The organism is Exiguobacterium profundum (assembly GCF_001909285.1).
GTDB lineage: Bacteria > Bacillota > Bacilli > Exiguobacteriales > Exiguobacteriaceae > Exiguobacterium > Exiguobacterium profundum.
This window is the reverse complement of record NZ_MRSV01000001.1, coordinates 108,684-165,921: the sequence shown is the minus strand read 5'-3', so window position 1 is coordinate 165,921 and position 57,238 is coordinate 108,684. Positions and strand designations below refer to the sequence as shown.

The 57,238-nt window shown below is 48.5% G+C and carries 58 protein-coding genes, 1 tRNA gene, 1 pseudogene, 1 riboswitch and 1 other annotated feature (2 of these 62 only partly in view); of the genes and pseudogenes, 40 read left to right on the top strand and 20 right to left on the bottom strand.

Annotated elements, in window-relative coordinates:
* Positions 1 to 709: the 5' portion of an SDR family oxidoreductase gene (locus BBB58_RS00960; protein ID WP_074034926.1), read on the bottom strand. It extends 362 nt beyond the left edge of the window; 709 of the gene's 1,071 nt are visible here — the first part of the coding sequence; it begins with the start codon at positions 707 to 709; the stop codon falls past the left edge of the window.
* Positions 706 to 2,880 (bottom strand): PAS domain-containing sensor histidine kinase, encoded by a 2,175-nt coding sequence (locus tag BBB58_RS00955; protein WP_074034924.1) that lies wholly within the window; start codon positions 2,878 to 2,880, stop codon positions 706 to 708. The genes BBB58_RS00960 and BBB58_RS00955 overlap by 4 nt, the downstream gene beginning before the upstream one ends.
* 126 nt (positions 2,881 to 3,006) lie before the next feature.
* Between BBB58_RS00955 and BBB58_RS00950 the strand changes: the two genes are divergently transcribed.
* Positions 3,007 to 3,501, top strand: coding sequence for a restriction endonuclease (locus BBB58_RS00950; protein ID WP_074034923.1), 495 nt, complete (start codon positions 3,007 to 3,009; stop codon positions 3,499 to 3,501).
* Positions 3,502 to 3,718: 217 nt separating this feature from the next.
* A complete protein-coding gene (locus BBB58_RS00945) occupies positions 3,719 to 4,201 on the top strand; it encodes an LURP-one-related family protein (protein ID WP_015880506.1) in 483 nt (160 codons plus the stop codon).
* A gap of 56 nt (positions 4,202 to 4,257) precedes the next feature.
* Here the strand turns inward: BBB58_RS00945 and BBB58_RS00940 are convergent, their stop codons facing one another.
* Positions 4,258 to 4,881 carry a DUF1836 domain-containing protein gene (locus tag BBB58_RS00940; RefSeq protein WP_074034921.1) on the bottom strand — a complete coding sequence of 208 codons (624 nt, stop codon included), beginning with the start codon at positions 4,879 to 4,881 and terminating at the stop codon, positions 4,258 to 4,260.
* A 151-nt stretch (positions 4,882 to 5,032) separates the two neighbouring features.
* Between BBB58_RS00940 and BBB58_RS00935 the strand changes: the two genes are divergently transcribed.
* The gene (locus tag BBB58_RS00935) at positions 5,033 to 5,683 is read left to right on the top strand and encodes a diacylglycerol/polyprenol kinase family protein (protein WP_074034919.1); all 651 of its coding nucleotides are present in this window, start codon (positions 5,033 to 5,035) and stop codon (positions 5,681 to 5,683) included.
* A gap of 155 nt (positions 5,684 to 5,838) precedes the next feature.
* On the top strand, positions 5,839 to 6,759 hold the full coding sequence (gene murB, locus BBB58_RS00930; RefSeq protein ID WP_074034917.1) for a UDP-N-acetylmuramate dehydrogenase: 921 nt from the start codon (positions 5,839 to 5,841) through the stop codon (positions 6,757 to 6,759).
* A gap of 103 nt (positions 6,760 to 6,862) precedes the next feature.
* On the opposite strand, the gene ald is transcribed toward murB, so the two are convergent.
* From ald to trhO, 4 genes are all read right to left on the bottom strand, one after another.
* Positions 6,863 to 7,993, bottom strand: coding sequence for an alanine dehydrogenase (gene ald / locus BBB58_RS00925; protein ID WP_074034916.1), 1,131 nt, complete (start codon positions 7,991 to 7,993; stop codon positions 6,863 to 6,865).
* Positions 7,994 to 8,125: 132 nt separating this feature from the next.
* A complete protein-coding gene (locus tag BBB58_RS00920; RefSeq protein WP_074034915.1) occupies positions 8,126 to 9,349 on the bottom strand; it encodes a PucR family transcriptional regulator in 1,224 nt (407 codons plus the stop codon).
* Positions 9,350 to 9,440: 91 nt separating this feature from the next.
* Positions 9,441 to 9,866 carry a divergent PAP2 family protein gene (locus tag BBB58_RS00915; protein WP_143180200.1) on the bottom strand — a complete coding sequence of 142 codons (426 nt, stop codon included), beginning with the start codon at positions 9,864 to 9,866 and terminating at the stop codon, positions 9,441 to 9,443.
* 118 nt (positions 9,867 to 9,984) lie between these two features.
* Positions 9,985 to 10,926, bottom strand: coding sequence for an oxygen-dependent tRNA uridine(34) hydroxylase TrhO (gene trhO, locus BBB58_RS00910; protein ID WP_074034914.1), 942 nt, complete (start codon positions 10,924 to 10,926; stop codon positions 9,985 to 9,987).
* Positions 10,927 to 11,151: 225 nt separating this feature from the next.
* Here trhO and BBB58_RS00905 point away from each other — a divergent pair, with 225 nt between their 5' ends.
* Positions 11,152 to 11,796 (top strand): TVP38/TMEM64 family protein, encoded by a 645-nt coding sequence (locus tag BBB58_RS00905; RefSeq protein WP_074034913.1) that lies wholly within the window; start codon positions 11,152 to 11,154, stop codon positions 11,794 to 11,796.
* 17 nt (positions 11,797 to 11,813) lie between these two features.
* Here BBB58_RS00905 and BBB58_RS00900 read toward each other — a convergent pair whose 3' ends face one another.
* Positions 11,814 to 13,172, bottom strand: coding sequence for a Na+/H+ antiporter NhaC family protein (locus BBB58_RS00900; RefSeq protein ID WP_074034911.1), 1,359 nt, complete (start codon positions 13,170 to 13,172; stop codon positions 11,814 to 11,816).
* Positions 13,166 to 13,261: riboswitch (SAM riboswitch) on the bottom strand. (Overlaps the previous gene by 7 nt.)
* A gap of 98 nt (positions 13,262 to 13,359) precedes the next feature.
* Positions 13,360 to 15,039 carry a GGDEF domain-containing protein gene (locus tag BBB58_RS00895; protein WP_074034910.1) on the bottom strand — a complete coding sequence of 560 codons (1,680 nt, stop codon included), beginning with the start codon at positions 15,037 to 15,039 and terminating at the stop codon, positions 13,360 to 13,362.
* A gap of 154 nt (positions 15,040 to 15,193) precedes the next feature.
* Positions 15,194 to 15,405: a binding site (T-box leader), on the top strand.
* A gap of 57 nt (positions 15,406 to 15,462) precedes the next feature.
* On the opposite strand from BBB58_RS00895, the pseudogene argS reads away from it, so the two are divergent.
* Positions 15,463 to 17,143: pseudogene (gene argS / locus BBB58_RS00890) on the top strand (arginine--tRNA ligase).
* Positions 17,144 to 17,294: 151 nt separating this feature from the next.
* Here the strand turns inward: argS and BBB58_RS00885 are convergent.
* Entirely contained in the window at positions 17,295 to 17,765 is a 471-nt protein-coding gene (locus tag BBB58_RS00885) for a metallophosphoesterase family protein (RefSeq protein ID WP_244150652.1), read from the bottom strand.
* Positions 17,762 to 18,253 carry a YajQ family cyclic di-GMP-binding protein gene (locus tag BBB58_RS00880; protein WP_074034908.1) on the bottom strand — a complete coding sequence of 164 codons (492 nt, stop codon included), beginning with the start codon at positions 18,251 to 18,253 and terminating at the stop codon, positions 17,762 to 17,764. The genes BBB58_RS00885 and BBB58_RS00880 overlap by 4 nt, the downstream gene beginning before the upstream one ends.
* 68 nt (positions 18,254 to 18,321) lie before the next feature.
* Here BBB58_RS00880 and pulA point away from each other — a divergent pair, with 68 nt between their 5' ends.
* Positions 18,322 to 20,319 (top strand): type I pullulanase, encoded by a 1,998-nt coding sequence (gene pulA, locus BBB58_RS00875; protein ID WP_074034906.1) that lies wholly within the window; start codon positions 18,322 to 18,324, stop codon positions 20,317 to 20,319.
* 14 nt (positions 20,320 to 20,333) lie between these two features.
* Here the strand turns inward: pulA and BBB58_RS00870 are convergent, their stop codons facing one another.
* Complete coding sequence (locus tag BBB58_RS00870) at positions 20,334 to 20,498, bottom strand: YycC family protein (RefSeq protein ID WP_074034904.1); 165 nt, start codon at positions 20,496 to 20,498, stop codon at positions 20,334 to 20,336.
* Between the two features lie 130 nt (positions 20,499 to 20,628).
* On the opposite strand from BBB58_RS00870, the gene BBB58_RS00865 reads away from it, so the two are divergent.
* From BBB58_RS00865 to BBB58_RS00845, 5 genes are all read left to right on the top strand, one after another.
* On the top strand, positions 20,629 to 21,429 hold the full coding sequence (locus BBB58_RS00865; RefSeq protein WP_074034902.1) for a hypothetical protein: 801 nt from the start codon (positions 20,629 to 20,631) through the stop codon (positions 21,427 to 21,429).
* Between the two features lie 91 nt (positions 21,430 to 21,520).
* Positions 21,521 to 23,644, top strand: a complete 2,124-nt coding sequence (locus BBB58_RS00860; protein ID WP_074034900.1) for an MMPL family transporter — start codon at positions 21,521 to 21,523, stop codon at positions 23,642 to 23,644.
* Positions 23,645 to 23,892: 248 nt separating this feature from the next.
* Positions 23,893 to 24,525, top strand: coding sequence for a YitT family protein (locus BBB58_RS00855; protein WP_074034898.1), 633 nt, complete (start codon positions 23,893 to 23,895; stop codon positions 24,523 to 24,525).
* A 123-nt stretch (positions 24,526 to 24,648) separates the two neighbouring features.
* Positions 24,649 to 24,831: a hypothetical protein gene (locus tag BBB58_RS00850; protein WP_031424424.1), complete on the top strand. Its 183-nt coding sequence runs from the start codon at positions 24,649 to 24,651 to the stop codon at positions 24,829 to 24,831.
* A gap of 108 nt (positions 24,832 to 24,939) precedes the next feature.
* On the top strand, positions 24,940 to 25,662 hold the full coding sequence (locus tag BBB58_RS00845; RefSeq protein WP_074034897.1) for a YwiC-like family protein: 723 nt from the start codon (positions 24,940 to 24,942) through the stop codon (positions 25,660 to 25,662).
* Here the strand turns inward: BBB58_RS00845 and BBB58_RS00840 are convergent.
* The 3 genes from BBB58_RS00840 to BBB58_RS00830 all read right to left on the bottom strand — a co-directional run bounded on the left by BBB58_RS00840 (position 25,659) and on the right by BBB58_RS00830 (position 27,463).
* Positions 25,659 to 26,606, bottom strand: coding sequence for a DUF4003 domain-containing protein (locus BBB58_RS00840; protein WP_074034896.1), 948 nt, complete (start codon positions 26,604 to 26,606; stop codon positions 25,659 to 25,661). The genes BBB58_RS00845 and BBB58_RS00840 overlap by 4 nt on opposite strands.
* Positions 26,607 to 26,697: 91 nt before the next feature.
* The gene (locus BBB58_RS00835) at positions 26,698 to 27,129 is read right to left on the bottom strand and encodes a type III secretion system chaperone family protein (RefSeq protein ID WP_143180198.1); all 432 of its coding nucleotides are present in this window, start codon (positions 27,127 to 27,129) and stop codon (positions 26,698 to 26,700) included.
* Between the two features lie 67 nt (positions 27,130 to 27,196).
* A complete protein-coding gene (locus tag BBB58_RS00830) occupies positions 27,197 to 27,463 on the bottom strand; it encodes a metal-sensitive transcriptional regulator (protein WP_015880529.1) in 267 nt (88 codons plus the stop codon).
* A gap of 277 nt (positions 27,464 to 27,740) precedes the next feature.
* Between BBB58_RS00830 and BBB58_RS00825 the strand changes: the two genes are divergently transcribed.
* The 5 genes from BBB58_RS00825 to BBB58_RS00805 all read left to right on the top strand — a co-directional run bounded on the left by BBB58_RS00825 (position 27,741) and on the right by BBB58_RS00805 (position 33,184).
* Positions 27,741 to 28,046 (top strand): rhodanese-like domain-containing protein, encoded by a 306-nt coding sequence (locus BBB58_RS00825; protein WP_015880530.1) that lies wholly within the window; start codon positions 27,741 to 27,743, stop codon positions 28,044 to 28,046.
* Positions 28,043 to 30,508: a CoA-disulfide reductase gene (locus BBB58_RS00820; RefSeq protein WP_074034894.1), complete on the top strand. Its 2,466-nt coding sequence runs from the start codon at positions 28,043 to 28,045 to the stop codon at positions 30,506 to 30,508. Before BBB58_RS00825 ends, BBB58_RS00820 begins: the two co-directional genes overlap by 4 nt.
* Positions 30,509 to 30,699: 191 nt before the next feature.
* Positions 30,700 to 32,145, top strand: a complete 1,446-nt coding sequence (locus BBB58_RS00815) for an alanine/glycine:cation symporter family protein (RefSeq protein WP_074034892.1) — start codon at positions 30,700 to 30,702, stop codon at positions 32,143 to 32,145.
* An 84-nt stretch (positions 32,146 to 32,229) separates the two neighbouring features.
* On the top strand, positions 32,230 to 32,685 hold the full coding sequence (locus tag BBB58_RS00810) for a hypothetical protein (RefSeq protein ID WP_031424431.1): 456 nt from the start codon (positions 32,230 to 32,232) through the stop codon (positions 32,683 to 32,685).
* 52 nt (positions 32,686 to 32,737) lie between these two features.
* A complete protein-coding gene (locus BBB58_RS00805) occupies positions 32,738 to 33,184 on the top strand; it encodes a hypothetical protein (RefSeq protein WP_074034890.1) in 447 nt (148 codons plus the stop codon).
* A gap of 40 nt (positions 33,185 to 33,224) precedes the next feature.
* On the opposite strand, the gene BBB58_RS00800 is transcribed toward BBB58_RS00805, so the two are convergent.
* On the bottom strand, positions 33,225 to 34,268 hold the full coding sequence (locus BBB58_RS00800; protein WP_074034888.1) for a metal ABC transporter solute-binding protein, Zn/Mn family: 1,044 nt from the start codon (positions 34,266 to 34,268) through the stop codon (positions 33,225 to 33,227).
* A 173-nt stretch (positions 34,269 to 34,441) separates the two neighbouring features.
* On the opposite strand from BBB58_RS00800, the gene BBB58_RS00795 reads away from it, so the two are divergent.
* From BBB58_RS00795 to BBB58_RS00785, 3 genes are all read left to right on the top strand, one after another.
* Positions 34,442 to 35,377: an alpha/beta hydrolase gene (locus BBB58_RS00795; RefSeq protein ID WP_074034886.1), complete on the top strand. Its 936-nt coding sequence runs from the start codon at positions 34,442 to 34,444 to the stop codon at positions 35,375 to 35,377.
* A 63-nt stretch (positions 35,378 to 35,440) separates the two neighbouring features.
* A complete protein-coding gene (locus tag BBB58_RS00790) occupies positions 35,441 to 36,040 on the top strand; it encodes a histidine phosphatase family protein (protein ID WP_074034884.1) in 600 nt (199 codons plus the stop codon).
* Between the two features lie 10 nt (positions 36,041 to 36,050).
* The gene (locus BBB58_RS00785) at positions 36,051 to 36,527 is read left to right on the top strand and encodes a DUF456 domain-containing protein (protein ID WP_074034881.1); all 477 of its coding nucleotides are present in this window, start codon (positions 36,051 to 36,053) and stop codon (positions 36,525 to 36,527) included.
* Between the two features lie 72 nt (positions 36,528 to 36,599).
* Here BBB58_RS00785 and BBB58_RS00780 read toward each other — a convergent pair whose 3' ends face one another.
* A complete protein-coding gene (locus BBB58_RS00780) occupies positions 36,600 to 37,073 on the bottom strand; it encodes a YwpF-like family protein (RefSeq protein WP_031424441.1) in 474 nt (157 codons plus the stop codon).
* Between the two features lie 113 nt (positions 37,074 to 37,186).
* Here BBB58_RS00780 and BBB58_RS00775 point away from each other — a divergent pair, with 113 nt between their 5' ends.
* Positions 37,187 to 37,489, top strand: coding sequence for a 7TM diverse intracellular signaling domain-containing protein (locus BBB58_RS00775; protein ID WP_031424443.1), 303 nt, complete (start codon positions 37,187 to 37,189; stop codon positions 37,487 to 37,489).
* Positions 37,490 to 37,525: 36 nt separating this feature from the next.
* Here BBB58_RS00775 and BBB58_RS00770 read toward each other — a convergent pair whose 3' ends face one another.
* The gene (locus tag BBB58_RS00770) at positions 37,526 to 38,971 is read right to left on the bottom strand and encodes a nicotinate phosphoribosyltransferase (RefSeq protein WP_074034879.1); all 1,446 of its coding nucleotides are present in this window, start codon (positions 38,969 to 38,971) and stop codon (positions 37,526 to 37,528) included.
* Positions 38,972 to 38,993: 22 nt separating this feature from the next.
* The gene (locus tag BBB58_RS00765) at positions 38,994 to 39,527 is read right to left on the bottom strand and encodes a cysteine hydrolase family protein (RefSeq protein ID WP_074034877.1); all 534 of its coding nucleotides are present in this window, start codon (positions 39,525 to 39,527) and stop codon (positions 38,994 to 38,996) included.
* A gap of 140 nt (positions 39,528 to 39,667) precedes the next feature.
* On the opposite strand from BBB58_RS00765, the gene BBB58_RS00760 reads away from it, so the two are divergent.
* The 10 genes from BBB58_RS00760 (at position 39,668) to argF (ending at position 50,050) form a co-directional block, all read left to right on the top strand.
* A complete protein-coding gene (locus BBB58_RS00760) occupies positions 39,668 to 39,943 on the top strand; it encodes a 4a-hydroxytetrahydrobiopterin dehydratase (RefSeq protein ID WP_015880543.1) in 276 nt (91 codons plus the stop codon).
* Positions 39,936 to 40,418 carry a hypothetical protein gene (locus BBB58_RS00755; RefSeq protein WP_230235411.1) on the top strand — a complete coding sequence of 161 codons (483 nt, stop codon included), beginning with the start codon at positions 39,936 to 39,938 and terminating at the stop codon, positions 40,416 to 40,418. Before BBB58_RS00760 ends, BBB58_RS00755 begins: the two co-directional genes overlap by 8 nt.
* A 33-nt stretch (positions 40,419 to 40,451) precedes the next feature.
* On the top strand, positions 40,452 to 40,769 hold the full coding sequence (locus BBB58_RS00750) for a hypothetical protein (RefSeq protein ID WP_015880545.1): 318 nt from the start codon (positions 40,452 to 40,454) through the stop codon (positions 40,767 to 40,769).
* A gap of 160 nt (positions 40,770 to 40,929) precedes the next feature.
* Positions 40,930 to 41,955 (top strand): N-acetyl-gamma-glutamyl-phosphate reductase, encoded by a 1,026-nt coding sequence (gene argC, locus BBB58_RS00745; RefSeq protein ID WP_074034874.1) that lies wholly within the window; start codon positions 40,930 to 40,932, stop codon positions 41,953 to 41,955.
* 11 nt (positions 41,956 to 41,966) lie between these two features.
* A complete protein-coding gene (gene argJ, locus BBB58_RS00740; protein WP_074034872.1) occupies positions 41,967 to 43,184 on the top strand; it encodes a bifunctional glutamate N-acetyltransferase/amino-acid acetyltransferase ArgJ in 1,218 nt (405 codons plus the stop codon).
* Positions 43,181 to 43,960 carry an acetylglutamate kinase gene (argB, locus tag BBB58_RS00735; protein WP_074034870.1) on the top strand — a complete coding sequence of 260 codons (780 nt, stop codon included), beginning with the start codon at positions 43,181 to 43,183 and terminating at the stop codon, positions 43,958 to 43,960. Before argJ ends, argB begins: the two co-directional genes overlap by 4 nt.
* Positions 43,920 to 45,065, top strand: coding sequence for an acetylornithine transaminase (argD, locus tag BBB58_RS00730; protein WP_074034868.1), 1,146 nt, complete (start codon positions 43,920 to 43,922; stop codon positions 45,063 to 45,065). The genes argB and argD overlap by 41 nt, the downstream gene beginning before the upstream one ends.
* Positions 45,062 to 46,114, top strand: a complete 1,053-nt coding sequence (locus tag BBB58_RS00725) for a carbamoyl phosphate synthase small subunit (protein ID WP_074034866.1) — start codon at positions 45,062 to 45,064, stop codon at positions 46,112 to 46,114. Before argD ends, BBB58_RS00725 begins: the two co-directional genes overlap by 4 nt.
* Positions 46,107 to 49,127 carry a carbamoyl-phosphate synthase (glutamine-hydrolyzing) large subunit gene (gene carB, locus BBB58_RS00720; RefSeq protein ID WP_074034864.1) on the top strand — a complete coding sequence of 1,007 codons (3,021 nt, stop codon included), beginning with the start codon at positions 46,107 to 46,109 and terminating at the stop codon, positions 49,125 to 49,127. Before BBB58_RS00725 ends, carB begins: the two co-directional genes overlap by 8 nt.
* Positions 49,124 to 50,050: an ornithine carbamoyltransferase gene (gene argF / locus BBB58_RS00715; RefSeq protein ID WP_074034861.1), complete on the top strand. Its 927-nt coding sequence runs from the start codon at positions 49,124 to 49,126 to the stop codon at positions 50,048 to 50,050. The genes carB and argF overlap by 4 nt, the downstream gene beginning before the upstream one ends.
* Before the next feature lie 37 nt (positions 50,051 to 50,087).
* Here argF and BBB58_RS00710 read toward each other — a convergent pair whose 3' ends face one another.
* Positions 50,088 to 50,813, bottom strand: a complete 726-nt coding sequence (locus tag BBB58_RS00710; protein WP_074034859.1) for a rhomboid family intramembrane serine protease — start codon at positions 50,811 to 50,813, stop codon at positions 50,088 to 50,090.
* 63 nt (positions 50,814 to 50,876) lie between these two features.
* Between BBB58_RS00710 and acpS the strand changes: the two genes are divergently transcribed.
* From acpS to BBB58_RS00665, 9 genes are all read left to right on the top strand, one after another.
* A complete protein-coding gene (gene acpS, locus BBB58_RS00705; protein WP_074034857.1) occupies positions 50,877 to 51,245 on the top strand; it encodes a holo-ACP synthase in 369 nt (122 codons plus the stop codon).
* The gene (gene alr, locus BBB58_RS00700) at positions 51,232 to 52,308 is read left to right on the top strand and encodes an alanine racemase (protein WP_074034855.1); all 1,077 of its coding nucleotides are present in this window, start codon (positions 51,232 to 51,234) and stop codon (positions 52,306 to 52,308) included. The genes acpS and alr overlap by 14 nt, the downstream gene beginning before the upstream one ends.
* A gap of 129 nt (positions 52,309 to 52,437) precedes the next feature.
* Positions 52,438 to 52,716: a hypothetical protein gene (locus BBB58_RS00695; RefSeq protein WP_074034853.1), complete on the top strand. Its 279-nt coding sequence runs from the start codon at positions 52,438 to 52,440 to the stop codon at positions 52,714 to 52,716.
* 5 nt (positions 52,717 to 52,721) lie between these two features.
* Positions 52,722 to 53,072, top strand: coding sequence for a type II toxin-antitoxin system PemK/MazF family toxin (locus BBB58_RS00690; RefSeq protein WP_026824472.1), 351 nt, complete (start codon positions 52,722 to 52,724; stop codon positions 53,070 to 53,072).
* Positions 53,073 to 53,213: 141 nt separating this feature from the next.
* On the top strand, positions 53,214 to 53,540 hold the full coding sequence (locus tag BBB58_RS00685) for an STAS domain-containing protein (protein ID WP_074034851.1): 327 nt from the start codon (positions 53,214 to 53,216) through the stop codon (positions 53,538 to 53,540).
* Positions 53,537 to 54,016, top strand: coding sequence for an anti-sigma B factor RsbW (gene rsbW, locus BBB58_RS00680; RefSeq protein WP_074034849.1), 480 nt, complete (start codon positions 53,537 to 53,539; stop codon positions 54,014 to 54,016). Before BBB58_RS00685 ends, rsbW begins: the two co-directional genes overlap by 4 nt.
* Positions 53,982 to 54,782, top strand: a complete 801-nt coding sequence (sigB, locus tag BBB58_RS00675) for an RNA polymerase sigma factor SigB (protein ID WP_015880560.1) — start codon at positions 53,982 to 53,984, stop codon at positions 54,780 to 54,782. The genes rsbW and sigB overlap by 35 nt, the downstream gene beginning before the upstream one ends.
* Positions 54,783 to 54,851: 69 nt before the next feature.
* Complete coding sequence (locus BBB58_RS00670) at positions 54,852 to 56,981, top strand: Tex family protein (protein ID WP_074034847.1); 2,130 nt, start codon at positions 54,852 to 54,854, stop codon at positions 56,979 to 56,981.
* 204 nt (positions 56,982 to 57,185) lie between these two features.
* Positions 57,186 to 57,238: transfer RNA gene (locus tag BBB58_RS00665), tRNA-OTHER, on the top strand; it runs 64 nt beyond the window's last position.

The following is a 57,238-nucleotide window of genomic DNA, read 5'->3' as shown; positions in this document are numbered from 1 at the left end:
AATCGTACGGAACGAGGTTTACCTCAACATTCGCCCGCCCGATGTAAGGGAGTGGGCGCATCTGCTGGAGTTGTGTCATCAATTGTAAGACGAAATAGACACCGTCGAACTTTTTCGTTTCGCCCTTGCGACTATGTCCGATTACGATCCCAGGACGAATGACGGTGATTGGCATGCCACCCATTTCTCTTGAAACGAGTGCCTCTGCTTCATATTTAGTCGCCTCATAATGATTTTTAAACTGGACCCGATGCCATAATTCATTTTCATAAACCGTCCCACGGCGACGTCCGGCGATATAGGCGGTACTGAAGTACACATAACGCTTCAATTGTTTCGAGCGTTTGGCGAACGCGGTCACATGTTTGGTTCCGAGTATATTGACGCGATAACCGATGTCATAAGGAATACTCAAGTCATATGCGGCGGCGAGATGGAAAATGTAATGTACATCGCGTTCAATGACAGACCGCATAATCGGGTCGAGAATCACTTCGGGTAACGTGATGTCTGCTTCAACAAGGACGAGCTGGTGCGGTGCAAGCGACGTCGTTGACAGTAGCGTATCTCGTAGCTCTTCTGCATCACGTTGTTGGTTCGGAAGATGCAAGGCGTAGATGACTCCGATTTGATGCGGTAACGAAGCGAGGTGTTCAATTAATTTTCCTGCTAAAAAACCAGGGAACCCGGTAAAGGCGTAATTGTTCATGACGTTTCCTCCGCTAAATCTAATGTAAATGTGAAAGTCGATCCTTTTCCGACAGTCGATTCCACTTCGATGCTTCCACCATGTGATTCGATAATTTCTTTACAAATCGACAAACCAAGACCGGTTCCACCAATTTTACGTGTATCCGAATTATCGACCCGATAAAATTTTGTGAATAATTTTTCGAAGGCGTGCTCCGGAATCCCGATACCGAAATCACGAATAGATACATGCGCTTGATTGTGGTCTTGTCGGACCCGTACTTCGATTTCCTGTCTATTCGGGGAATACTTGATCGCATTTGAAATCAAGTTGACGAGAACTTGCTCGATGCGATCTCGGTCGGCAACGAGATGCAAGTCATCATCCGCATTATCGAAATGAATGGTATGATCACTCGTTTCGCGGAAGCGTTCAATCACTTCTAAGACAAGTTCATTCAAAGCGAAATGATCTTGTTTATATTCTTGGTGACCATCTTCCATGCGTTGGATGTCCAAAAAGTCGTTGAGTAGGGCGGTCAATCGTTTCGCTTCCCGCGACATCGTCTTCAAGAAGCGCTCCCGTTTTTCAGGAGTCAAATCCCGAGCGAGCATCAATTCGATATATCCCGATAATGAGGAAAGAGGAGTTCTCAGTTCATGTGAGACCGTGCTCACCAGTTCATTCTTAATCTGGTCCATACGCTCTTCTTCAGTTCGGTTACGGAACACAAACAAGAATCCACTATCCATACCGATTTGTCGTTTTGTATCCATCGTCGTTCCATACATCTCATAGTATTCTTCATCTCGATCGTTTGGCTGTGGGATGGAGAAACGCATCGATACTTCACGCGCTGTCCCATCGAGAAGTTGATCCATCTTTCGTAGCATCTCGCTCCTGTCACGAGGACGGAACGTGGAGAGGAGCGGGATACGCTCCTGAATTTTATTTGGAGCGATGCCCGGTAAGTCCATGAGTCGTCTTGCGTGGACGTTCATGAACAAGACACTCCCGTTCGATTCGGTCAAAACGAACGCTTCATTCGATGCTTGTAAGATTGACTGGATGATATCGCGCTGACGGGCGATGGCATTTTTTTCTTTTTCGTGCATACGCTCTACTTTTTTACGGTCGCTGATATCACGCATGACCGCGACTCGTAACGTTTGCCCTTGATACGTCACTTCTTTCGGATACACCTCTAGTTCTAAGAACGTTCCATCTTGCCGACGACCAATCACTTCGTATGGCGTTTGAATGTGATTGCGAATGCGTCGCAACACATCGGCCCGGTACCCTTCCGCGATAAACTCGATAGTCTGGCGTCCCATCATTTGCTCTGCAGGGATTTTAAAGATGGATTCCGCCGCCTTGTTCGCATCGAGAATCATCCCATCTTCATGGAACAGAACGGCTTCGATGACCGATTCGGCAAACATGCGATAACGCTGTTCCTTATAACGGAGCTCACGTTTCAACTCAATCTCGGAACTCACATCAAATACGAAGAAAAAGAAGCCGATGAGTTGCTCTTGCTCATAAACGGGATGCATGAACAATTTGCCGATGAAATGTGTCCGATCTTTACATTGAAACTTCCATTCCCGGTCACCTTTGTCGAGTGCGAGGCGCAACATTTGTTCGAACGATAGCAACCGTTCCGTCTCGTCTTGATAAGCAGAGCGCTTTTCACTTAATTCTCTCGATTCAAATAAAGCGAACGGTGTCATTTCGTAAAGCACTTCATGGGGCGCATAGCCAAACAGTTCCGTGGCCCCCTGATTGAAACGAGTAATCAACAGATTCGCATCCGTCATGATCATCGCCATGTCGAGTTCAGTATGCATCATCGCCTCAAAAGCGTTGTGTTGAATCGTCACGCGTGTATCATGGGGCAATGGCTCAATGGAGAGAATATATTGATTTTCCCACGGAATGGCGTGTACTCGCATCGTTGGCAGTTCATACATCCAAGGCAGTCCTTGTTCCATCCGACGAGACAATTCCATCGTAATCGGTGACTGATTGACCATATGGAAAAGGTTCGAACGTCTCTGTAGATTCTCAGGAAACTGCTCGAGAAACGGACGGTTTGCCTGAACGATTGTTCCATCTTTCTGTATTAACGCAACTCCGTAAGGTAATGCATGTAGTAACTCACTTTGGAGATTGGCATGATTCTCCATGAACAGTCATCCCTCCTTCGCGGTGTCAGACGAGCACATCTTCTATATCATTCGACAGATCCCCCTTTCATTTCCTGCCCTCAAAACGGTAAAGTGAGGGAGAGGAATTGGAAAGGAAAGATGAGCATGATTGGATTACTCATTGGGATCATTGGTGCCATATGTTTATGGTGGTTCGAGGCACCGCTTTGGAGCAGCGTACTGCTTCTCTTGCTTGGAATTGCGTGGTTTATATGGAGAGTAAGGCTGTCGACTATCGACCGCATTGATCGGATGGATGGTCGGGAGTTTGAACTATTTTTAGAAGAAGTGTTCACCGCGCTTGGATATACGGTCACGGTGACTCCGGCATCGCGTGACTTTGGAGCAGACTTGTTACTGGAGACACCGGATGGATGGTCGATTGCCGTTCAAGCAAAGCGTTATGAAAAGACGGTCGGACTCGAAGCGGTTCAACAAATTGCAGCGGCCGTTCCCTATTACCAAGCACACGAAGGCTGGGTCGTGACGAACTCGAATTTCACGGACAGCGCATACGAATTGGCGGCGCCAAATCAAGTTCGTCTGATTGCAAGAATGGAGCTTGAAGAACTCTTAAAAGAAGCGGGATATAAGCGATGAGAATAGGCTTGTTCACAAGTTCGACAGAATCCAAATGATGTCGAAAAAAAAGGGTTGTCTTTTTCTTTAAACGATGCAATAATCATCTTCGTCATATGAAATATGTAGTAGTTGAAACGAGATAAAAACTACACAGAGAAACGATTGGGGTTTTCAGTAATACCCGACCGTACACATACAAACAATCACGGTTGGAACGTGCTAGGAGGAAAAAGCGGTGCGCAAATTAATTTATGTAAAAGGTTGCGTCTTTACACAAGGTGAGGCGACCATTTATGACGAGACAAATGATGCGATCGGATCTGTTCACCGCGACGCGGAAGGCAGTGTCCAAGTGCACAATTTGTCTGGACGACAGATCGCTCATGGGAAATACATCCCAAACTGCCAAAAATGGGTCGTGATGAACCATGATGGACAGGCGATTGGTCAATTGAAAGACAAGTTCTCGTTATTCGGGAAAAAGTGTGAGTACAACGTCTATGAACGCGGACTCTTCACGATTCAATATGATGTGGAACGTCACAAGTTTAGCGTTCGCGACAAAGCAGGTAAACTTGTCGCGGAACTACGGAAACAAGAAGACGATACGTTCTGCTTAACGAAAGAAGCCGATCAGTTATCGATGTTCGAACTCCTTTCCGTCTTAAAGACGTTAACGGTCAAATCACGGATGCCGCTCGCAGCATCTGTCTCATAACGATGACGAGCACCGGTCAAGAGACCGGTGTTTTTTGATACGAAAAAACCGTCTCATCAAATGAAACGGTTCAAATAGTGCTTGGCCTCGAGTTCGAGTGTCGTCACCCGATGTGCGTATAGACAAAGCTTCAAGACGTGAATGATATTTGGATGTTCATAGTTCATCTTTTCGAGCGAACGCTTCGCCCGTGTATCGAGAAGGTCGATCGGGCTTGTTGACTTCGCATACTCCGCGTAAAGTCGATAAAAATCAATCGGTTTGATGAAGTCGTCTTCGTCCCGGTCAGGGTTGTTGAAGATGAGCGCCAACAAGGAACTCGTCTCTTCGAGGGAAAAAAGGTGTTTCAAATCATCAAGGAGATAAATGATTGCCGCTTGATGCAAGGAATACTTTTTACCGATTCGTGGGACACCGATGATTTTACGAACTTCACGCTTCGTCCAGTTTTGAATCGTCGTCGCAGAGAGATGCTCTCCGGTCAGTGCGTTAGCGAGAGCGACGATTTGGTTAATCGATAAGCCGTTCTTTTCAATATGAAACAAGTGGATTTTTCGAAGCTTTTTTGGGAAATGTTCACGCACGTCTTCAGGGAAGAGGGCGATGGCTCGCTCGATTTCTCCGACCTGCATAAAATGAAGGCAATCTGCCAAAGTTTGAATTGAAGTTGCGTCGCGCATACGGCCACCCTTTCTATCGCCAACAGCGTACGTTGGCTATACAGTCATTTGACCTCATTCTACCAAATGTTTGAAAAGTAAGCTAGGATGGGCACTGATTAAGGTATAATGACGGTATCATACACACTCTATATATGAAGGTGGTCAAGCAATGAATGAATGGATTAGTTCGATTCTTTCCATTGTAGTCGTCCTCGTGTTTCTCGTGGGTCTCGAACACGTCGGGAAGCGTCTGGGATGGACGGATGAAACAAAACAAAAAAGTGTACATATCGCAGTCGGGCATTGGTCGTTATTAGCAGTTTGGTTAATGGATTCATGGTACGTCGCGGCAGTCCCGCTCATTTTCTTCACATTTGCGAATGCGGTCCTGTTATATAAAAGCCCGTCACCGGTGCATCAAACGGAACGAAAATCATTCGGGACTGTATACTATCCGATTGCATTGCTCATTATCTTATACTTCTTCTTCGAGTCCGAGCCGATCGCATTTTTAGCCGGATCACTCGTGCTCGCCTGGGGGGATGGAATGGCTGCACTCATCGGACGCAAATATGGGACGGTCATCTATGATTTATATGGACAAAAGCGTTCTTTCCAAGGAAGCATTGCCATGTTTCTAAGCTCATATGCTGTCTTATTTTTATTGTTTTTGTGGAATGATGTCGTCCTTTGGCAAGTGGTAACATATGGGTTTATCATTTCCATCATCGCTACACTAACTGAAGCGATTTCATATCGAGATTGGGATAACTTTACAATTCCAATCATTGTTGCCATTGCGACATCACTATTGCTATAAACTAATCATGAATTTGTAAGAAAAACGTTGCTTGTCACGTCCAATAATCATTTGTATACTGTGATTCGTACTGAAACCATTCAGTGACGTGCTCGGAACGAATGAAGTGGGACCGAGACACTGATTAAATAGAACATAAAGGATTGAGTGAACGCATGAGCTTTTTACAGCAACTTCAAATGATCATTCCGGCCGAGCGCGTCCTTCAAGACGAGCCATTGTCGGCACACACGTATACAAAACTAGGGGGCAAAGCAGATTACTTCGTGGCTCCACACACGTACGAAGAAGTGCAGGCCGTCTTAAAACTGGCCCACCAAGAAGCGATGCCGTTTATGATTCTTGGCTTCGGTTCAAACTTGATCGTCCGCGATGGCGGCATCCGTGGAATCGTTTTGAACTTGAATGAACTCGACTCGATTCGTCGGGAAGGGAATCAAATAATTGCCCAGGCAGGAGCAGCGATTATCGACGTCTCACGTCAAGCACTGGCAGAGGGATTATCGGGCCTCGAGTTCGCATGTGGGATCCCTGGGACGGTCGGTGGTGCCGTCTACATGAACGCAGGTGCATACGGCGGAGAAACGAAAGACGTCATCACATCTGCGACGGTATTGACGCAGGATGGTCAAGTACTTCATTTATCTAAAGACGAACTCGATCTTGACTATCGAACGAGCCGTGTCTCAAAAGAGGGCTTGATCGTACTCGAGGCAACGTTCGAACTAGAACCAAAAAACTATGAATTAATCAAAGAAGTCATGGACGACTTGACGTATAAACGTGAATCGAAACAACCGCTTGAATACCCTTCGTGTGGTAGTGTGTTCAAACGTCCGCCTGGCTATTTTGCCGGCAAGTTGATTCAAGACTCTGGACTGCAAGGCAAACGCATCGGAGGAGCGGAAGTCTCGCTCAAGCATGCTGGGTTCATCGTCAATATCGATGAGGCGACGGCGACAGAGTACATTTCACTCATCCGTCACGTCCAGGCGACCGTTAAAGAGAAATTTGAAGTGGAATTAGAGCCGGAAGTGAAAATCATCGGGGAAGATATCGCCGTTGAGAACGCATAACGCATAACGCATAATTAAAGAAGGAATCGGACGATGGCGTTCGGTTTCTTCTTTTTTTATATAGAAAAAGACGATGAGAACGGGCATCTCATCGTCTTAAAGGTTAAGCTTGTGTTTGTTTTGAGACCGCCTCATGGGCCGGAACGAACGGATATTCCAAATCACGTGCAACCGCTTCATACGTGACCGTTCCATTGATGACGTTTAGGCCTTTGAGAAGTGCCTCGTTTTCAAGAAGTGCTGGGAATACGCCTTTTTGCGCACATTTTATGATATATGGCATCGTCGCGTTTGTCAGACCCATTGTCGAAGTGCGTGGCACGGCACCTGGCATGTTAGCGACGGCGTAGTGTTGCACGCCATAACGCTCATACGTTGGCGCATCATGCGTCGTGATATGGTCGATCGTCTCACAAATCCCACCTTGGTCGATGGCGACGTCGACGATGACCGAACCAGGCGACATGCGCTGTACCATTTCTTCCGTGACGAGTTTCGGTGCTTTTGCTCCTGGAATGAGCACGGCACCAATCACAAGGTCACTCTCAGCCACTTGTTTCGCAATGTTGTATTTATTTGAGATCAACGTATTGATTGTGTTTCCGAACAAGTCGTCGATTTGACGAAGACGAGCCGGGCTAATGTCCATCAACGTCACGCTCGCCCCAAGACCAATTGCGATTCGAGCTGCATTCGTTCCAACGACACCGCCTCCGATGACCGTGACGTTCGCACGAGGCACGCCTGGGAGACCAGACATCAAGATTCCTTTTCCACCATGTGGTTTTTCAAGGATTTGAGCTCCGATTTGCGCAGCCATACGTCCTGCCACTTCACTCATCGGTGTGAGGAGTGGTAACGTGCGATCCACTTCTACTGTCTCGTAGGCGATGGCTGTAATCCCAGAATCGACGAGCGCTTTCGTTAATTCTGGCTCTGCCGCAAGGTGTAAATAGGTGAAGAGCGTCAAGTCAGGACGGAAGTATTGATACTCAGACGGCTGTGGTTCTTTTACTTTGAGAGCGAGTTCGACGCCTTCCCAAACTTCTTTCGCCGTTTCAAGAATCGTTGCACCGGCATCAATATATTCCATATTCGTGAATCCGCTACCGAGACCGGCATTCGTTTCGACGAATACATCATGACCAAGCTCCGTTAACATAAATGCACCCATCGGTGTTAAGGCCACCCGATTTTCATTGTTTTTAATCTCTTTTAATACCCCGATTTTCATGGAACATTCCCCTTTCATTCCGTTGACACAATTTGTTCACACCCCTAGTATAGACCCATTTGAAAACGCTGTCTTTAGCATGGATTCTAAAAACGAAGACGCTCACTTTGTGAAAAATCACAAAGTGAGCGTCTAGTCTTCTAATCGATATTGACCAGCCTTAATGGCTAAATAAATCATGGATCTTTCTGGTAAGGAAACTTGTGTGATATTCGTCAACTCTTCGATGCGGCGAATCCGGTACAGAACGGTATTCGGATGAATATGAAGATGAGCGGCGACTCGTTTGACGTTCCCATCAAAATAAAAATACCATTCGAGCGTCTTCACGAGTTCGGTCTGATGGGATGAATCATAATGCTGCAACCGTTCGACTGTCGGGTGGGTCTCCAGTCGGAGTCCGATACGTCGAGCGAGTTCCGGGACGAGTTGATAAATGCCGATCTGCTCGAAGGCACGGGAAGTCGATAGTTCGAGCGGGAACTTGCGACGCAGCGTGGTAACCCGTCGCGCTTCTTCGGCTGCGGCATATAACATGTCACTTTCGAAAAAACGTCGGCTGATGCCAAGACGTGGTTCGGATTCGCTGAACTTGTCTTGAAGCAATTGTTCGAACCGTTCCGCCCAGGCTATGAGTACAGTCTCTTCATCGGAGAGTTCAGACTTCATATAATGCCAGACGAGTAGCTGCTGACCGTCGATGGCATGTAAAACGACTTCAATTGACTCTTGCGTCGCAAGCACATAGTGAAGGCGTTCCGCAAGTTGAGGGGTGATCGGTTGAGCACATTCGATGACCGTCAACCGACTGGCGACGGCAATCGGAGCAAGTTCGTTCAATCGTTCGCGATTCGCATCCGTCAGGGTCGGGGAAGCGAGGACATCTAATAAGAAGCGTTCGAGCTCGGCGCTGATTCGTCGCTCGTGCATCGCGATGGTCATAAGCAGCTTTTTGGCGATGGTCGCCCCTTCTTGCAAGATGGCTAATTCTTGAGTACTGAACGGATTTGTCCGAGCTAAGCTCCAAATATAGCCGAGTACTTCATCATGTTGTTTGATGACGATTGCGGCGCGTTCCCCAAGACCGACGGCGAGACGGGCCGGGATGACGACCGGTTCATCTTGGTCGATGACTTCTTGTAAAATACCACTCTCCCATAGGTCTTCGATGACAGCTTCTGGGACACGACGCCCGATGATGGTCGCAATCCTGGCCGGGTCGGTCGAATCAGGATGTGTACTATAAGCGAGCAACTGGTGGTGGCGATTCTCAATCGTGATCGGTGCTCGAATCGCTTGACCAATCGCTTCGGCGAGTGTATCGAGAGACTCATAAGATTTAAGCAAAAAAGGCATGTCGATTCCTCCTCTCTCTTGAGTATACCGTCTTCTTTGTGAAACTTCACAAAAAGAATCAAGAGTGTGAGAAATGACATACCTTCTGCGATTACATTGGGAAAAACAGTCCGACGACGAGACCGAGTAACGCTCCGACAATGACTTGGAACGGCGTATGGCCGACGAGTTCATTCAAGAGTGGGGTCTCATGTTTAATTCCTTTGAAATAATCGTTCAAGAGCCGTGCTTGGAAACCGACCGCCTGCCGAACTCCGGTCGCATCATACATGACGATAGTGGCAAAGACGACAGCGAGAGCGAATAGACTCGAGTCAATGCCTTCCATTCGCCCAATCGCGGTAGCGAGTGCGACGACGGTAGACGAGTGCGAACTTGGCATGCCTCCTGAAGCGAACATGATTTCAATTTCAAAATCTCTTGTTTTAATGAGTTCAGTTACGAGCTTAGCCGCTTGGGCGATAAACCAAGCGAGAATCGCAGCGAGTAAAGGTTCGTTAAACATGCGTGCATTCACTTCCTGTCTGACATAGTATCTTCACTATACCCGAAAGAGGCGCAAGCTAGACGTTAAGATTTCGTCAAAAAAAGATGTCTTGGACACGTTCTCCAAGACATCTTCTGGTCGATTTTTGTTACCCTTTTACTCCTTCAGTCTCCTGAAGTTTCTCTGCAATGTTATCGATGATATAACGGTTGCGTGGGTGTTCTTGACACTCCTTCGAGCATGAACGCATTTGTTTCGGTTCACACTCTTCACAACAGAAATGCTGTGCATTGCACTCCGGGTTGGCACAATTAACGTAACGAACCGTCTCTGTCCCACAGTGCATACAGTGTGAGACGACAGATGGGTTCACGGAGTTAACCGGGACATTGATCCGCTCGTCAAAGACATAGAGCTCGCCTTCCCAGTCCTCTCCTTTTGTCGCTTCATCTTTACCATACATTGCGACGCCACCTTTTAGGTGGAAGATGTTGTCGTGACCTTGGTCACGCATATATGCTGTAAATTTCTCGCAACGGACGCCACCGGTACAGTACGTGAGAAGTGTTTTCCCTTCGTAGAGGTCCTTGTTCTCTTCGAGCCATTCCGGCATGTAACGTGAAGCCTCTACATCGATTTTGATCGCATTTTTAAAGTGACCAAGTTCGTACTCGTAGTTGTTACGAACGTCGAGGATGACGACATCATCACGATTCATCATCTCTTTCCATTCTGCTGGTTCGAGGTATGCACCGTGTTGTTTCGGTACATCAAACTCGCCATCAAAGCGCCACGTCACGAGCTCTTTCTTGTGACGGACAAAAATTTTCTTGAAGGCATGCTCTTCGACTTCATCGATTTTGAACTCGATATCGCTGAAGAGAGGGTTTGCTTTCAAGTCATTCATGTACTGCTCGGTTTGCTCCCAAGTACCAGAGCACGTCCCGTTGATTCCTTCGGAGGAAATCAAGATGCGTCCTTTGATGCCGAGGTCCTTACAATACTTCAAATGTTCTTGCGTGAGTGTTTCTGGGTCTTCGATGTTGACGTACTTATAGTACAGCAAGACCCGCATTGGTTTTGTTTCCATGTTGTGTTGCTCCCCTGTGTTCAGTTTTTTGCAGGAAAATTAACGTTGGGTTGTGTCGTTCGACGAATAGACTTGCCTGCAACCACAAGTCCATTATTATATGATAAATATCACGACGAATTTTCGCAAATGGTTTTTAATTTTTTTTGACGATTTCAGGGAGATGCGTCTTGTAAATCGAATTCGGGTAATAGAGTAGTAACGAAAGTTGAAGGTGGAACGACTATGCTTAATTCTCTCCAACAGTACATCATCCAATTGATTGAATGGCTTCAAGGTTTGCCTGGTGGTCCATGGGCTGGACTCGGTGCACCGTTTTTAGAAGCGATTTTTCCATTTTTACCACTCGTCTTAATCATCTCTGCCAATGCAGCGACATACGGCTTTCTGTTAGGCGTTCTCTTATCCTGGATCGGGAACCTTCTTGGAACCATCGTCGTTTTTGCGGCTGTCCTTTACGTTTTCCGCAAACCGATGACGCGCTGGCTCGAAAAACATAAGGCGGCGGTCTATTGGTTGGAACGAATCAATCATATGAGTCCGATCTCGCTCGGATTCTTATATTCTCTCCCGTTCATCCCGGTCAGTTTGATCACGTATTTATTGGCGCTCATTCAGATGCCGCTCCGTACGTTCATCATGGCGGCAGGATTCGGGAAACTGCTCGTCGTCGTGATTTTCTCTGTCATCGGGGACCAGTGGGAGGAATTTATCCAAAGTCCATTTCGTTTATCGATGCTCGGTCTACTTTTGGTCGCATTATGGGCCATCAGCCGGGGGCTAGAAGAAGTGCTCAAACGACGCGCTTTCAAGAAACGGAACGAGCGGTTGAAACAAGAGATGGTCACGAAACGACAAACACCCCTTTGAACAAGGGGTGTTTTCACTTATGACTGTTTTTTAAAACGTGGGTAATTGAATGCGATGGCGATTCCTCCACAAATAAAGAGTAGGAACGGATAGAACATGAACGGGACGAGGTCCGGCGATGCGGTCTTCGTCAATTCTGCAGCGATGAGTAATTGAGCTCCGTACGGAAGAATCCCTTGTACCCCACATGAGAAGATGTCGAGTACGCTTGCTGATTTCTTCCGTTCGATGTCATACTCGTCCGCGATGTTCGCTGCAAGTGGACCGGCTACGAGAATGGAAATCGTATTGTTCGCCGTCGCTACGTTTGTCGCACTGACAAGTCCGGCGATGCTCCATTCGGCACCGGCACGTTTTTGAATACGAGATGTCAACGCGTCACGTAAATACGTGAGTCCGCCGTTGTGTGAGATGAGACCGACGAGTCCACCCATGAGTAATGTCAGGAATGAAATTTCGGCCATGCTAATCATCCCGTCCGCAATAGCTGTCACAAACGCCGTGACGGATAGGCTTCCATCTAGGAGACCGATGATGCCGGTGAGCGTGATGCCACCTAACAGAACCAAAATGACGTTCAGTCCTGTCAATGCGAGTCCGATGACGGCAAGATACGGAATCAGTTTGTACCATTCGAATGCGGCGACATCGACCGTTGACTCCCCATTTGACAAGACGGCGAGTAAAACCGTCGTGATGATGGCGGCCGGTAACACGATCCAGAAATTCGTGCGGAATTTATCACGCATGTTCGTTCGTTGCGTCCGGACGGCAGCGATGGTCGTGTCTGAGATGAACGAGAGATTGTCCCCGAACATCGCCCCTCCGACAACGGCTGCGGCAGCGATGGCGACATTGACGCCACTCTCTTCATGGATACCGAGGGCGATCGGTGCAAGTGCCGCAATTGTACCCGTCGACGTTCCCATCGCCATTGAAATGAAGGCGGCGATGACGAAGAGTCCGCTCAAGAGAAGCGAAGGTGGTAATAGAGTCAAGGCGGCGTTGACCGTTGCATCGATTGCCCCGATGGCTTCCGCTACCGTTGAAAAGGCGCCAGCCAGTAAGAAAATGAAAATCATGATGATGATGCCCGGATTGCCGGCTCCTTGCGCGATGCGCTCGACGGTTTGGGTGGCACTTCCTTTTGTCATGAATGCCGCAACCATCAAGGCGATGATGGCTGCGACGAGTACCGGAAACTTATAAAAGTCTCCGTAATAGACACCCGCCCCGATGAAGAAGAGTAAGAAGACGAGTAACGGCAAGAGTGCCCATTTGTTTGCTGTTGGTTGTTCCAAAATAATCACCTCACTAAAAAATAAGAAGGACCCTTTTCTGAGAAAAAGGTCCTTCGTGCGAAATACCCTTTTCATCTTTCGAGCAATACGCCCGCTGGATTTGGCACAGGTTCCCCGCTGCCGAGACTTCTCAGGGCCAGTCCCTCCGTCTCTCTCGATAAAAAGTGAATCTATCCAATTAGTAAACACGTTCCCTAACGTACCTGTTTCAAATCTGCTTGTCAACTTAAAAACTCCCCAATTCGATGTGAGAAAGGGGAGTTTACGTCGTTAAATTGTTGAAGTGCGCCACACGGTTACGTCCCGCGTATTTCCCACCGACATATAGCGCACGGTCCGCGTTTCGAATCGTATCGTCTAATCGCTTATTTCCAAACGCATCGATTGTATCGATCCCGATGGACGCAGTCACAGAAATCTCATGATGATCGACAAGGAACGGTTTCGCTTCGATTTGCTGGCGAATTCTTTCTGCAATGTCAACGGCTTGAGACATGTCACAATGATTGAGAAGCAAGATAAACTCTTCCCCACCATAACGGGCGGCAAAGTCATCAGCGCGAAGGGCTTGCCGGATACGTCGACCAAATTCCTGCAACACTTGGTCACCGACTTGATGGCCATACGTATCATTGATTTTTTTAAAGAAATCGATGTCGAGCATGGCGACCGAGATCGGATACATCGAGATGTCGGATATTTGTTGAATCCCGTATTCGTAGAAGGCGCGGGCATTGGCGAGGAGAGTCAAACTATCCGTCCGGCTCTCGGTATACAGACGATCTCGTTCATGACAACGGCTGATGGTCCGGTTGAACGACTTGAGCAACTTGAGGATTTCTTGTTGGATAATCTTCGGATACCCATATACAGGTTCTCCTGTCATCACGATCCATGTTCGGATTCCCTCGATTTCTTCCGAACGAATTGAGACGAAGCTATGGTAGTCGTCATGGAAAGCGTCAGACAATGAAGCATCCCACTCAAATCGCATCTCGTAGTCAAGGACAGGCTCGACAGGTTGACTGATATCCAGTAGCGCAAATACGATGGGGCGATCAATCGGTTGACGTGTCTTCAAGTCGAAATAGAGTGTGCGATTGAATAGCTTGAACTCGATATATCCTTCATCGTAATGGTTCAATTGTTCGCATTGACTTAAAAAGACTTCAATGGCTTGCGCTTCGCTCTGAGACAAAGAGACGGCTTCTTTCGCTTCGTCGTACTGTTCAATCAGAGATTTATACGCATCCTGTCGTCCCTTTTGAATGAGAAGTCGTTTGATGAAGAAGGTCAGTGCTGCCGCGATACTGCTCACGACAAGTAAATTCGTCTCTCGGAAGAATGCTGCGGCTAAGATGAAAATCAAACTGACGACGTATGTGTAGAAGGCGATCTTCAAAAAGTCACTCAACCCGATATCAACGCGGAACCACCATCTCACCTGATACTTTTGGAAAATGGTGTTTAAGAAGATGGCAAGAAATAACCCGGCAAGCGGGATGAATGATTCTTTCGAATAGAAATCGATTCCAGTCTCCCCACCGAGGGCGAGATAGACGGTAGCGGGAATGACAATTTCTAAGTATGCCGTAATGGCGTTCCACGGATAGGTGAAGCGAAAACGGCGTATGGCGACTTTTGGTCTCAAATTGGCGAATTGAAAGACGAATAATCCAATCTGGTTGACGATGAGTGCTGTTTCAAATCCAAAGAATAGAAATAGAATTAATACGATACTCTCAGAGAATGTGAAGTACACACCTTTGACTTCGATTGAATCGAGTTGAAAGATGATGACGAGTAATGAGATTAAAATAAAGGACAACGGATCAATGGTCGGGGCGTGCAGCACATCCAATGCAAATAATCCGATGGTGAAGCAGAACAAAACACTCCATATACTCCAACCGAGCATGGACATCTTGCGAAAGTGGTTCATGTGTTCCCTCCTAGCATGGGACATTTCAAGATATAATAGTAAAGATTCGTCATGATTTCGTGCGAGTCCTGCCTTTCTTTTATCATGCTTGAATTCTAGCATTGAGTATACAGGGAATATCCTCTATAATGAAGTTGCTTTTCAACCGCATAGACGAAAGTCGATAAAAAAGAGAGTAACGATGGTTTAGTCAACAAAGCGACCTGGGGATTGGTGAGAGCCTGGGCTGACAAACGTCGCGAAACGCACTTTTGAGATGCTATCCGAAACGAGAGTAGGCATAGCCGGAGGGAACCGTTATCACCATAAAGCGGTCTGCATCATGCAGGCAAGAAGAGTGGTACCGCGGGAATTCCCGTCTCTTTGCATCTATGCAAAGGGCGTTTTTTTTATGAGTTGTTATTGAAGAAGGAGGACATACAGATGAGTTATGAACGCAAATATGCAGAAGCACTATCCCGTGTCATCGGTGAAGAACTCACGATTGACCAAATTGAAGCATTGATTGAGAAGCCAAAACACGAGGCGCACGGTGATCTCGCGTTCCCGTGTTTCCAATTGGCGAAAGCTTACCGAAAAGCACCTGTCATGATTGCGACAGATATCGCAAATGAATTGAACGATGAATTGTTCACGAAAGTGGAGGCGGCGGGACCTTACGTCAACGTCTTCTTGAGCCGTGATATCGTATCAAAAGAAATCATCAACACCGTGCTTGAGGAAAAATCGGAATATGCGACACACGAAGCACGCAATGAAACGATTGTGACGGACTTCTCGTCACCAAACATTGCGAAGCCGTTCTCGATGGGTCACTTGCGTTCGACGGTGATTGGGAATGCGATCAACCAAATCGCACGTAAAAACGGATATGACGTCGTCGGCGTCAACCACCTTGGGGACTGGGGCACTCAGTTCGGGAAATTGATGGTCGCCTACAAGAAGTGGGGCGATGAGGAAGCGGTACGCGCCAATCCAATCGCAGAACTCTTGAAATTATACGTCCATTTCCACGAAGAGGCGAAGATACAACCAGAACTCGAAGACGAAGGCCGTGCTTGGTTCAAAAAGCTTGAAGATGGTGATACGGAAGCGACAGAGCTTTGGCAGTGGTTCCGTGACGAGTCGCTCAAAGAGTTCCAGAAAGTATATGACCTTCTTGGAGTGAAATTCGAAAGCTTCAACGGGGAAGCGTTCTATAACGATAAAATGGGACGCGTCGTCGAGATGCTAGAAAAAAAACCTCTTAGTGGAAAGTGAAGGGGCGATGGTCGTCTCGCTCGAAGAGGAGAACTTGCCACCTTGCTTGATCAAGAAAAAAGATGGCGCGACGTTGTACGCGACACGTGATTTGGCAGCGGCAATCTATCGTTACGAGACGTACAACTTCGTTCAAGCGAACTATGTCGTCGGTGGCGAACAGGCGCTCCATTTCAAACAACTCTTCTCGGTCCTTCGTAAGCTTGGATATGACTTTGTTGATGGCATGCATCACGTGCCGTTCGGCTTGATCTTGCAAGAAGGGAAGAAGATGTCGACACGTAAAGGGCGCATCGTTCTTCTTGAGGAAGTCTTGAAAGAGGCAATCGAGAAAGCGCAGGCGAACATCGAGCAGAAGAACCCGGATCTTGCGAACGCACAAGACGTTGCCCGCATGGTCGGTGTCGGCGCGGTCGTCTTCCACGATTTGAAAAACGAACGCATCAACAACATCGAGTTCGATCTCGACAGCATGCTCAAGTTCGAAGGGGAGACAGGACCTTACGTTCAATACACGAACGCTCGTGCGAACTCACTCCTTCGTAAAGGAAACTATGACGGGTCACCATTCACTGGTGCAGACGATGACTACTCATGGGGTGTCGTCACGATGCTCAATGCGTTCCCACACGTCATCACGCGTGCGCATGAACGCCGCGAACCATCAATCATCAGCCGCTATGTACTCGACCTCGCGCAAGCGTTCAACAAGTACTACGGTCACGTCCGCGTCCTAGAAGAAGATGCGAGCAAACAATCGCGTCTCGCTCTCGTCAAGGCAGTGACGCTCGTATTGACAGAAGGGCTCCGTTTACTCGGTGTCGAAGCTCCGGAAGAAATGTAAGACAGACGAAAGGACCTCAAAAAATTGAGGTCCTTTTTTGTATTCATGCTTTCATCCGCGTGACCGTTCGGGCTTCCGTGTCATATAGACACCATTCCCGATCGAAGATGACGGCGCCGACGTTAATGACGTATCGTTTTTTCTTCTTTTGTTACGGTGTCCCGAGTTCCCACGGCAGAGAGGTTCCCTTTCGGTAAATCCCGGGGATGTGACTGTGTCCGATGAAGACGAGTGGGTATTTTCCTTTCTCGACCATCGGTTCCCAGTCTTTATTCCACTTCACTTGATGTCCATGTAAAAAGCGTGCTTCCTCGAGAGTCGTCTGTTCCGGCAATAACGAAATCCGTGTTTTCACAGGATGGTCGATTACGAGCACCTCGTCGATTCGCTCTTCCTGATTGCCTCGTAGACTCGGGAATGTGAGTAACGCTTCATAATTTGGGTCGTACGTCACGACGTCTTCTACATGATGAAAGCGCTCGTGACGTCGTTTTTTGCCAACATGGCATTCGTAGAGGTCCCCGAGACAGAGAATATGCTCGGTTTCGCGACGAACGTCATCCAGGACGGCCTTTAAATCATCAAACGAACCGTGCGGGTCACTGATGATGGCGAGTTTCATCGGAAGTTCGTAAATTGGGCATCGACGGACAATTCAAGTTCACGTACGAGTTGCATGACGGCTTGAAGATCGTCACGCGACTTACCTGTCACGCGAATTTGGTCGTCCTGGATTTGCGATTTGACTTTTAGTTTTGATTCCTTGATGGCGTTGTTGATTTTCTTCGCGTCGTCTTTGTCGATGCCGCTTTTCAATTTCACACGTTGGCGAACCGTGCCGCCGAGTGCGTTCTCTACTTTTTGATAGTCGAGGTTTTTCGTCGGGACTCCGCGTTTAATCAATTTCGTGATCAAGACGTCTTTTAATTGCTCGAGTTTATAGTCGTCATCCGAGATGAGGACGAGGTCGCCACTGTCGAGGGACATCTCACTCTTTGACCCTTTGAAGTCATAACGGTTCAAAATTTCCTTTTCCGCAATTTGGATTGCGTTCTTTACTTCTTCAAGATTCATTTCTGACACGATATCGAAAGAATTGTCTTTTGCCATGTTTCATCCATCCTTTGTGTGGTTTTGTTATAATGATAGCAGATTTGAAGCAGTGAAGGAGTGAAGAGATGGAACGTACAATGGATCAACACACACATGCAGACTTAGATCACGTTGCCTATCACGGGAAAGACCTAGGGGTGACGTTCAAAGGGGAACAGATTCGACTACGAGTTTGGTCTCCGGTAGCGGAACAGATGTCGGTCAAGTTGTATCGAACAGCCCGTGCCCGTAAGTTTGAACGACTCGAGCTCGAGCTGGCTGAGAAGGGGACGTGGGTGATCGAACTCGACCGTGCCTTATTCGAAGGTCAATTTTATGTATTTGAAGCGCTGATTGATGGGAAAAAAGTAGAGTCGCTCGATCCGTATGCGAAAGTCGTCGGAGTGAATGGGAAACGAGGATGTCTGCTCGATCCGGCATCTTTGAACCCGGACCATTGGATCAAAGAACGTCCGCTATTCAATTCTTCACAAGAGGCGGTCATCTATGAGGCGCACGTCCGTGATTTGACGAGTCACCCAGAGAGTGGGGCGACGCACCGTGGGAAGTTCTTAGGGATGACCGAGACGGGTACGACGACCACGAGCGGTTACCCGACCGGACTCGATTATATTACCTCGCTTGGAATCACTCATCTCCAATTAATGCCGTTCTTTGACTACGGCTCGGTGAATGAGTCACGTGAAGGGGAAGACAATTATAACTGGGGTTACGATCCGGTTCATTACTTTGCGGTCGAAGGATCTTACGCCTCGTCGGCAGATGACCCGGCGACGCGAATTGTCGAATTGAAGGCACTGATTCAAGCGCTCCACGATCGAGGCATCCGGGTCATCATGGACGTTGTCTTCAACCACACGTATGATGCGTTGACAACACCGCTCGGGCAATTCGTCCCGGACTATTACTATCGCTTAAACGAAGACGGAACACTCGCGGATGGTTCGGCATGTGGGAATGACACGGCATCCGAGCGTGCGATGATGCGTAAGCTCATGGTCGAGTGTGTCACGTACTGGGCGAAAGAATTCATGATTGATGGGTTCCGCTTCGATTTGATGGGACTCCATGACGTCAAAACGATGAACCAGATTCGGAAAGCGCTCGACCGCGTCGACCCATCGATTCTTGTCATCGGGGAAGGGTGGGATTTGGATACACCGCTCCCGGTTCGTAAAAAAGCGAATCAGCATAATGCGCATAAGATGCCACGCATCGCCCAATTCAATGATGGGATTCGAGACGGTGTCCGAGGAGACGTCTTCATCGAAGACTTACCGGGCTGGGTGAGTGGAAACACGGATATGACAGCAGATGTGAAACGAGGGATTGCTGGTGGCATCACGAGCCAAAGTTTCGCTGATGAGCCGAACCAGGTCGTCAACTATGTAGAATGTCATGACAATTTGACGCTTTGGGACAAGTTATCCGTGACGAATCCGGAAGATGACGAGACGACACGTCGCCGTCGCCACCGTTTGGCGACGTCGATTGTGCTCCTAAGTCAAGGGATTCCATTCCTTCACAGTGGACAGGAATTTTTCCGGACAAAAGACGGGGATGAGAATAGCTTCAATTCAGGCGAAGTCATCAACCGTATGGACTGGAACCGGGCGGAGCAAGAAGCGCCAAGTGTGGAATATGTGAAAGGCCTCTTGCGTCTGCGTAAGCAATATCCGCTCTTCCGACTCGAGAACACGGAACAGATTCGCAAACACTTGCGTTTCTTTGATGAAGCAGAGGGTGTGATTGCCTTTGAATTGAGCCGTCATGTGGAAGGATATGTAGAACGACATATCGTCTACCACAACGCACTCGAGGAGGCGGTTGAGGTCAAACTTCCATCTGGCAAGTTCGAGGTGAACGTGGAGGACCATACCGTTAATCTGACGGCGCCACGTCAAGTCGAGGACCGTCATATGACGGTCGCTCCGCTCTCGACACTAGTCGTAACCGAACGTCGCCCAGATTACAGCAAGTACGCTGTTGCCGGTGGTGCGGCCCTCGCTGTAATCGGTGGTCTCTGGTATGTATCGAGAAAGCGGAAACGCAAAGAGCAGTAACCAAAAAGGAGACGTTAATCCGTCTCCTTTGGTGTGTCTTCCTCTGTTTGAGATGCCTCGAGTTGCATCATTTTTTGAACGAGGATGTGTTTTGGCATATGCATCAGTTCCTCGAGGGGGACGTTTAATTTTTTTGCGAGTTCTACTGCGGTCTCTGGTGATAGTTGTAATGGACGCATGGAAGGTCTCCTTTCTAAACGATATGTCTTTACCGTCAGTATACAGGAAAATCGAAAATGTGTTGAATGAACACATTCAAAATCGAATTTCGTTTCGGTCGTTGCTAAGCTGAAACTAGGAAGTGATCAAATGTACAAACAAACAGCAGACTTTCAATTTCATCAAACGATCGAATGGCTAGAACGTGTAGGTGAAGGTTGGATGTTGTACTTGGCGCAAACTGGATTTTTGTTCTTTGACGAGTCGTCTCAAATTCGCTGGGAGATCGACTGGAAATGGACACCATGCGCCCTATATGTGGAGCCGAATGCAAGACGTGCCGTGGCATGGTTCCAGGAAAAAGGACTTTACGGAGTCATTGATTTACAACGAGGACAGATGGAGACGCATGCGATCCCTCAACGATTCAACGGAGACTGGTTTAGCAATTTGCACTATTGGCAAGGCGATGACATCTTCTTATATTCAGCCGAATCAGATGTCGTAGCCTTGAACCTCCATGATCATACGTTTCGATATAGCCGCTATGAAGAAGTCCCTGTCTTTGGGAACATCATCGAGCTAGCGTATCAAGAGACGTATGATTTTGAACGATTCACACCTGAAACGTGTGTGACATTGTTCGATGAACGAACTCATCATTTTTTAGTTGAAATTGTGAAGACGAAAGAAACCTGGCGCATTCCATACGAAGGAAACCGCGACACGGTCATTCTCGATCAAGTGGGAGAAACGACGGCGATCACATCGACAGAGTCGTTCCAACTGTTTCATCGAGAGGAAGAATTATTTTGCTCAAGCGTGTGTGCAGACAACCAATTATTGAAGGTAATGCTGTTAGATGAACGAGGGGATCGACTCGTCGTCTTGTCCGCACCACCTCGATTTTGTCATAGCTGGCTTCAAGTCTTTGAACGACAAGAGTCCTGAACCGAACCTAGGTTCAGGAATTTTTTGTGAAGTGTTGATGAATGAATCGAGAAACGGGAAGTAGATGGATAGACAGGGAGGAGTGACATCAATGGAATGGTTAGGTAGGCAGTTGGTTCGTTTTCGGTATGGCGTATTACTCATATGGGCGATTTTACTCGCGGGTTCAGTTTATTTCGGGCTACAGCTCCCGGGTGAGTTGAGAGGAAACGGATTTGCCATTCAAGACGGACGTTTCCAACAGGTAGAAGATCAGTTGAATGAACGATTTGATCGAGCAGGTGCTTCAATGATCGTCTTATTTGAAGGAGGAAATCTGGAGGCGGTCATGGACGAACAACAAGACCGTTTTGGGGAAATTTCATCAATTGATGGCGTGATTACCCCGGCGGAGAATCCGGACGCGCGTTCAGGGGACGTATCCTATTTCGTGCTGGAATTCGAAGATTATGATGCGGCGGAATCCTCGATCGATGCCGTCCGAGACGCGCTCATCGTTGATACGGATACCGAAGTCCGCTTGACGGGAGAACCGGTCTTTGCGGATGACTTAAACGAAGCTTCGAAAAATGACTTGATTCGAGCGGAGTTGATTGGGATTCCGGTCGCGCTTCTCGTGTTGTTGCTTGTTTTCGGCACACCGCTCGCCGCGCTCATGCCGTTACTCGTCGGGTTGATTACCTTTATTGTCGCAGCGGGATCGCTATTCTTTTTTGCACAAAACATGGAATTATCTATCTTTGTTCTCAATGCCGTCGCCATGATTGCGATTGCGCTTGGGATTGATTTTTCACTGTTACTCGTCAATCGGTATCGGGAAGAGTTAACGCGCGGGCAATCGAGAGAAGAGGCGATTGTCCGGACGGTAGCGACGGCGGGACGCTCGATTCTCTTTTCAGGTCTATGTGTCTTTGTCGGATTAGCCGGACTCCTATTTATTCAAGTAGATGTCTTTCAGGCGGTCGCGCTCGGTGCCCTCATTGCCGTCGCGGGGGCCGTGCTATCTGCACTGACCTTGTTGCCGTCGTCGCTTTACTTAGTCGGTGACGCCTTGAATAAAGGACGAATCATCAAGACAGATGAGACGAAATCTGAAAAGCGCTGGCAAAAACTTGCTCGCTTCGTGATGAGACGTCCGGTGACGATGACGCTCATTGCTTTGTTGATCCTGCTCCCGAGTCTTTGGTTCGTGCGCGACCTAGAGTTGAACATTCCGGACGCCGATGCGCTCCCTACCTCATATGAATCACGAGCGGCACTCGAACGATGGGACGATGTGTTTGGGGATAACTCGACCGATGCGGTCCTTCTGTTTGAAGCGAACGATTTGACCGATCCGATGATTTTAGAGGAATTGACGAGTCTCACAGATGAGTTAAACGAGGTCGATATTGTCGATAATGTCTCGACTTTCTTAACGACATCCGGATTGACGCCTGAGACGTTTACGCAACTCGCCGAAGCGGCGCCAGAACAACTCGCCCCACTTGAGCGACTTGTGACCCTTGATGGGAATACAGATTTGGCGCTCGTGAATGTCAGCTTCGATGTACCTCCGAGCGACAAAGAAGCGCAAGCATTCGTACGCGATTGGCGAGACAAAGGGTTTGAAGTCGGCGGACCGGCAGCCTTCAATGAAGAGATTTATGATGAGATTTATGACAGCATTCCCTATGCGGTCATCACCGTCATCTTGGCAACCTTCTTCATCCTCATGTGGGCGTTCCGATCCATCTTGATTCCAATCAAGGCGATTCTTATGAACGTGCTTGGTCTTGGGGCGACGTTCGGTTTACTCGTCATCATTTTTGAATCAGTTTTTGTGTACGATGCAGAAACAATCAGTATTTTGACACCGGTGTTCATCTTCTCACTCGTCTTTGGATTGTCGATGGACTATGAGGTATTTCTCGTTTCGCGAATCGAGGAATATTACCGCGAGACGGGCGACAATGACTATGCGACGGAGATGGGGCTTGCGAAGACGAGTAAAATCATCACTTCAGCCGCCATCATTATGATCGTCGTGACGGGTGCGTTCGCCTTTACGGGTGTGAGCCCGATCAAACAGCTCGGCGTGGGGATTGCGCTCGCCATCTTCATTGATGCGACCATCATCCGGATCCTGCTCGTTCCGTCTCTCATGAAACTGTTCGGGGAGTGGAACTGGTGGTGGTTCGGAAAGAAAGATTTACCGAAACGTAACATGCACTAAAGGTAAAATTCATGAACTGAATCAAAATGTGTGGTAAACTACGTACAAGATTACGCGCAATTTGAGAAAGGAAGGTCTTTATGGATACCGAGAGGACATGGCCTCTGTTCCAACTTCCGGACTTCTAGCGTTGACTGATCGCTTACACGTGTATCAATCAACAAACGGAAGATCGGAGATGGAACAGATGGAACCGCAGCTACGACTGAGGATCCTCCTCTCCGTCAAGAACGGGGAGGACAATCGGAATGAAACGAGTTGCTACCATAGTGCTCGGAACGCTGATCATGGCGTTCGGTTATTATTATTTGAATGAACAGTTTGGTTTGGCGGAAGGCGGGTTCGTCGGATTATCGCTACTCGGTCGTTATTTATTTGATATCGACCCGGCGATTTCGATGATCGTGCTCGACATCCCATTTTTTATCGTCGCTTTGTGGTGGAGAGGATGGCGTTTTGTCGGGCAAGCGGTACTAGCCGCTTCGTCCTTGTCGCTTAGTTATGCGATGTGGGACCGTCTCGACTTGCTCACGTTTGATATTCAAATATGGCCGGCAACATTGTTTGCGGCCATCGCGAGTGGGATTGTAACCGGATATGGTCTCGGTCTTGTCTTGAAGTCAGGCGGGGCTACCGGGGGCGATGACTTATTCGCTCTTGGCTTATCGAAATGGACAGGTGTGTCGGTCGGTACGATTCTGATTATTTTTGATGTGATCGTCCTTGGGATTTCACTCATCTATTTACCATTATCGAACGCATTGTATACTCTCATCGCAGTATCGATTGCCGGAAGGGTCGTCACAAAGATGCTCGTCGTCGACGAACCGAAAGCGACACCCGTCGCACCAAATTGGACACCAAAAAACGATCTCGCATGAGATCGTTTTTTTATGAAGAGTGAGAGCGAGTTAGGTTGGCTTGAATCCCGATGAAAAAAAATTACTGTTAACAAATCGAGAGTGGTACAATGAACTATAGATTGAATTTCTGGTGGTGAGAAGATGAACCGTAACATCGTAAACTTGAGTATCCTCGCATTACTTATGGCAGTGATGGTAATGAATAACCTGGAAGGACTGCACACGCTCAAAACGATTGTGAACAGTCTGGCAATGCTGACGCTATCTGTCATTGGAATCATGTTCATAACGAACTATGCGAAAAATAAGAAACAAGCTATGTGATGAAATAGGTGGCTGGCGCTGCCTATTTTCTTTTTCTCTTTTTGTGGTAAATCTCACAGCGCATGCTCTCACCATCCATTACACTAGTGGAGGAAGGAGTGATGGTTGATGAAATGGATGATTCCAACACAGCATGGGGCATGGTCGATGCTCATTTTACCGTTCGTTCTTGGAGGGACAGTCGGGGGATGGGTGTGGACACATGTGCCTTTTGCTATTGCATGGTTGTTTGTCTATATGGGGACATTCTTCTTATTCCAATACATCAAGCAACGAAAGAAATCGCGTGAGCTTTTACGCACCGTGATCATCTATCTGATGATTGCTACACTATCCATCATCCCAGTCTTATGGATGCAATGGAGTCTCATCTGGTTCGCTTTTGCAATGATTCCATTCGGTCTCGCAAACGCCTATTTTGCCAAAATCAAAGATGAGCGAAACGTATGGAATGACGTCAGTGCCGTCACTTCATTCTGTATTGGAGGAATGGCGAGTTATTACCACGGAGCACACGTCGTGGATGAAACAATTGCATGGGTATTCGTTTTGCCATACCTCTATTTCCTCGGAAGTATCTTTTTCGTCAAGACGTTGATTCGGGAAAAGAAGAGCATCGCGTATCGTAACCTTTCGTGGGGGTATCATATGCTGTTAATCGTCGTGTTCATTGCGCTCGGTTATCCGCTGCTCGCTTTAGCATATGCTCCGAGTTTGATTCGTGCTATTTGGTTCTACGGCAAAAAAATCCCAATCATGAAGATTGGGATTGTCGAAATCGCAAACTCTGTATTTGTACTGGTGTGTCTCACGATGAATCTCTTAATTTAATTTGTGGTTGATGAGGTACTAGCGATAACGGCGGCAGTCGTGGCAGCGGTCGCCGCTTGTTGCATCGCCAATAAGTGGGCAAACGTACCGTGGAGCAATAAGTCGCTCGCCTCGTTTGTTATGCGTTCGGCCGCTACAAGTTGAAGTGCGATGAGCACGCTATGTGTGTTGAACCAGCGCTGCTTGTCTTTTTCGGCCCCTACGATTTCCTGAATAGTATGAATCGCGCTCGTATTCGGTTCCGTGACAATGCTAAGTAGTGCGAGTGCGGGTAAGTGTTCGCGACGAATCGAGATGTGCACTTCATCTAATTGAGACTTCCATGTGAGCAATCGAGAGACTGCTTCTTCGGGTGAGGACTCGCTGAACGTCAAAAGGTGCGAGACGAGTTGCAGTTCGTTTGACTTCGGGAGCCGTCCCTTCAATAATGCATAATGTTGCTCGATGCGTTCGTTCAAATCAATGATATCGTCAAACGCTTGCACGAGCACGAGCGCCGATAATAAGTCTTCCTCGCTTGTCAACCAAGGGTGATGTCGTTTGAACGTTTGATATAGTTCGGTCGCCTCATCGAGCCGACGGTCGGGTTCCTCGACATTGATCAGTTGATTCGCTAAAAAGGGACGTAGTGAACTGAAGCGGAAGTGTTTCCGGTCGAGTAACGTATCGAGACGGAGCGCCTCGTCGATTGCGGTTCCGATGTCCTCATACTTGGCGTCGAGAAACGAGAGCCAGACGAGGTTTTGACTGCCTCGAAACTTCGAGAACATCTTCGTTTTTTGTTTTTTTATATCGCGTGCGTTCGAAAATCGAGATGCCTCGAACGGGGTGTCGTGAATCGCGTAATGAACGGCCATCAAGCGTCGGAAATCATCTGTCAGTTCCCACTTTGTTGCCGTCTTGATGGCCTCTAGTGCTTCTACATATCGTTCATATCGTGTCATGTCGAATCGCCTCCTTGTCCAATCATACGAGCGGGGGCGATCAGATGTTTCAAAAAAAGCCGTCTCGGAAACATTTCCGGACGGCTTTTGATTATTGTACTTGTGTGTAGAGTTTTTGCATGTACTCTTTCACTTCATCGGCCGCTTGGAACATCATGAATGAGTGTTGCAAGATGATCTCTGGTGAGAAACCGAGGTCGAGGTCGAGTGTCGAGGCGAGTGTGACATCGCGATCGCTGTCGAGTACACAACGGAAGTATTTGAACTCCTGGTTGAACTCGTTCAAGGCATTAAGAATCGGTAAATCTTCTACGTAATCTGGGACGTGCGTGACGGTAGCAGCATACAACTCAGCATCTGTCGTCTTTTTGTTAAAAGCGTTAATCATAACGGGCTGAGCCCCGGATTTTGTTGTTTCACGCGTCAAGAACGTGACGTGCGTTTCAGTGTCGCTCTCTTTGAACGTCATGTTGCGTTCAGCGGCGAGCGCTCTAAATGATTCTACTTTTTCTTCGATTTTCACAAGGAAATCCCCCTTAGTAAGTCGTTACTCTAACTTTCTCCCATTTGGACAGGGAAAGCAAGGGGAACTAGCGTTTCATCAACATTTTAATGGCTTCTTCCACCGTTTCGGACGTATCTTCGCCATCTGCTTGAGCGGTGATGATACATTGTTCCAAGTTTTTAGCCACAATGATAGTCGAAGCGCGATCGAGTGCGGAACGTGCGGCACTTAATTGCGTCACGACATCGCGACATTCTTTTCCTTCCTCCATCATCCGGATGATGGCACGAATTTGTCCTTCCACTCGTTTCATGCGATTCAATACTTTTGCATCGTATACATACGGTTCCATATCATTCACCTCTATAGGAAAAATTGTTCAGTTACCCAACTATTTATTGTGTAGGCTCATCTTAATACATGGGGGAGTATGTGTCGAGCATCAACTATCCAAATGGATGATGTTGAAAAATTCGACATTTCGTCAAACTTATTTCTTGCAATTAAATACCTAAGGGGGTATATTAATGACGTGGAAGCGAAATGTTCAACAAATCACAAACTTGTCGAACGCCAGCAACCAAGCCGAATGGTATAAATCGAATTGAAAACAGAAAGGTAGATCAACGATGAAAGCATCCGCTTTAAAACGTCAAATGGACTTTGAAGTGCCTGTAAATATCGTCGACGTCCGAGAACGTGACGAGTTTCAAGAAGCACATATTGAGGGCGCGAAAAACTATCCGTTATCCGAAATGACAGAGTGGATCGACACGCTCGATCCAGCTGAAGAATATGTCGTTCTTTGCCGCTCAGGTGCGCGTAGCACGCAAGCGACTTGGCAAATGGAGGCGAAAGGCTATAAAGTGGTCAATATAGAAGATGGCTTGATGAGTTGGCCAGGAGAAGTCGTCAGAGGAGGAAATGGACAATGAGTAAAAAAATCGTAATCGTCGGTGGGGTAGCAGGTGGTGCGTCTGCAGCTGCACGACTCCGTCGTTTGAATGAAGAGAATCAAATCGTCATGTTCGACCGTGGGGAGTATATCTCATTCGCGAACTGTGGTCTTCCATACTATATCGGGGATGTCATCCAAGACCGTCAAAAACTTCTTGTTCAAACCGTTGAAGGGATGAACAAGCGTTTCCAACTCGATATCCGCAATTTGACGGAAGTCATTAAAATTAACCGTGACGAAAAAACAGTGACGGTGAAACACGTTCAAACAGGCGAAACGTATGACGAGTCATACGACGTTCTCATTCTTTCTCCGGGAGCGAAACCGATTCGTCCAAACATCCCTGGAATCGACGAGGCAGAAGATATTTTCACGCTTCGCAACATTCCGGACACAGATAAAATCCGTGGCTACGTCGATGACAAGGCGCCGAAGCATGCGACCGTGATTGGTGGAGGCTTTATCGGGATTGAGATGGCAGAAAACTTACGTGAGCGTGGTGTTGAGGTGACGCTCGTTGAGATGGCGGACCAAGTCATGACGCCACTTGACCGTGAGATGGTGGCGCCAATTCATGAACACATGCGCTTGCATGGCGTCGAGCTTCAATTGTCTGATGGCGTTTCTTCGTTCTCAGAGCAAGGAAAGAAAGTTCATTTGACAAGCGGTCGTGTCATCGATACAGATATGGTCATCATGTCGATCGGTGTTACACCGGAATCGACGATTGCGCGTGAAGCAGGCCTTGAAACAGGTACGCGCGGTGCCATTCGTGTTAACGAAAAGATGCTCACATCAGACCCGAATATTTACGCGATCGGGGATGCGGTCGAAGTACTCGACTACGTCTTCAAAGAACCAACTGTCGTGCCACTCGCATGGCCAGCGAACCGTCAAGGCCGTCTCGTTGCCGATATCATTAACGGCCGCGACGTGAAATACAATGGAACGATGGGAACGGGAATCGCCAAAGTATTTGATATGACGGTTGCATCGACAGGATGGAATGAAAAACGGTTGAAGGCGGCTGGCAAGACGTATGAGGCTGTTCACGTGCATCCAGGTTCGCATGCTGGTTATTATCCAGGATCGACACCTGTGTCGCTTAAACTCTTGTTCCACCCGACAACGGGGGAAATCTATGGTGCGCAAGGTGTCGGAATCAATGGAGTCGATAAACGCATCGACGTCATTGCGACAGCTATGAAGGGTGGTTTGACGGTCCTCGATCTACCTGACCTTGAGCTCAGTTATGCACCACCGTTCAGTTCTGCGAAAGATCCGGTCAATATGATCGGGTATGTCGCGTCGAACGTCGTCCTCGGTGACAATGAAGTCGTACATTGGGATGAAATCGATGAGCTCGTGGAAAACGGAGCGACGTTACTAGACGTTCGCGATGAATCGGAGCATGAACTCGGAAAGATTCCAGGATCGATCAATGTGCCACTCAACTCATTACGAGAAAACTTGGACAACTACGACCGGAATGAAACGATTTACGTGACGTGCCAAGTCGGTCTTCGTGGCTATCTCGCATCACGCATCTTACGTCAAAACGGCTTCAAAGTGAAAAACTTGAGCGGTGGCTACAAGACGTGGTCGCAAATCAATCGTGATTTCGAGGCGCTTGAAGAAGCGAACACATCAAATGAAACAGCGGCTACCGTTGTAGAAGAGGAGCCAACACAAATGACAAATGCACCAATCGGGGAAGCGGTCATGTTAGACACATGTGGTCTACAATGTCCGGGACCTATTTTAGAAGTAAATAAGAAAGTCGCAGAACTCGGGGAAGGCGAAACGCTCCGCGTTCTCGCAAGTGACCCAGGATTCTTCGCAGATATCGAAGCATGGGCGAAGAAGACAGGCAACAAACTCGTCTCGAAACAATTCGTTAACGGACGCGTTGAAGCCATTCTTCAAAAAGGACAAGGTCCGGCTGCACCACAAGCGGGCGCACCAGCAGGAGACGGTGCATCAATGGTCGTCTTCAGCGGAGATCTCGACCGCGCACTCGCATCCCTCATCATTGCGCAAGGTGCTGCCGCGATGGGGAAAGAAGTGACGATGTTCTTCACATTCTGGGGACTCAATGTCATCCGCAAACCGGACGCACCGGAAGTAAAAAAGCAAGGTTTTGAGAAAATGTTCGGCATGATGATGCCAGGACATGCAGGCGAATTGCCACTTTCGAACATGAACTTCGGTGGTGTTGGTAAAAAAATGATGAAGAAAGTCATGAGCGATAAGAACGTTCCTTCTGTCGAAGAAATGATTAAGTCAGCGCAAGAAGCAGGCGTGAAAATGGTAGCTTGCACGATGTCAATGGATGTCATGGGCATCAAAGAAGAAGAGTTGATTGACGGGGTCGACCTTGGTGGCGTGGCGGCTTATCTCGGCGCAGCAGAAGGCGGAAATTTAAACCTCTTTATCTAAATGAAATATAGAACGAGTCGGATTGCGATGCGCTCTCCGGCTCGTTTTTTTGCTTTTAGTTAGAACCGAGATGATGTTGAAAAAACGAATTAATATTGCAATTTTCGTATAATTTACCTATAATTCAAGTCATGTTAAGAAAGTTGACATGACTTTTTCTGTTGAGATTTTTAGAATGATGGAGGATTAGTATGGAGAAATTTGTAGAGAAACTCGTTTCGCAAGCGAACGATTTGTTGTGGTCGCAAGTGCTCATCGTTGTACTTGTTGCTTTAGGTCTTTATTTTACAGTTCGTATGGGCTTCGTTCAGTTCCGCATGATTCCTGAAATGTTCCGCCTCTTGTTCAAAGAGGGCACAGCACGTGAAAAAGGCCAAGTGTCTTCGTTCCAAGCTTTCGCAATCGGAACGGCAGCTCGTGTAGGGACAGGAAACATTGCCGGTGTGGCGACAGCGATTGCGCTAGGTGGCCCAGGAGCAGTTTTCTGGATGTGGCTCATTGCGTTGATTGGGGCAGCATCTGCATTCGTCGAAAGTACGTTGGCACAAGTGTACAAGATTCGTGATGGACGCACATGGCGTGGGGGACCTGCCTACTATATGGAGCGTGCGCTCGGCCAACGTTGGCTAGGTGTCTTGTTCGCGATTTTGATCACGTTCTCATTCGGATTTGCGTTTAACTCGGTACAGTCGAACACGATTTCACTCTCTGTGAGTAACCAGTTCGGGATCAGCACAACAGTCGTCGGGATTGTCCTTGCGATTGTGACGGCCATTGTCGTCTTCGGTGGGATCCAATCGATCGCACTCTTGTCGAGTATCATCGTACCGGTCATGGCAGGTGGCTACATCTTACTCGCGATTTGGATTATGGTGACGAACGTTTCCCTTCTACCAGACGTCTTCAGCCTCATCTTCTCAGAAGGAGTCCTCGGAATTGAGCAACTCTTCGGAGGGGCGATTGGCGCCATGGTACTTCAAGGGATTCGTCGAGGTCTCTTCTCGAACGAAGCGGGTATGGGTTCTGCACCGAACGCCGCTGCGACAGCGGAAGTATCGCACCCTGTCAAACAAGGATTGATTCAATCGTTTAGCGTATTTGTCGATACATTGCTCGTTTGTACATCGACAGCGATGATTATCTTGATTTCAGGCGTAGCCGGTTCAGAGTCGTTTGCGGGTGTCGAATTGACGCAAGCCGCGTTGACAGCAGAAATCGGTTCGGTCGCTACATCGTTCTTGACGATTGCGATTTTCCTATTTGCGTTCAGTTCGATTCTTGGAAACTATTACTACGGTGAGACGAACATCCAGTTCATCTCGGATAAGAAAATCTATGTCACGCTCTATCGCATCGGTGTTGTCGGCATGGTCTTGTTTGGTGCGGTCCGCTCTGCCGGCCTTGTTTGGTCGATTGCTGACGTGTTCATGGGTCTCATGGCACTCGTGAACTTATATGCCATCTTCCGCTTGGCGAAAGTGGCTCGCGCCGTTCTCGATGACTACTTGGCACAGCGACGCGAAGGAGAAGACCCAGTTTTCTATGTCGACTCGGTTGAAAATCTTCCTGGTCGTGAATACATCGAAGCTTGGGAAAGCGAAACAGAGGAACAACAAACAGGAACAAGTCGTTCTTGATATAAGGAACCGTCTACGAATTCAAGTAGGCGGTTTTTTTATTTATTTAAGACGGGTAATGTCATAAAAAGGGGGCGTTCATGTATGGAGACGACGCATTATGTACGTGTTTCCCCAGAAGTTTGGGTGTCATTTAATCAGGATCCGGAGATGATTTTAGACTGGTTGATTCATATGCATGAGCAATATCGGGATCGGGACGATACGCTGACGCTTCCGAATGTGGAACCGTTTCAACGCGTACTTAGTCAAATCGAGGTATATATCGACGGGGCCGACACGTATAACATGGAAATGGCGCTCGTCGGCGAAGAGTTGATTGTCAATGAGGCGCAGGCGGTCGTGGTCGGTATCTTGACCCCGCAGTTACTTCATATCGTCAAAGATACGTTGCATGCGTTCGGGCGAGATGATGTGAAAGACATGGCATTCGTTGCAAAAGATGAATTCGAGATGATTTGGGAAGATTGGACCCGGTTGCAACAGTTTTGTGAGATTGCTTCGTCCCAGGAAGAACTCGTCTTGATTTATTATGAATGAAAGTGAATTCCCATGGTATACTGTTAATAAATGGTATAAAGGGGATTTGCTCATGGATGTGTTCGGTACACTCATCTGGCTCGGGCTACTCATCAATCCGTTTCTTGCGTATCAAACGGGGTTCAAGTCGCTTTATCGCATCACACTTATCTCATTCGCTGTATTCTTGGTGACATGGGGGTATGCTGTCACGGTCGGGGTGGTATCTGTCTCATTTGACACGGCTTGGAACGTCCTTCTCATCGCGTATGTTGGTCTTTTAGTATTGAATAGTTATTTGGTCAGCAAGCGGTTCGTTCCAAAAATGACATGGAATCGTTTTGTTGCAATCGCACTGATAGGCGTTGGTGTCAGTCAAGCGTGGTTGGGATTGAGTACAGGGGAGTGGACGACTGTATTCTTCATGGACGGGGATTTCTGGATGATGAGCGTCATCGTATCGCTACTCCTCCTGCTTCTCGTCACGCTGAAGACGTTAGATCATCAAATAGAAGCATGAAAAAAATCCCGAAGCGAGGTGACTCGTTTCGGGATTTTGATTATTTCAACGCTGTCTCAAGTGCTTTGACGTTTTCACGCATCAAGTCGAAGTAGCTTTTATCCATCTGCTCTTTCGTGACCGATTCCAAGTTGTAGATTGTCACGCTCTCTGCACCGATCTCTTGTTTCACGACTTCGGCCACTTTTGGTGTGACCGTGTCTTCGAATGCGATATAGTTCAAGTCGTGGAGACGGGCTTCCTCGATGATCCGCTTGAGAGCTTGTTGTGACGGCTCTTCAGACGGTGTAAGTCCCGCGATTGGTAATTGGTCAAATCCGTAACGTTCAGCCAAATAACCATATGCGGCATGCGTCACGAGTAACTCGGATTTTGAACCGTTCTCGACGGCTGCCTTCAATTCCGCGTCGAGATCGTTTGCTTCGTCTTTGAAAGTGCTTAACCGTTCTGCGAACTCGTCTTTATAGTCGGGTGCTTCCTCACTGAATGCGGCTTCGACCGCTTCTGCCATTGATACAGCATTCATCGGGTCGAGCCAGACGTGGGGATCGTATTGACCGTGACTATGACCGTCTCCTTCTTCGTGAGCATGTTCGTCTTCAGAATGTGCGTCTTCTTCGTGAGCATGTTCATCTTCAGAATGTCCTTCTTCTTCATGAGCGTGGTCGTCTTCAGTATGTCTTTCCTCATCATGGACATGGACGGTATCCGCCGCATCGAGTAACTTCACGTTCTCGGCTGTTTTGACGAAGGCGACGTTCTGACCATCTAAACTCTTCTCCATAGACTCGACGTAAGGTTCAAGGTCATGACCAATCGTCAAAAAGAGGTCGGCTTCTGCGATTTGTGTCATTTGCTTTGAAGTTGGCTCATACGTATGCGGATCAGCCCCAGGTGGAATGACCATCTCCACGTTGACGCGGTCCCCACCGATTTCTTCGGCTAATGATTTTAATGCAAACGTTGAAGCGAAGACGGTCAGTTGACCATCTGTCGATTCAGATGCGTTATCTCCTTCGGTATTTCCACACGCACCAAGTAAAAGCGTACCGGCTGCGACTGCGCCTAACCAAGTTTTCTTCATCTTCCATCTTCCACCTTTCAAGTTATCTGAATATTAAATCGTAACTGTTACGTTTTATGACTGCGAGTAATATTATAGTGTGAGCTTCGGAGCACGTCAAGTCCGACTTCTGATGGATAGATTTTTGAAAAAAGCGGGAATAAAAATAAAAAAAGGAACGAGGAGTGGATTGTATGAGAAAGGAGACTGCCTGGTTTGTCGGGGGTGCGGCGATTGCTGCGGCGACGGCAGCCGGGGCTAGCGTGTGGAGTCAATATGGGTCCCTTGTCAGATGGCAAGAACCCGAGTTGCCGATTCAACCGACAACACGCCGGCGCCACACGTACACGTATAAAATTGTTCACGATCGTCCGCTCCAATTTGATTTGTATCTCCCTCCTGGAGAAGGGCCGTTCCCCGTAGCGGTATATGCACATGGGGGAGCGTTCGTCAGAGGGAATCGGAGTATGGTGACACTGTTTCATCCATTGCTTGACCACTTTTTGGGGAAAGGGATCGCGGTCGTCAGCATCGATTATCGCTTATTTGAAGACGGGGTGTACTTCCCCGATAATATTTTTGATGTCTCAGATGCACTGTGCTATTTGAAACAACATGAATCGTTATTGACGCTAGACACGAGTCAACTGCTCGTTTGGGGGGATTCAGCAGGCGCTGCGCTCATGCTTGCGACTGCGCTCGACCGTCATCGACAATTTGCAGGTGATTTGGGAGACGACCTCCCGACGATCAAAGGGGTCATCGCCTTGTATCCACCGACGAACTTTTTATTGTTCAAATTCATCCAGACGTGGCTCGCCCATTTAAAGTTCTATGAAGGAAGCCGCGAGGAATGGCGTGAGTTGATGGTAAAATGCTCCCCGGTCTCCCATCTATACGCCGATGCCCCGCCGATTTTACTGCTACACGGGAAGAAAGATCCGATTGTCCCGTTCGGCCAAGCGCTTCACTTCGTCGAACATGCGAGTGATGTCGGTGCGAACGTTCAACTCATTTCATTTCCAAATGGAACCCACTCGCTTGCGAGCTTCCTCCAATCGGATAATCCAATCAAAGAAGAGCAACTCATGGCCCGAATCAATCGTTTTATTGAAGAATGTCTCGGATGACGTTGCGATTTTTAGGGAAGATGGTACGATGGGGGATGATTGAAAGAGTAAGGAGTGGAAGTAGTGACAGAGTTATGTTTAGTCAGACACGGTCAGACCGATTGGAATCGTTTAGAAATTATTCAAGGGCGTGAAGATAACCCGTTGAATGCACTCGGACGTCAACAGGCAGAGGAGAGTGCAGCTTTTTTGAGTCAAGAGGAGTGGGACGTCATCGTATCGAGTCCCTTGTCACGTGCGGTTCACACCGCACAAGCAATCGCAACAGCGTGTGGCATCGAACATAAAGCGATTCTGCTAGATGAGCGTTTCATTGAACGTGAATTCGGAACGGCATCCGGGCAACCCGTGAAAGGAATTTACGAGGCGGTCCAAGCAGATGACCAGGAGCGGATTCCTGGTCTCGAAACAGAAGATGAGATGCGTAGCCGGGTCTTAGAAGGAATGAACCATTTGGTGGATACGTATCCAGGGAAGCGCATCGTTGTCGTCTGCCATTCCCATGCAATCAAAGCGGCGCTTTCTGCCATCGATGGGACATATACGTTCCGTCACGCCATGCGAAACGCCTGCTCGAACTATATCATCCATCAAAAAGGTCAGTTTGAAGTGAAGGCGGTCAACGTGGCTGACCATATCACCGATCCGACCATTATGAAATGAGGAGAATGTCATGACGACCTTACTATGGGTATTCATTATCGCATCATTTGTGGTCGCTTTTGCAGGACTCATCTATCCAGTCATCCCGAGTGTCTTGTTCTTGTTCATCGGATACATGATTTATGGATTCGGTTTTTCGTTTGTTCTATTGACCTGGACATTCTGGGTATGGCAATCGGTCTTCCTCGTCTTCTTATTCGGCGTCGACTATGTCGTCACCCGGGCTACGGTGGATAAACGGGGCGGTTCGGAGCGAGCGAAATGGGGTGCGACAATCGGCTTGATTGCGGGACCGTTTATTTTCCCGCTCGTCGGGGTTTTGATTTTCCCGTTCATCTTCGCTTTCTTGGCGGAGTTGACACTCGGGAAGACGACACGTGAAGCGTGGAGCATCGGCGTCGGCACCGTTCTCGCCTTTCTCGGCAGCACGCTCTTAAAAGTGATCGGGATGACGATGATGATCATCCTATTCTTTATCTACGTGTGAGGCGGAGATGTTTCTCCGTCTTTTTAGTTTGAAAGGTGAATGGTTTTGGGGAAAGAAAAACAGGTCATCCGATTATTCGAATGACCCGGTTTTGACCAATTGATTGAAAGCGGAGCGACTGAACGATTGTTGCATTTCGACTTTTTTCTCGAAGAAGGCGGGCTTTAAATTCGAAGTGGCGACGCCATCTTGAATCAACGAATCGAGTACTTGCTTCGTCGCGTCTTGTTTCGGCATCAACATGAGTCCTTCAGCGACGAACGTATGATGGTCGTTCAAGGCCCGCTCGCTCGTGAACGTCAAAGCGAGTGCAGCCGGGGCGTTCGTTGGCGACGTGATGACGGCTTCAGCGAGGATGAGGATGCGTTTGTTTAAGTAATGATGGAGCGTGACAGCCGACTCGGTCGGCACGAGCATTTCGAGGAGCCATTCTGAATCGTGCTCCTTCGAGATGATTAAACCATCGAGTAAATCGATCGGTAAATTCAGTTCATTGCCGTATTCGTCTTGGACGAGTCGGACTTGGACGAGGCGAAACGTTTTCATGGGATCGTTCCTTTCCGCGTTTTCTTTAGACCATCTTAACACAGTCTGAGGAATAGAATGTGTTAAGATAACGGGGAAGAAAAAAAAAAATAGAGAGTGAGGGAGGCATCAAGATGAGTTGGGTTGTTGGCGTAATCGGGTATGTGACGATTCTCGCAATCGTCTATTATGGTGTCCTTTTCTTCAAAGTGAAACGGGAGCGGAGTCGGGCCGGCTATCGGATCTTTCTCTTGCTTGCCGGATTGTTTTTAGTCAGTGGGAGCGATTATATCATTGCGTTGTTCCAAGGAGACACCGAAGCGACGTTTTGGCAACGGACCGTCTATTTTGTCTTGATATTGCTCTCTTTGTCGATGGCGCTTTACTTTCGGAGAAAAGAAGATCAAAGCCAAGCAGGCGAGATGACAATGGTATAAAAAAACGGCTGTGGGTATGCACCCACAGCCGTTTTTTTATTTTGGTACCCGCGTTTTGCGAATCATATCGAGTTTTAAATCCCATAGTGGCTTGCTGAACGTCACCGAATACACTTCCGGTAAACGGAGACGCTTGTACTCTTCCCACAATCCGTTCATCTGCTCGTGATGATATGCACGAATCTCACTTGTGCTTGGAAGGTCGTATACGCGTTTCCCATCAAGGAAGATTGGTTGCAACAAGCGTTTCACGTTGAAGTTACGTGTCTTGATCTTGAAGGCCGGGTCACGGACGTCAATCAAGTCGATCTCGGTGTAAGATTCGACCGGTTCATCGGCGAGGGCGATATAGTCGCCTTTGAACTTTTTCGTTTCGTTGTCGATGATGCGATACAACTCTTTCTTGTGAGGAGTCGTCGTCTTCACCTTGGAAGAAGATACTTTGATGACCGGTTTTAATTCCCCGGATTCATCCTCACGCGCGACGAGTTTATAGACCATACCGAGTGCCGGCTGCTCGTAAGCCGTGATGCCACGTGTCCCAACGAGGAACGTATCGGCCTCTGCGCCTTGCATCCGTAAGTCCTGGATGACATACTCATCCAAATCCCCAGAGACGACGATTTTGACGTAGTCGAGCCCTGCTTCATTCAACGCTTTCCGGGCACGCTTCGACAAGTAGGCGAGGTCTCCAGAGTCGAGTCGTACTGACTTGAGACGATGGCCATTCGCCTCGAGTTCTTTTGCGACCGTAATCGCATTTGGCAGACCAGACTTGAGTGTGTCATACGTGTCGATGAGAAGGCTCGTGTTGTCCGGATACATTTCAGCGAATGAACGGAATGCGCTCAATTCATCATCATGGAACTGAATATCAGCATGCTCCATCGTTCCTCCTGTCGGGACATCAAAGTCACGACCGGCTGACACGAGACTTGTCACATCAAAACCAGCGATGTAAGCCGCACGTGTTCCGTAGTAAGCCGCATCGACACCTTGCGCGCGACGAGCTCCTCCTTCAAGGAGTGTCTCGTTCGGAGCAGCCTGACGAATCCGGGCATACTTCGTGGCGATGAGTGATTCATGGTTCGCGATATTGAGTAGCGCCGTTTGGAACAGTTTCGCTTCAAAGATGGTCGATTCAATCCGAACGACTTGTTCATGTGGGAAGATGACTTCTCCTTCGCGAACACTATATAGTGAACCAGTGAACTTAAAGTTCCGTAAGACGTCTTCGAATTCATCTTCGAATCCGAGTTGCTCTTTCAAATAGGTGATGTCCGCCTCCGTAAAGGAGACGTTCTCTAAGTAGTGAACGATATTCTCGAGTCCGGCGAAGACGACATAACCACCACTAAATGGATTCGAGCGATAGTAAAGGTCGAAGACGACCTTTTCATTATGGCGACCTTGCTTCCAGTAAATATACATCCAACGTGGAAGATAAAGATCTGTGTGAAGGGCTAAATTACGATGTAACATATGATTTCCTTTCTGTTTTACGTCACTTTCCGACGACTGTCGCACCGAGTGTTGTGACGAAATGTTCGAGCGCCCATTCATGGCCGACCGGGTTGAAGCTTTGAACGGCATCGGCATGGACGACGATTTGATAACCGAGGTTGTAGGCATCTACGGCTGTATGGAGTACACAAATATCCGTGCAGACACCGACGAGATGAACTTCTGTGATTCCGCGTTCCCGAAGACGCAGGTCAAGGTCAGTTCCGGCAAAGGCACTATAACGTGTCTTATCAATCCAGTGGTCTGCCTGTTTCGCAGCTTCCTTCACAGAACCGTACAACTCACGGCCCTCTGTCCCGCGGATATTGTGCGGCGGGAACAACGTCGTTTCAGGGTGGAACGTGTCACCTGCATCATGGACGTCGTTCGCGATGACGACATAGTCATCCGTTGCGAATGTTCCGATCAATTCGACGATCCGTTCTTCAATCTCTTGCCCGGGTTTCCCACAAGTCAAACGACCACTGTCTGCGATAAAATCAAATGTATAATCAATAACAATCAATGCGCGCATGGGAGATGCTCCTCTCTCGTAATGAAAATGATGGCTATCCACCTCATTCTAATTCATTATACATCATGCGAGGAAGATTATTTTTCTCCTTTTTTGGTAGATTAAGACAGTAGACTGTATAGGGAAAGGGGATTGTGACGATGGTATTATCGCAAAGTGAATTGACAGATGAACTGTCACGGTTGAACGGTTGGGAAGAAGTGAACGGGGAGATTCAAAAGACGTATCGGCTAGAAACGTTTCCGGAGGCCATCCAGTTCGTGCATCTTGTAGCGGATTTGGCTGAATCGCTCGATCATCATCCGAACATCTTGATTGAGTATCGGAACGTGACATTGACCGTCTCGACCCATGACGAAGGGGGCATCACGGAGAAAGACATCACACTCGCGAAAGGGTGTGAGGAACTTGTCTAAGCTCTATATGACTTTTGCGTCAGGCAGCGTGGCGGAGCGTCTTCGAAAGGAGCCGGGCGTCATCGCGGCGAATGGACACGAAACGATTCTGCTCGCGGAAGGAGAGAAATCTCCGTTCAAGAGCGGCAAAGTGTTTGAGATTGAAGAGGCATCGGGCGAATTCGTGAAAAAAGGAAACATCTTATACGCGAACGTTCCGGCAGATGAGAATGCCCGTTCCCTGTTGTTTCACCACTTGTTGACGGAAAAGGCGCCACTCGGTGTCAGTCATGATGGGTTTTCGGCGTACCGACTCGGTGTCGACCCGGATGACAATCATGCCGTCGTCTTCATTCAATTCACGTCTGGTGGGAAACACTTTCGTGATACGGCGGACTACGCAATCCTTGAAGACCGTTTGAAGCGAGCGGTCGAACAGCGCGGTGCAGGTCCCGTCATAAAACACTATGTCGTCAGTGAGTCAGATAATCTATAATAAAAGATAACGTCATGTTAGGGGAGGATTTTTATGAACAAGAATTATTTCTGGTTGGGGATGGCTGCGGGTGCGGTAATCGGCGCAGCAGCATCACTTCTCCATAGCGAAACGCGCGATCAACAAGTGAGACAACTGAAAGGCATCAAGTCGAAGTTGAAATCATCGAACACGTCGACTGAGGCACATGCGGTCGGTCTACAAGCGTCATCAAAAGGCAACTTGAAAGACCGTGTCATGGAATGGAAATCGCTTTACGAAGAAAACCAAGATACGATTCAAAACCTCGTCGAAGACGTGAAAGACTTAGTGGATGCGCTTCAAGAGGCTCGTCATAAAAATCAAATCTAATCACAGGTCCGGTGCATGCGCATCGGACTTTTTTTATTTGCCAAAACCCTCGTACACCAAAAAAAAAAGGCAACCTTCTATCATGTATGAATAAAAATACAATTGACAGAATAAATATGCATATGGTTCAATCATTTTATTCTTCTGAGGAGGTAGAGAGATGATTACGTGTAGCATCGTCGGCGTAACAGGTTATGCCGGGTTGGAATTGTTAAAACTGATCGAGCAACATCCGACTATCCGTTTAAAAAAAGTGATCAGCGACTCGAGCGCCGGGATGACCTTATCGGAACTGTATCCGTGGTTACAGACAGGTCCGAAAATACTTGAGCCATTTCAAGCAGACGCTCTAGACGGGATTGATGTGTTGTTCCTTGCGACCCCGAGCGGCGTGTCTGCTGACTATATTCGACAGTTAGCATTTTTTCCTGGAGTGTTCATCGATTTGAGTGGGGACTTACGATTACCATCCGGCTTGTATGAAACATGGTACGGGAAGCCGCCTGTGACCGAAACGATTCAACGAGAAGCTGTCTATGGATTGACCGAGTGGAATCGAGAGTTGTTGACGAAAGCGAAATGGATTTCGAATCCGGGTTGTTATGCGACCGCTGTCTCGCTCGCGTTATTGCCGTTCGTTCAGCACGATTGGATCGACCCGGCACACATCATCGTTTCGGCCTGCTCCGGAATCACGGGCGCTGGAAAAGGATTGAGTGAGAAGACTCATCATGCCAAATCGAATGAGAACGTGCAGTTATATAAGATTCACGCACATCAGCACATCCCGGAAATCGAACAGACCTTGTTTCACATGGGTGGTACTGAAGCGACAGTCTCGATGTCGACGCATTTGCTGCCGATCAATCGTGGGATCATGGCGACCATCACAGTTCAACCGAACGATCACGTGTCAGAGGATGAATGGGTGAATCGTCTTCAAAACGCATATATGGATGAACCGTTCATTCGCGTGCAACGGGGAGAGCCGGAAATCAAATCGACGGTCGGTTCGAATTACTGCGACCTCTGGGTGTACAAAGAAGAACGGACGCATCGACTGACTATCGTATCGGTCATCAAAAAAAAACAAAAAGGGGCGGCCGGGCAAGCCCTTCAAAATGCGAATGTTCGATTCGGATTCGATGAGACGCTCGGACTATTGAATCAACCACAATACATTTAGGAGGATGAAGCATGATCGACATCATGGCGACCCAAAAACCGGGCATCGTATCACCGAAAGGATTTCAAGCGTGCGGCATTCATGCGGGACTAAAACGAAAACGGAAAGATTTGGCGCTGCTCGTCTGTGAACGACCGGCGAGCGCGGCGGCCGTCTATACGACAAACCACTTTCAAGCCGCACCGATTCAAGTGACAAAAGCGTCATTAGCCGAAACAAACGGCTATCTTCGAGCCGTGTTAATCAATAGCGGGAACGCGAACGCCTGTACAGGTGAACAAGGGCTGAAGGACGCCTACACGATGCGCGACATGACCGCAACACATATCGGTGTAAAACCGGAAGAAGTGGCAGTCGCTTCAACGGGCGTCATCGGTCAGCCACTTCCGATGATCCCGCTCATAAACGGGATTGGTCATCTGCAACCGTCCAACACATGGGAAGATGGACAGTCGTTCGCTGAAGCCATATTGACGACGGACACCGGGACGAAACAAACTAGTGTCCATTACAAAGAAGGAGAAGCGACCGTGACGATCTCAGGCGTCGCCAAAGGATCGGGGATGATTCACCCGAATATGGCGACGATGCTCGGATTCGTGACGACAGATGCCGTCATCGCACCGGAGTTGTTGCAGCAGACATTAAAGAAAAGCGTCGACGCCTCGTTCAATAACATCACGGTGGACGGGGACAGCTCGACAAACGATATGGTCCTCGTCATGGCGAGCGGGGCAGTAGAAATGGAAGAAATCAAAGAGGGGACTTCCGCACACATCGCGTTCCAACAGGCTTTGACAGATGTATGTTTAGAGCTTGCCAAAGCGATTGCAAAAGATGGGGAAGGAGCGACGAAACTCATAGAAGTGAATGTCAGTGGCGCAACATCCGACCAACAAGCCAGAACGATTGCCAAGCAAATCGTCGGGTCCTCTCTGGTGAAGACAGCGGTATATGGACAGGATGCCAACTGGGGACGAATCATTGCCGCAATCGGCGCCGTCCCGTTCCCTGTGAACGTGGAGGCGATCGATATTCAAATAGGGAGTCAACTTGTTTTAAAGGACAGTACGCCTGTCTGGTTTGATGAGGCGTATGCGACCGAAGAGATGAGTCGGGACGTCGTCACCATCACAGTCGACTTGCATGGCGGGGAAGGGTTCGGTCAGGCATACGGATGTGACTTAACCTACGACTACGTCAAAATCAATGCGAGTTACCGGACATGAAGAAGCGGAAAGTCATCAAACTTGGGGGCAGTGTCTGGGAGTCGATGACACCTTCGTATTTTGAAGAGTGGCGAGGATGGATGGAAGAAGGAAATGATTTGCTCATCGTACATGGAGGTGGGCCGAAACTATCGGCTTATTGCATGTCTCAACAAATTGAACCGTTGTTCTTGGCCGGACGTCGCGTGACGACAGATGAGGTGTTGATTGGTGCTTGGCGTGTGTTGGCAGGAGAAATGCAGACGAACGTCGTGTCGACATTGGCTCGATATGACCTCGATGCGTTTGGTTTATCGGGGGTCGACGGGAGTGCGATTTTCGGTCAACCTCTGAATGGACTTGGGAAAGTCGGTGAGGTGATTTCGATTCGAAATGACGTGTTCGAACGGCTGATGGATTCCGGACATGTTCCGGTTGTGACATCGGTGATTGCCGGCGCGGAAGGACCGCTGAACTGTAATGGCGATGATTGTGCGGTGGCACTTGCTATTTCGTTACAAGCGGATGAATTGGAACTATTGACCGATGTGAACGGTATTCGCATACACGGTGAATTTCAGACGACGCTAACTGAACGGGACATTCGAGAAGCCATCGCATCTGGAGAAATTGATGGAGGGATGGTGCCGAAAGTAGAGGCGCTATTTGCAGCAGTGGCAGGAGGGGTAAAAAGTGCCCGCATCCGAGATGGTCGTGACGCGACGCTCGCAGGGACAAGATTATGGGAGGGGAACTATGAATTCGCTTTTACCGACATACGGGAAACGAACGATTGAGATCGCGCAGGCGAGCGGGTCGTACGTGACGGATGTTTCAGGAAAGACGTACTTAGACTTTGTGATGGGCATTGCCGTATGTGGGACGGGGCATCGTCATCCATACGTGCAGCAGAAAATTGAAGAACAATTGAACCGGGTGTGGCATACATCCAACCTCTATTTGATACCTGGTCAGCAACGTGTCGCTGAAAAGTTGACGGAAGGAACACATCTGACGCATGCCTTCTTTTGTAACAGTGGGACAGAAGCGAATGAGGCGGCCTTTAAGTTAGTCCGAAAGTGGACGCAGAAAACAAAAATCATCACATTCACGCAGTCGTTTCATGGACGTACATTCGCTATGCTCGGGGCGACTGGTCAAGAGAAGGTGAAACATGGATTTGGACCGATGGTGAGTGACTTTATTCATGCACCGTTCAACGATATGGAGGCTCTTGACTGGATCGATGATGAGACATCTGCTGTTTGGCTCGAGATCGTACAAGGTGAAGGCGGTGTGGTCGTCGCAGATCCCCTGTGGTTGCAGGCGTTACAGGAAGCAGCTGACAAATACGATGTCAAAATCGTCGTCGATGAAGTGCAGACCGGCATCGCGCGTACAGGGACACGTTTCGCATACGAACAAACACCGCTCCGTCCTCATATCATCACGTTAGCGAAAGGATTGGGGAGTGGCATTCCGGTCGGCGCAATATTGACGACGGCGGAAGCGGCGACGGTCTTTGGTCCTGGGAGTCACGGTTCGACCTTCGGTGGAAATCCAGTGGCGATGGCTGCGGCAGAAGCGACACTCGATGTCCTCTTCACACCCGAGTCTCTTAAGCATGTCACAGACATGGGAGATTATTTGAAAGAAGGACTCAGTCGCTTCGTGGATGGAGAACGTTTCGTCGAAGTGAGAGGACTTGGGCTGATGATTGGGCTTGTCTCGACAGAACCGGTAGCAGACTGTGTCACAGAATTGGCAGAGGCGGGTTTATTGGTCGTCATGGCGGGGCCGCACGTCATCCGCTTCCTGCCTTCACTACTGGTCACGAAATCGGAGATTGACGAAGCATTGACGAAACTTGAACAAATCTTACAGAAGGAGGGCGTCGTATGAACGGAAGCATCAGCTTAATGAACGGGAAGTACTTTACAGGAACATGGGAGACGAGTGCGCGACACGCAAGTGGTGAAGTCGTGTTCTTCACCGGGATGACGGGCTATCAAGAAGTGTTGACCGACCCGTCATATGCTGGACAGATCATCGCGTTCACTTATCCGCTGATCGGACAATATGGACTGGAATCAGACGGGAGCGAAAGTGCTCACATTCAAGTGGCCGGCGTCCTCGTGCAATCACTTGCCGATTCTGGGGATCAGTCTGACTTAAAGGATTGGTTAGAACAGGAAGGGATTCCGGTTCTGTCACAAGTCGATGTGCGTGCACTCGTTCATGTGTTGCGTGATGAAGGCGATCAGTTTGGAATGATGGCAGCGGACATACATGAAACGTTGGAAGTTCCAGATGTTCGTCATCTAACAGAGCGCGTCACAACAACGTCTATCGTTCAGGAAGGGGACGGAGAGAAAGGGCATATCGTCTGTCTCGACTTCGGGGTGAAGGCGTCGATGATTGGTGAAATGGTGAAACGTGGGTATCGTTTGACGAGTGTTCCGTACCAGACGTCAAAAGAGGTCGTCGAGGCATTGCGACCGGATGGGATTTTAGTATCGAACGGGCCCGGGGACCCGCGAGACCACATCGGGCAGATTGAAGTCATCCGGGAATTGGCGTTATCGTATCCGACCCTCGGGATTTGTATGGGGCATCAACTGCTCGCGCTCGCGTTCGGTTGCAAGATTGAAAAGCAAACATACGGACATCGTGGCTCGAATCACCCGGTCCGAAACGTCAAGACGAACGAAGTATGGATGACGTCGCAAAATCACGGTTATGTGGTCGCGCGTATGAGTATCGAACAGAGCCCGCTTGAACTGCTTTATGAGAACGTGAACGATCACTCGGTGGAAGGGTTGATTCATCCGAATGCATCCATTTTCACGACACAGTTCCATCCGGAGGCGAGTCCCGGACCAACGGACGCGCAGTCCGTCTTCGACCGTTTTGATGAAATGATTCAGCAAGGAGTGAACGTGTATGCATAAAAAAGTACTCGTTATCGGATCGGGACCCATCGTGATTGGGCAGGCCGCAGAGTTTGATTATTCCGGAACGCAGGCGTGTCAGGCGCTTCGTGAAGCCGGTTGTGAAGTCGTCTTATTGAACTCCAATCCTGCCACAATCATGACGGACCCAGGAATGGCGGACGCGACGTATATTGAGGCGATGACCGTTCAAAAAGCGACCGAGATCATTGAAAAAGAACGTCCGACGCACGTCCTTGCGACGGTCGGGGGACAGACGGCGTTGAACTTGGCTCTTGATCTCGAGGAAGCTGGCGTGTTGACCCAATATGGAATCGAACTTCTCGGTACATCACTCGACACGATTCGTGACGGGGAAGACCGTGAGCGGTTCAAACAAAAGATGGAGCTGTTGAACGAGCCGATCCCGACATCGACGACGATTGAGACGATTGAAGAACTGACAGCTTTCATTGAGACGACCGGTGTTCCGCTCATCGTCCGTCCGGCGTTCACGCTCGGTGGGACCGGCGGTGGGATTGCGATGACGGAGGATGAGGCGTACACGATGGCGCGTCGGGGTCTTGAGGCAAGCCCGATCTCACAATGTTTGGTCGAGAAGAGCATCGCTGGCTATAAAGAATTTGAATATGAGGTCATGCGTGACGCGCTCGGAACGTGCATCATCGTCTGCAACATGGAAAATATCGATCCGGTCGGTGTGCATACGGGGGACTCCGTCGTGTTCGCTCCGGCCCAAACCTTATCGGACCAAATGCATCAGACGTTACGGAGCGCTGCGTTTCGAATCGTCTCCGAACTCGGTGTGATTGGTGGATGTAACATTCAGTTCGCGGTGCATCCGACGAAGTCAGAGTACTACGTGATTGAAGTCAATCCTCGTGTCTCTCGGAGCTCGGCACTCGCGTCAAAAGCGACCGGCTATCCGATTGCCAAAATTGCGACACGTCTCGCTTTAGGTGAACCGTTAGATCACTGTATCAATCCAGTCACAACGAATACGATGGCGAGCTTTGAACCGGCACTTGATTACATTACGGCGAAAGTACCCTGTTTCCCGTTCGACTTGTTCGCGGAAACAGAACGCGCACTCGGACCACAGATGAAGGCGACCGGTGAGAGTATGGCGATGGGAAAAACGTTAGAAGAAGCGTTACAGAAGGCATGGCGTGGTGCCGGAATCGAACAGGCACCGCTTTATCCGAAGTGGATGCAGGGAGCCACAGTCGACGTTTTGATGGGCGAAGTCGAGGCGCCGACCGATCGTAGATTGCACGCTTGTCTCGCTTTGCTCGACCGTGAGTTGATGTCGGCCGATGCATTACAGCAGGTTACGGGCATCACCCCTCACTTCATTCACATGTTAAAACGACTTATTCAGGTGACGAAGGAAGATTTGACGAATCCGGTCCAGTTGCTTCAAGCGAAGCGACTTGGTTTCACGGACGCGCAAATTGCCGCCGTGATGCATATGCAAACCGAGGAGATCAAGGTGTTCCGAGAGGCGGCCTCGATTCAACCGGTATATCAGATGATTGATACGTGTGCAGCCGAGTTCGAAAGCAAGACCCCGTATTTTTACGGTTCATGGCACGGAACGTCCGAAGTGAAGCCGAGTGAAAAACGGAAGGTTGCCATCATTGGGGCAGGTCCGATTCGAATCGGACAGGGCATCGAGTTCGATTACAGTTCGGTTCATGCGGTCTGGGCACTTCAAAAACTTGGCATCGAAACGATTATGATCAACAACAACCCGGAGACCGTATCGACGGACTTCTCGATTGCAGACAAACTGTATGTCGAACCGCTGACGAGTGAAGATGTCATGCACGTGTTAGAAGCGGAAGGGTGCCGCGATGTCTTAATCCAGTTCGGTGGACAGACGGGTATTGCACTCGCTCATGATTTAGAAGCGGCGGGGTATCACTTGCTCGGTGCATCCGCAGACACCATCGACCAAATGGAAGACCGGGAACGTTTCTATCAATTCCTTGATTCGATTGAAGTCGAACACATCCCGGGTGAAGAAGTCACTTCCCCGACGCAGTTGCAGGAAGCCATCCAACAGTTAGGCTATCCATGTATCTTGCGCCCGTCCTACGTGATTGGAGGAAAGGGCATGTTACTCATTCATTCAGAGGAACAGTTAGCAGAGGTGTTACCGAACCTTACCTATCCAACGCTAGTCGACCAATATGTCGCAGGGCGTGAGCTTGAAGTGGATTGTGTAACGGACGGGGAAACGGTATATGTGCCCGTCGTCCTAGAACAAATCGAAGCAGCGGGTGTTCATTCCGGAGACTCGACGATGATCTTGCCGCCGGTCGAGACGAGTCTAGCGATTCAAGAGCAAGTGGAGTCGATTGCGAAACGAATCGGACAGGCGCTCGATTATAAAGGAGCTCTGAACATTCAGTTCGTGTTGAAGAAAGACACAATCTACGTCCTTGAAATCAATCCGCGTGCGTCGCGGACTGTGCCGATTGTCAGCAAAGTGACAGGTGAGCCGTTAATCGAATGGGCGACCTACGCGGCGTACGGTCTCGCATTGAACGATTTCGTTCCGACACATCCCTCGAGATTGACAAACTATGCGGTAAAGACTCCGATCTTCTCGAACGTCAAACTGCCAGGCGTAGACCCGATGACAGGTCCGGTCATGCGTTCGACAGGCGAGACACTTCAATTCAGTTCACATTCATATGTGCCGGAGCGCTTTACGTATGATGCGCTGACCACACGGGTGATGAATCGTCCGCAAATCGTATTCGGGAAAGGGTTTGAACACGTCGGAAATACACCACTCGCAGACGTCATTGATTTTCAAGATGTCGCCGTATTGTTCTCGGATGCGGTTGACGAACGAGCAACACGTGAAATCGCCGTTCGCCATGGGGTGCATATCATTTCGTCCAAACAGTTAGCTCAGTATTATCAGATGAGTCAGTCACGGACCGGCAATCCGGTTCAGTCGTTGCAATCCATTCAAATGAGAGAGGGAGTAGCCAAATGACAGTGAAGACGATACAACATTTTTTAACGATGGAGGAATTGACACCGGATACGCTCGATTCGTTGATGCAATTGGCACACGAAGTGAAACGTTCACCTCAATCTTATGCAACGGTGCTGACAGGGAAGAAAGTCGCATTGCTATTTGAAAAGGCATCGACACGGACGCGTATGTCATTTGAAGTCGGGGTGGTCGAATTAGGTGGATACCCACTCTTTCTCAGCGGTCAAGATTTGCAAATCGGGCGTGGTGAACCGTTGACGGACACGATTCAAGTGATGAGTCGGTATGTGGACGCACTCATGATTCGGACGTATGCGCATGAAACGGTGGAGACGTTGGCACAACACGGGTCAATCCCAATCATCAATGGATTGACGGACTTGCATCATCCGTGCCAAGTGCTCGCGGATTTATTGACGATTGAAGAGCGGTTCGGGAGTCGTGCCGGAAAGGTGTTGACGTATATCGGAGACGGCAATAATATGGCACATTCGCTTATGATCGGTGGGGCACTGAGTGGGATGCATATCCGCATCGCCTCACCAAACGGATACACCGTTGATCAAGGCATTTATGAGAAAGCGAGAAAGTTGGCTGAATCAACGGGAGGAAGCATCGCGTTGTTCGAAAACCCATCGCTTGCTGCGAATGGGGCAGATATTGTCTATACTGACGTCTTTGCAAGCATGGGGCAGGAGGGAGAAGCAGAGGAGCGGCTGATGAAGTTTAACGGTTTTCAAGTGAATGAAGAGTTGATGGCACTTGCGAACCCCGACGCCATCTTCCTTCACTGTTTGCCGGCGCATCGCGGGGAAGAAGTGACGGCTGAGGTGATCGATGGACCGCAGTCATGGGTGTTCGATCAAGCCGAGAATCGTTTACATGCACAAAAAGCACTGATGCTGACATTGCTAACGTAACAACAAAGGGTGACACGCCACGTGTCACCCTTTGTTGTTATAAGAACCTTGCCAATAATCCAAAGACGGCCAGTCCGATAATGATGTAGAAAAACCACTTTCCATCCCCGGAATGAATGACAGGGGGCGTGTACGAACGTTGCTTATACTTCCCGTAGCGCATCGGGCGCGTATACGGGACGGTGAAACGTGAGAGTGGGATGGCAAGTAAGAATCCTGCCAAGAAGCCGTACACATGTCCCCAAAGAGAAACGTTCGAACCAATCAATGTGAAGACGGCACTGATGGCGACGAAGATGTAGACCAAGCGGGCATCTTGGCTGTACATCAACGTGCGACGGAAACGACCGATGAATACGTAGAATCCGAGAATGGCCAAGATGGCGCCTGACGCCCCGGCCTGTAGATAAAACAAGTTGCTGACAGTGAAGTACGTGAGCAGGTTGGCGAGCGCTCCAGCGAATACATAAAACAAGGCAAATTTCACGTGTCCGACCATTCGTTCCATCGCTGGTCCGAAGATGATCAGTGCGAACGAGTTGAACAGCAAGTGACCGAGACTCAAATGAATGAAGTTGGCCGTGACCAAGCGGTACCATTGTCCGTCCGCGAGTGCCAAATGGAACGACCCTCCCGTCGCCACGATTCGTAAACCAGGTGCGAAAGAATCGATGACAAACACAAGGAGTTGGATTACAATGAACAGCGTTACGAGTGGATATGCCCGTACAAACGTTTGAACATTTTCCGTACGACTAAACATAACATCACCTCTTTCCTCAATTGTATAAGGAAACGGGGAGAAAAGGAAAGGAGCGAGTGTCCCGTGATTGTAGGAATTGGAGTCGATATCGTCGAGCTTGATCGGATGGCTCGCTCGATGAAACAACCACGTTTTTTAAAACGGCTGCTCACCGATGCGGAATATGAATTGTCTCAACAGTATCCGCTCCCGCGTCAAATCGAGTTTGTCTCGGGTCGCTTTGCTGCAAAAGAAGCTTACGCCAAGGCAATCGGGACTGGCATCGCACACGGGTTATCGTGGCGTCATATTGAAATTTTACCGGATGAGACGGGTCGACCTGTCATGACCGCACCGTTTACGGGGAAGATTCATGTCAGCATCAGCCATAGTCAAACATACGCCATCGCACAAGTCATCTTAGAAGAGGAGGGACACCATGTTTCGTCCTAGTCGAATCGAGATTGATCGGGCGTCCATCGCCCATAATATAAAAGAATTAACGAAACGAATTCCGCAGGACCTCATGGCAGTTGTCAAAGCGAACGCCTACGGACACGGGGCCGTCGAAGTGGCGAAAATTGCCCTTGAGAACGGAGCGACGATGCTCGGGGTCGCGTTACTCGAGGAAGCGCTCGAACTCCGCGATGCGGGAATCAAAGCACCGATTCTCGTCATGGAAGCGCAATTCCCTGAATATGCCGGAGTAGCGGCAGCACAGGAAATCACGTTGTCTGTTTTTTCTGCTGAATGGTTACAAGAGGCTGCTCCTTATATAGAAGAAAAGCCGTTAACGGTTCATATTAAAGTCGATACCGGAATGGGGCGTCTCGGGTTGCGCACCCGTGAACAGTTAGATGCCTTACTTGAAGAAGCGACTGATTCGTTTGTGGTGGAAGGGATCTATACCCACTTCGCAACGGCGGATGAACTCGACAGCGATCTGTATTATACACAGCAAGAGCGGTTCGAGCGTTTGATGGATGGGCTCCACGAGCGGTTCCGCTATATCCATACGTCGAACTCGGCCGGTGCAATCCGAATGGCCGGACAAGATGTTCCTTATAATCTGGTTCGTGTCGGCATCGCGCTCTATGGGTTATATCCGTCACGTGAGATGGAGACGTTCTATTCGTTCCTGCGCCCGGCCTTCACGCTAAAAAGTCAGCTCATGCAGGTGAAGCGGCTAGAGGCAGGTCAGACCATCAGTTACGGTGCGACGTATACAACGTCAGCCGATGAATGGATTGGTACCGTTCCAGTCGGATATGCGGACGGGTGGTTACGAAAGGCGAGCGGGTTTGAAGTGGAGGTCAATGGGATTCGTTGTCCGATCGTGGGACGCGTCTGTATGGACCGTTTCATGATCCGGCTTCCAAAAGAGTTTCCGGTCGGGACGGACGTGACCCTTGTCGGTGGAAACGTCGCCATTGATGAACTCGCCTCATATCTTGGGACGATCAACTATGAGATCGTTTGCCAATTCACGAGCCGATTGCCACGTCTTTATGTGTGAATCATAAATCGTGTGAAATTATCTGAATTCTTTCTCGATTTCTCTATATTTTCCCATTCCCGCGTGTTATATTGATAAAGAACGCGGGAGAATTTCCGCCAGTCCATGAAACGATTCTGGAGGTGTAAGATGTTGAAGCAGCGAACTGCGGGTGCGCTAGCGTCCGTCCCAGATCGGTTCTCGCAACAAGGGGGTCCGATTTCGATGAAAGACCGTGAAACACTGTCCTTGAACGATGTAGTGACATACTTGTCTAAAGAAATTGCTGATCGACAACAAACACTGCGTGAAGAATTGGCGAAAGGCTATCAAGAGATGGCCGCGTTTAACTTGAATATGGCAGAAGAGATGCTAATGATTGAAACCGAAGCCGAACACGCTCTCTTACGTCAAGTAAGTGGGGTGTGAGCAGCGTGATCGTAAAGCGTGGTGACGTGTTTTATGCGAATCTGTCGCCCGTAGTCGGCTCAGAGCAAGGTGGCGTTCGACCCGTTCTGATCGTACAGAACGACATCGGCAATCGCTTTAGCCCGACCGTCATTGTCGCTGCGATTACAGCTCAGATTCAAAAAGCAAAACTGCCGACTCATGTGGAAGTATATCAAGAGAAGCACGGACTCGAACGAGACTCTGTGATTTTGCTTGAACAGATTCGAACGATTGATAAGCGTCGTCTGACGGATAAAGTCACTCATCTCGATGATGAGACGATGCATAAAGTGGACAGAGCGCTAGAGATCAGTATGGGATTGATCCCTCTCTAGCCTTACATAGATAAGACTGGTACATAGGTATCGGTCTTTTTTTAATCTTTTTTTAAAAAAGTGGTTTAAGATTTTGTCAGAGGGGAATTTAAGTTAATCGTACTCAATTTTTCTGTACGGACTTTTAGGAGGGAATAGACGATGGATTTAGCGATTCGCGAGCAAGTCATTGGAGAACAATTACACCTTTACGTATCCGGAGAAGTGGATACATATACTGCACCAAAATTGAAAGAAGTATTGCATCCGGCCATCAGTGAACAAGATGTGGTCGTTCATTTAGACGAAGTGGAGTATATGGATTCGACAGGTCTTGGCGTGTTCGTCGGGGCATTGAAAATTGCCACAAGTAAAAAAAAAGAGTTGTCACTTGTCGGAGTCACAGACCGAGTCAATCGTCTGTTCGAATTGACGGGTCTTCACAAACTTCTTTCTATTAATTCGAACGTAAGAGGTGGCACGCAATGAATAATGTTGAACAGACGGTCATGACGTTCCCGGCCAAACCCGAATATGTCGGTGTGGTTCGATTAGTCGTTTCAGGAATCGCTAACCGTATGGGATATACGTACGACGAGATCGAGGATATTAAAATCGCGGTCTCGGAAGCATGTGGCAACGCTGTCCAACATGCTTATGACGATCATCAAGATGGAGAGGTCAAACTCGCTTGCGGCGTCTATGCAGATCGTCTTGAAATCACGATTGAGGATTCCGGCAAGACGTTCGCAGATGATGTGAAGCGTCAAGCCGCTCCGGTCGAAGAAACGACCGAAATTGAATCGCTCCATGAAGGAGGACTTGGTCTCTTCTTGATCGAAGCATTAATGGACGATGTCTCGATCAATAAAGACAGCGGTGTCAAAGTGACGATGACAAAACTCCTCAATAGGGACGAGGTGGATCAGAGTGCCAGCAAAATCTCAACAACGCCATCACAGTGATGACGAGGTACTAGAGTGGATTGAACGCTATCAACAAGACGATCAAAACGAAGAAGTGCAAATGCTCCTCATCAACCGCTATTCTGACCTCGTTGAAGCACTCGCGCGTAAATTCTCGCGTGGCCGTGCGATTCACGACGATCTTGTGCAAGTTGGGATGATTGGGTTACTGGCGGCACTTCGTCGATTTGACCCGGAATTTGGTCGTAGCTTCGAGTCGTTTGCTGTCCCGACCATCATCGGGGAAATCAAACGATTTATTCGTGACAAGACGTGGAGTGTCCACGTACCGCGTCGAATCAAAGAACTCGGACCAAAGATTAAAAAGACGGTCGAAGAGTTGACGACCGAATTACAACGTTCGCCACGAATCGATGAGATTGCCGACCACCTTGGCGTGTCCGATGAAGAAATTCTCGAAACGCTCGAGATGGGCAAAAGTTATCAAGCCTTGTCGGTCGATAGTTCGATCGAAGCGGATAACGAAGGTAGTACGGTCACATTACTCGACTTGGTCGGTAGCCAAGAGCGCGGGTACGAATCAGTCGACCAGCGTCTCATTCTAGAGAAAGCGTTCAATGTCTTAAACGAGCGTGAACGCGCCATCTTGGAATGCGCTTACTATAAGAATATGAGTCAAAAAGAAACAGGAGAACTTCTTGGAATCTCGCAGATGCATGTCTCCCGTTTGCAACGGCGAGCACTCGAAAAGCTGCGTGAAGCCATCAAGGTTCCACTCAATGAAGTATTCTCAAGCGATGACTAATCGAGTCATCGCTTTTTTGTTTTTTTTTTTGCTACACTTTGAAAGAAATCAAAAAAGGAAGTGATTCAAGTGATTACGAAAGTGGCTAACGCGTTAAACTTGAAAGTGAACCAAGTCGAGACGGTTCAGCAGCTCGCATCTGAAGGGGCGACGATTCCGTTCATGGCCCGGTATCGGAAGGAAATGACGGGAAATTTGGACGAAATTGAAATCAAAGGAATCTTGGATGCTCTTCAATATGAAGAGAGTCTACAAAAACGCAAGGCGGATGTCATTGCTAAATTAGAAGAGTTGGAAAAATCCACGCCTGAATTATCTAGAGCGTTAGAGGCGGCGACTACGCTTCAACAAGTGGAAGACATTTATTTGCCGTATCGTCCAAAACGACGTACGAAAGCAGAACAGGGACGCGAGAAAGGACTGCAGCCGCTTGCGGATTGGTTCCGGGACAAATCACCCTATTCTTCAGACAAGGTAAAAGAACTCGCTCAAGACGTCGAGGTAGAGGAAGCCTTGCCGCTCGTCCATGCCATCATCGGTGAAGAATGGGGAGAGGAAGCGAAACTGCGCCAGATGCTTCGTGACCGCGTACGCAAAGAAGGACTTTTGCGTTCGAAGAAGAAAAAACAAGCGGAAGACGAAAAAGAGATTTTTGCGCATTTTTATGAATATGAAGAGAAGATCGCTGGCATTGTCCCACACCGTGTACTCGCCTTGAATCGCGGGGAACGTACGGACGTGCTCCAAGTGAAAGTAGTGTTCGACGAGACGCGTTTCATGGATCGAGCCCTCCGTACATATGAACGACTTCCGAAAGAAAAACGTGAAGTTGTAGAGACGGCTGTGACGGAGGCGTACAAGAAGTCGGTCTTCCCGGCTATCGAACGGGAGATTCGTGGGGAGTTGACGGAAAAAGCAGAAGAGCAGGCGATCGATGTCTTCTCGAAAAACTTGAAACAACTCTATATGCAGCCGCCCCTTCGCGAGGTCGTCGTCTTAGGGATCGACCCGGCTTATCGAACTGGTTGTAAATGGGCAGTCGTCAATGAAATCGGAAAAGTCGAAGAGGTCGGTGTCTTCTATCCGACGGCACCGAAACATGATATCGCCGGCGCTGAAAAAGTACTTACGAGACTCGCGAAGAAATATCCAATCTCGGTTATCGTCGTCGGAAACGGAACCGCCTCACGGGAGACGGAACAATTCGTCGCCGACTGGTTGAAGAAAGCGGAACGTGATATTGCTTACGCGATTGTGAACGAAGCGGGGGCAAGTGTCTACTCGGCATCGGAAGTCGCACGAAGTGAATTCCCGGATTTGAAAGTTGAGGAACGGTCAGCCGTTTCGATTGCACGTCGAATTCAAGATGCGATGGCGGAACTTGTCAAAGTCGACCCCCAATCAGTCGGTGTCGGACAATATCAGCATGACGTCAGCCAGAATAAACTGAAAGCCTCCTTAGAGTTCGTCGTCGAGAGCGTGGTCAACATGGTCGGAATCGATGTGAACCGTGCTTCCGAGTCTTTATTGACGTACGTCTCAGGACTCAATAAAACGACGGCGAAAAATATTGTGGCATATCGTGAAGAGAATGGACGCTTTGAAACGAGAAAGGAAATTAAGAAAGTACCTCGTCTTGGAGCGAAGGCGTTTGAGCAGGCGGCTGGATTCTTACGGATCATGAACGGGAAGGACGTTCTCGACCAGACAGAGATTCACCCGGAAAGCTATCCGCTCGCGTTATCCATTTTAAAAGAGATCGGATCTTCAAAATCAGAGGTCGGTACGGCTGCGCTTCGAGAACGATTGCAACAAGTCGACGCTAAAGCCTTGAGTGAAGAACTAGAGGCGGGGCTTCCGACAGTTGAAGACATTTTGAAGTCATTAGCTAAACCAGGGCGTGACCCGCGAGAAGATATCCAGAAACCATTACTACGCACGGACGTCATGAGTCTCGAAGACCTTCAAGTCGGTATGGAATTCCAAGGAACCGTTCGAAACGTCATTGATTTTGGCGCGTTCGTTGACATTGGGGTGAAACAGGATGGTTTGGTCCACATTTCGAAATTATCGAATCGATACGTGAAGCATCCATTAGATGTCGTGGCGGTTGGTGACATCGTGACCGTGTGGATCGAACAAGTCGATGTGAATCGTGGACGGATTAGTTTAACGATGCTTGCACCGAGCGTTAAATAAGAAGAAACTCGTATCAGGTAAAATGTTTTTCATTTTACCTGATTTTTTTTAGAAAAATTGTTGACGGTCTTTTTGTGCCGTGATATCTTATAGAAGTCGCCGAGAGACGGCACGCGAAATAAACGTTTTTCTAAGAAAGTGATTGACAGGTTTCTGGTTTGCGGTTACAATATAAATCGTTACTTCGATAATTTCAAGCAACGTTCCGCAATAGCTCAGTGGTAGAGCAACCGGCTGTTAACCGGTAGGTCGTAGGT

Excerpts from the sequence above, each read along its gene's own strand:
- BBB58_RS00955 (WP_074034924.1), bottom strand. The coding sequence starts at position 2,880 with ATGGAGAATCATGCCAATCTCCAAAGTGAGTTACTACATGCATTACCT.
- BBB58_RS00950 (WP_074034923.1), top strand. The coding sequence starts at position 3,007 with ATGATTGGATTACTCATTGGGATCATTGGTGCCATATGTTTATGGTGG.
- BBB58_RS00940 (WP_074034921.1), bottom strand. The coding sequence starts at position 4,881 with ATGCGCGACGCAACTTCAATTCAAACTTTGGCAGATTGCCTTCATTTT.
- BBB58_RS00935 (WP_074034919.1), top strand. The coding sequence starts at position 5,033 with ATGAATGAATGGATTAGTTCGATTCTTTCCATTGTAGTCGTCCTCGTG.
- murB (WP_074034917.1), top strand. The coding sequence starts at position 5,839 with ATGAGCTTTTTACAGCAACTTCAAATGATCATTCCGGCCGAGCGCGTC.
- ald (WP_074034916.1), bottom strand. The coding sequence starts at position 7,993 with ATGAAAATCGGGGTATTAAAAGAGATTAAAAACAATGAAAATCGGGTG.
- BBB58_RS00920 (WP_074034915.1), bottom strand. The coding sequence starts at position 9,349 with ATGCCTTTTTTGCTTAAATCTTATGAGTCTCTCGATACACTCGCCGAA.
- trhO (WP_074034914.1), bottom strand. The coding sequence starts at position 10,926 with ATGGAAACAAAACCAATGCGGGTCTTGCTGTACTATAAGTACGTCAAC.
- BBB58_RS00905 (WP_074034913.1), top strand. The coding sequence starts at position 11,152 with ATGCTTAATTCTCTCCAACAGTACATCATCCAATTGATTGAATGGCTT.
- BBB58_RS00900 (WP_074034911.1), bottom strand. The coding sequence starts at position 13,172 with ATGAAAAGGGTATTTCGCACGAAGGACCTTTTTCTCAGAAAAGGGTCC.
- BBB58_RS00895 (WP_074034910.1), bottom strand. The coding sequence starts at position 15,039 with ATGAACCACTTTCGCAAGATGTCCATGCTCGGTTGGAGTATATGGAGT.
- BBB58_RS00885 (WP_244150652.1), bottom strand. The coding sequence starts at position 17,765 with ATGAAACTCGCCATCATCAGTGACCCGCACGGTTCGTTTGATGATTTA.
- BBB58_RS00880 (WP_074034908.1), bottom strand. The coding sequence starts at position 18,253 with ATGGCAAAAGACAATTCTTTCGATATCGTGTCAGAAATGAATCTTGAA.
- pulA (WP_074034906.1), top strand. The coding sequence starts at position 18,322 with ATGGAACGTACAATGGATCAACACACACATGCAGACTTAGATCACGTT.
- BBB58_RS00870 (WP_074034904.1), bottom strand. The coding sequence starts at position 20,498 with ATGCGTCCATTACAACTATCACCAGAGACCGCAGTAGAACTCGCAAAA.
- BBB58_RS00865 (WP_074034902.1), top strand. The coding sequence starts at position 20,629 with ATGTACAAACAAACAGCAGACTTTCAATTTCATCAAACGATCGAATGG.
- BBB58_RS00860 (WP_074034900.1), top strand. The coding sequence starts at position 21,521 with ATGGAATGGTTAGGTAGGCAGTTGGTTCGTTTTCGGTATGGCGTATTA.
- BBB58_RS00855 (WP_074034898.1), top strand. The coding sequence starts at position 23,893 with ATGAAACGAGTTGCTACCATAGTGCTCGGAACGCTGATCATGGCGTTC.
- BBB58_RS00850 (WP_031424424.1), top strand. The coding sequence starts at position 24,649 with ATGAACCGTAACATCGTAAACTTGAGTATCCTCGCATTACTTATGGCA.
- BBB58_RS00845 (WP_074034897.1), top strand. The coding sequence starts at position 24,940 with ATGAAATGGATGATTCCAACACAGCATGGGGCATGGTCGATGCTCATT.
- BBB58_RS00840 (WP_074034896.1), bottom strand. The coding sequence starts at position 26,606 with ATGACACGATATGAACGATATGTAGAAGCACTAGAGGCCATCAAGACG.
- BBB58_RS00830 (WP_015880529.1), bottom strand. The coding sequence starts at position 27,463 with ATGGAACCGTATGTATACGATGCAAAAGTATTGAATCGCATGAAACGA.
- BBB58_RS00825 (WP_015880530.1), top strand. The coding sequence starts at position 27,741 with ATGAAAGCATCCGCTTTAAAACGTCAAATGGACTTTGAAGTGCCTGTA.
- BBB58_RS00820 (WP_074034894.1), top strand. The coding sequence starts at position 28,043 with ATGAGTAAAAAAATCGTAATCGTCGGTGGGGTAGCAGGTGGTGCGTCT.
- BBB58_RS00815 (WP_074034892.1), top strand. The coding sequence starts at position 30,700 with ATGGAGAAATTTGTAGAGAAACTCGTTTCGCAAGCGAACGATTTGTTG.
- BBB58_RS00810 (WP_031424431.1), top strand. The coding sequence starts at position 32,230 with ATGGAGACGACGCATTATGTACGTGTTTCCCCAGAAGTTTGGGTGTCA.
- BBB58_RS00805 (WP_074034890.1), top strand. The coding sequence starts at position 32,738 with ATGGATGTGTTCGGTACACTCATCTGGCTCGGGCTACTCATCAATCCG.
- BBB58_RS00800 (WP_074034888.1), bottom strand. The coding sequence starts at position 34,268 with ATGAAGAAAACTTGGTTAGGCGCAGTCGCAGCCGGTACGCTTTTACTT.
- BBB58_RS00795 (WP_074034886.1), top strand. The coding sequence starts at position 34,442 with ATGAGAAAGGAGACTGCCTGGTTTGTCGGGGGTGCGGCGATTGCTGCG.
- BBB58_RS00785 (WP_074034881.1), top strand. The coding sequence starts at position 36,051 with ATGACGACCTTACTATGGGTATTCATTATCGCATCATTTGTGGTCGCT.
- BBB58_RS00780 (WP_031424441.1), bottom strand. The coding sequence starts at position 37,073 with ATGAAAACGTTTCGCCTCGTCCAAGTCCGACTCGTCCAAGACGAATAC.
- BBB58_RS00775 (WP_031424443.1), top strand. The coding sequence starts at position 37,187 with ATGAGTTGGGTTGTTGGCGTAATCGGGTATGTGACGATTCTCGCAATC.
- BBB58_RS00770 (WP_074034879.1), bottom strand. The coding sequence starts at position 38,971 with ATGTTACATCGTAATTTAGCCCTTCACACAGATCTTTATCTTCCACGT.
- BBB58_RS00765 (WP_074034877.1), bottom strand. The coding sequence starts at position 39,527 with ATGCGCGCATTGATTGTTATTGATTATACATTTGATTTTATCGCAGAC.
- BBB58_RS00760 (WP_015880543.1), top strand. The coding sequence starts at position 39,668 with ATGGTATTATCGCAAAGTGAATTGACAGATGAACTGTCACGGTTGAAC.
- BBB58_RS00750 (WP_015880545.1), top strand. The coding sequence starts at position 40,452 with ATGAACAAGAATTATTTCTGGTTGGGGATGGCTGCGGGTGCGGTAATC.
- argC (WP_074034874.1), top strand. The coding sequence starts at position 40,930 with ATGATTACGTGTAGCATCGTCGGCGTAACAGGTTATGCCGGGTTGGAA.
- argJ (WP_074034872.1), top strand. The coding sequence starts at position 41,967 with ATGATCGACATCATGGCGACCCAAAAACCGGGCATCGTATCACCGAAA.
- argB (WP_074034870.1), top strand. The coding sequence starts at position 43,181 with ATGAAGAAGCGGAAAGTCATCAAACTTGGGGGCAGTGTCTGGGAGTCG.
- argD (WP_074034868.1), top strand. The coding sequence starts at position 43,920 with ATGAATTCGCTTTTACCGACATACGGGAAACGAACGATTGAGATCGCG.
- BBB58_RS00725 (WP_074034866.1), top strand. The coding sequence starts at position 45,062 with ATGAACGGAAGCATCAGCTTAATGAACGGGAAGTACTTTACAGGAACA.
- carB (WP_074034864.1), top strand. The coding sequence starts at position 46,107 with ATGCATAAAAAAGTACTCGTTATCGGATCGGGACCCATCGTGATTGGG.
- argF (WP_074034861.1), top strand. The coding sequence starts at position 49,124 with ATGACAGTGAAGACGATACAACATTTTTTAACGATGGAGGAATTGACA.
- BBB58_RS00710 (WP_074034859.1), bottom strand. The coding sequence starts at position 50,813 with ATGTTTAGTCGTACGGAAAATGTTCAAACGTTTGTACGGGCATATCCA.
- alr (WP_074034855.1), top strand. The coding sequence starts at position 51,232 with ATGTTTCGTCCTAGTCGAATCGAGATTGATCGGGCGTCCATCGCCCAT.
- BBB58_RS00695 (WP_074034853.1), top strand. The coding sequence starts at position 52,438 with ATGTTGAAGCAGCGAACTGCGGGTGCGCTAGCGTCCGTCCCAGATCGG.
- BBB58_RS00685 (WP_074034851.1), top strand. The coding sequence starts at position 53,214 with ATGGATTTAGCGATTCGCGAGCAAGTCATTGGAGAACAATTACACCTT.
- rsbW (WP_074034849.1), top strand. The coding sequence starts at position 53,537 with ATGAATAATGTTGAACAGACGGTCATGACGTTCCCGGCCAAACCCGAA.